Source organism: Streptomyces sp. NBC_00683, assembly GCF_036226745.1.
Taxonomy (GTDB): Bacteria; Actinomycetota; Actinomycetes; order Streptomycetales; family Streptomycetaceae; genus Streptomyces.
The window spans coordinates 2586108-2642670 of record NZ_CP109013.1 but is presented as its reverse complement, the minus strand read 5'-3'; the positions used below and the strand labels follow the sequence as shown (position 1 = coordinate 2642670).

Here is a 56563-nt window from a genome sequence, read left to right as displayed (position 1 = left end):
CGATTCCCCGAAGGTGACTGACTCTGCGGAACAGCGCAGCGGTCGACTTCGTTGCGGCACTAGGGTGATTAGCCCGTTTCGTGTTTGATTTGCGGTATATATCTGCCTAACGTGCGAAAAAGCCTGAACAGTTTCGTTCCGGCGATGTCTCCGAAGGGGAAGACGTGAACAAGGCGCAGCTCGTAGAAGCGATTGCCGACAAGGTCGGCGGCCGCCAGCAGGCCGCAGACGCAGTCGATGTGGTACTCGACGCGATCGTCCGTGCGGTTGTCGCGGGGGACCGTGTATCGGTCACCGGCTTCGGCTCGTTCGAGAAGGTCGACCGCCCCGCCCGGTACGCCCGCAACCCGCAGACGGGTGAGCGCGTCCGGGTCAAGAAGACGTCCGTCCCGCGTTTCCGTGCGGGACAGGGGTTCAAGGACCTGGTGAGCGGCTCCAAGAAGCTCCCCAAGAACGACGTGGCCGTGAAGAAGGCCCCCAAGGGCAGCCTCTCGGGCGGTTCTTCCACCCGTACGACGGCCAAGGCCGCGGCCAAGAAGGCCACCGCCAAGAAGGCCACCGCGCGCAAGACGACCGCCGCCGCGGCGAAGAAGACCACGGCCGCAGCGAAGAAGACCACGGCGAAGAAGACCACCGCCACGGCCAAGAAGACCACCGCGGCCGCGAAGAAGGCGGCCCCGGCGAAGAAGGCGACGGCCACGAAGAAGACCGTGGCCGCCAAGACCGCACCCGCCAAGAAGACCACGGCGAAGAAGGCGCCCGCGAAGAAGACCACGGCGCGCAAGACCACAGCCAAGAAGGTCACCGCACGCAAGAAGTGAGACCGGGCAACGCTCGCTTCTCAAACGCGCCGGGCCGGGCTCCCTCCGGGGAGCCCGGCCCGCGGGCTGTCAGGAGCCGTTCACAGCGTCTGCAGGGTCACCAGGGTGATCCGGAGGGAAGCCCCCTCGCCCTCGGTCTCGATCCGCACCCGCTGCCCCGGACGCAGCAGCCGCAGGCTGCCCGCGTCGAAGGCGGCGGCATCGAAGTCCACCGGGGTGCCGTCGTCGAGAAGCACGCTGCCGGTGCGGGTCTCGGAGTCGTACGTGAACGAGGTCGCCTGCATGAACGGCAGCCTATCGGTCCCCGGCCGGCGCCACCGAGGTCTGCAGTTGAGCGGTGTAGGGCCCCACGCCGAGGGCCAGGGCCACCCGCAGGTCCTCGCCCGTGTCCACGTCCCTGCGCACGGAGTCGAGGCCGGGCAGCGAGATCCGCGCGGCTCCCGACGCCAGGTGCCGTGCCGCGGACGGCCCGCCGAAGGCCGGCCGCAATTCCACCCCGGGTGCGGCCGACAGAAATGTGGTCCCGATTCCCTGTGTATCGGTGACAAATGCGCGCGGAAATGCCGCGGAGAATTCGAGCACCCGCGCCAATTCCTCCGGGCGCAGTGCGGGCAGATCGGCATTGAGGGCGGCCACCGCGGCGCCGGGGTGCCGCGCGAGCACGGACCGCGCGCCGTACTCCAGCGCGGCGTTCAGCCCGGCCGCCGGTGCGTCGGCCACGACGCGGGCCCCGAGCGCGGCCAGCGCCGCCCCCGCGGTCAGGTCGTCCGTGACGACCACCACATCCCGTACGGCCCGGCACGACAATGCGGCGGACACCGTGTCCTGGGCGAACGCCAGCGCGAACCGGGGGCGGAGTTCCTCACCGGCCGCCCGCCCCAACCGGCTCTTGGCCCGTGCGAGGGGTTTCAGCGGGACGACCAGGGACCAGGACTCGGTCGGGTCGGTGTTCGTGGCGATCTCCCCCTCCGTACGCATCAGGACTTATTCTCGCCTGCCGGTACGACAACCCGGAGGTCCGCCCCCGCAGGCGAGGCGTACGGTGTTCTCCACACAGAAGCGGCCTGGGGCGAGACGTCACCGCCATGAGCCAGGCAGCAGGTCAGTTCCTAGAGGAAGGCGTCCGAGTGTCCCGCCGTAGAATCGGCTTCTGGTACCGCCTGGCGGCGGTCATCGCAAAACCGCCCCTGGTGGTTCTGTTCAAGCGCGACTGGCGGGGAATGGAACACATTCCGGCCGATGGCGGATTCATCACAGCGGTCAATCACAACTCGTATCTGGACCCGCTTTCGTACGGGCACTTCCAGTACAACACCGGCCGGGTACCGCGGCTCCTCGCAAAAGCGGGACTGTTCAGGACCCCCTTTGTCGGAATGATGCTCCGCGGCACCGGACAGATCCCCGTATACCGTGAGACGACCGACGCGCTGGACGCATTCCGCGCCGCCGTCGACGCCATCGAGCGGGGCGAATGCGTCGCCTTCTACCCGGAGGGCACCCTCACCCGGGACCCCGACATGTGGCCGATGGCCGGCAAGACCGGAGCCGCCCGCGTCGCGTTGATGACCAAGGCCCCCGTCATCCCCGTCGCCCAGTGGGGCGCCAACCTCGCGATGCCGCCCTACGCCAAGGACGACAAGCTCCGGCTGTTCCCCCGCAAGACCCTCACGGTCCAGGCGGGACCGCCGGTGGACCTCTCCCGCTTCTACGGCCTCGAGCCGACGCCCGAGGTGCTGCGCAGTGCCACCGAGGCCATCATGGCCGCGGTCACCGCACAGCTGGAGGAAGTACGCGGCGAGAAGGCCCCCGCCGAGCTCTACGATCACCGTAAGGCCCGTGCTGAACAGCGGCGCACGGCAGAGGGAAAGGGACCCACGTGACGCACCCCGCAAAGGCAGCCGTCTTCGGAACCGGCTCATGGGGTACGGCCTTCGCCATGGTCCTGGCGGACGCGGGCTGCGAGGTCACCCTCTGGGGCCGCCGCGCCGAAGTCGCCGACGCCATCAACACCACCCGTACCAACCCGGGCTATCTGCCCGGAATTGAGCTCCCCGCCTCGGTCCGGGCCACCACCGACGCAGCCGAGGCGCTGCGCGGCGCCGACTTCGCGGTCCTGGCCGTGCCCTCGCAGACGCTGCGCGCCAACCTCGCCGACTGGGTCCCGTACCTGGAACCGGGCACGGTGCTCGTCTCGCTGATGAAGGGTGTCGAACTCGGCACCGCCAAGCGGATGAGCGAGGTCATCCAGGACGTCACCAAGGTCTCCGCGGACCGTATCGCCGTCGTCACCGGCCCCAACCTCGCCAAGGAGATCGCCGAACGCCGCCCCGCGGCCGCCGTCGTCGCCTGCTCGGACGAATCCGTGGCCCAGCGCCTCCAGACCGCCTGCCACACCCCGTACTTCCGGCCGTACACCAACACCGACGTCGTCGGCTGCGAACTCGGCGGCGCCGTCAAGAACGTCATCGGTCTCGCCGTGGGCATTGCCGACGGCATGGGCCTCGGCGACAACACCAAGGGCTCGCTCATCACCCGCGGCCTCGCCGAGACCACCCGCCTCGGCCTCGCCATGGGTGCAGACCCGCTGACGTTCTCCGGACTCGCGGGCCTCGGCGACCTGGTGGCCACGTGCTCGTCCCCGCTGTCGCGCAACCACACCTTCGGCACCAACCTGGGCCGGGGGATGACGCTCCAGGAGACCGTCGCCGCCACCAGCCAGACGGCCGAGGGCGTCAAGTCCTGTGAGTCGGTGCTCGATCTGGCACGCAGGCACGGTGTCGACATGCCCATCACCGAGACGGTCGTCGGCATCGTCCACGAGGGCAAGCCGCCCGTGGTCGCGGTCAAGGAACTGATGTCGCGCAGCGCCAAGCCCGAGCGGCGCTGACTCGAGCCCTACCAGCAGGTACGCTCATCGCGATATGAGCAGCCAGAACCTCCCCCAGAGCCCTGAGAGCCCCCTGAGCTCCGAGCAGAGCTCCGAGCAGGGCCGCAAGCCGCGCGTGGCCGTCGTGTTCGGCGGCCGGAGCTCCGAACACGGCATCTCGGTCGTCACGGCCGGTGCCATCATGAGCGCCATCGACCGTACGAAGTACGACGTCCTGCCGATCGGCATCACCAGGGACGGGCGTTGGGCCCTCACGGCCGACGACCCGGCCCGTATGGCCATCACGGACCGCAAGGTCCCCGAGGTGGACCAGCTGACCGAGTCCGCGCAGGGAGTCGTCGCGCTCTCCGTCGACCCGGGCAACCGTGAGGTCGTCCTCAGCGAACCCGGCGCGGTGCCCACGGCCCTCGGCGAGGTCGACGTCGTCTTCCCCATGCTCCACGGCCCGTACGGCGAGGACGGCACCCTCCAGGGGCTCCTCGAGCTGTCCGGTGTGCCGTACGTCGGCGCGGGTGTCCTCGCCTCGGCCGTCGGCCAGGACAAGGAGTACATGAAGCGGGTGTTCACCTCCTTCGGGCTGCCGGTCGGCCCGTACGAGGTCGTCCGCCCCCGGGAGTGGGAGTCGGACCGCCCCGCAGCCCGCAAGCGCATCATGGAGTTCGCCGCCGAACACGGCTGGCCGCTCTTCGTGAAGCCCGCCCGCGGTGGCTCCTCCATGGGCATCACCAAGGTCGACGACGCCGCCGGCCTCGACGAGGCCATCGAGGAAGCCCGCCGGCACGACCCCAAGTTCCTGGTGGAGTCCCTGCTGCGCGGCCGCGAGATCGAGTGCGGCGTGCTGGAGTTCGAGGACGGACCGCGTGCCAGCGTGCCCGCCGAGATCCCGCCGGTCACCTCGCACGACTTCTACGACTTCGAGGCCAAGTACATCGACTCGGCGGCCGGCCTGGTGCCCGCCCCGCTCACCGAGGAGCAGACGGCCGAGGTCCAGCGGCTCGCCGTCGAAGCCTTCGAGGCCGCGTCCTGCGAGGGCCTGGTGCGCGCCGACTTCTTCCTCACCGAGGACGGCACGTTCGTCATCAACGAGATCAACACCATGCCGGGCTTCACGCCGATCTCCATGTACCCGCGCATGTGGCAGGAGAGCGGTGTGGACTACCGGGAGCTGGTGGACCGGCTGATCCAGTCCGCGCTCAACCGCTCCACCGGACTGCGCTGACCCCGCGGTCTAGAGGCTGTCGGGCACCGTGGCCCTGACCGGTACGGCGAACGCCGACAGCGGAGTGGCGTCGTGGGCGTACTCCGCCCCGAGCGTCACCTCGACATACGCCTTGCGGTAGGTGGTCGTGAACCGCGGACCGGCGTCATCCCGCTGCTCCAGCAGCCAGTTGACGCCGTCCGCGTCGATCGCCTCGGACTGGACATCGTCCATCTTCGCGGGCCGGGGGACTCCGCAGCGCAGTACGATCGCCCCGTCCCCCCAGGCTGCGGTCAGCACGGAATCCGGACCGGGATCACTCCGCTCGAGACCGGTGACGGTCTTCGGCAGCTCCTTGTGCAGCTCCTCGCAGTACGCTGCGGCCTCCGGCGACGGCGTGGGAACCGTGACGGAGAGGCGGGCGTCGCCCGAGGAGCAGCCCACCGCGGCCAGGACGAGCAGGGCGGCGGCGGGCGCGGCGAGAAGTGCGGATCGGGGGGACCGGCGGCGGGTGTGCGTCACCGGACCAGCGTAGTAGGGGGTCAGAGGTGGACGACCGGGCAGGTCAGCGTTCGCGTGATGCCGTCTACCTGCTGCACCTTGGCGACCACCATGCGGCCGAGGGCGTCGACCGTGTCGGCCTGCGCGCGCACGATCACGTCGTAGGGGCCTGTGACGTCCTCTGCCTGGATCACTCCCGGGAGCTTTGCGATGGTCTCGGCGACGATCGACGCCTTGCCCACCTCGGTCTGGATAAGGATGTACGCCTGTACCACGGAACCTCCAGGGCGGCCACGAGGATCATGTGGGGGAAAGGGACGCCACGTTATCGCGTTGCCGCGGGCCGCGGGGAGACCTGCGGGCCGGTTGACGTCCACAGCGTGGCGTACACAGCACAGAAGTTGACGTATCTCTTGACGGTACCGACAGCAGCAAGGGCGCGCGACCGCAACCCCACCGGTGCAGAAGGGGGACAGTGATGCCCGTACGTCCCGGGGCCACCGGCTCCCGTCGACGGCCCGTTCACGGTCCGGACCTCCGGCCGCTGAAGCAGCCCGGACAGGTGTCCGGTGCGATAAATGAGAGGTGAGACTCGGTGAAGGGAACCGTGGGCGAGTTGGGGGAGTTCGGGCTCATCAGAGAGCTCACTTCCCGGCTCACCACCACTCCGGCGGTACGGCTGGGACCCGGCGACGACGCCGCGGTCGTGGCCGCTCCCGACCGCAGGGTCGTGGCCAGTACGGACATCCTGTTGGAAGGGCGGCACTTCCGCCGCGACTGGTCGACCGCGTACGACGTCGGCCGCAAGGCCGCCGCGCAGAACCTCGCCGACATCGCGGCCATGGGCGCCGTGCCCACGGCCCTGCTCCTCGGCCTCGTCGTACCCGCCGACCTCCCGGTCACCTGGGCCGCCGAACTGATGGACGGGCTGCGTGACGAATGCCAGGTCGCCGGTGCCGCCGTGGTCGGGGGCGATGTCGTCGGCGGCGACACCATCACCGTCGCGATCACCGCGCTCGGCGACCTGCGCAACCACGAACCCGTCACCCGGTCCGGTGCCAGGCCCGGCGACGTCGTGGCCGTCACCGGCTGGCTCGGCTGGTCCGCCGCCGGATTCGCCGTGCTCTCCCGCGGCTTCCGCTCACCGCGCGCCTTCGTCGAGGCCCACCGGCGGCCCGAGCCTCCGTACCACGCGGGCCCCGCGGCGGCCGGACTCGGCGCCACGGCCATGACCGACGTCAGCGACGGACTCGTCGCCGACCTCGGACACATCGCGGAGGCCAGCAAGGTCAGGATCGATCTGCGCTCCGGACTGATCGACATCCCCTCGCAGATGTCCGACATCGGGCAGGCCGTCGGCGTCGACCCGCTGCAGTGGGTGCTCACCGGGGGAGAGGACCACGCGATCGTGGCGACGTTCCCCCAGGACGTGAAGCTCCCCGCCCGCTGGAAGGTGATCGGCGAGGTCCTCAACCCCTCCGCGCTGCCCCAGGTCACCGTCGACGGGGCGCCCTGGACGAGCAAGGGCGGCTGGGACCACTTCGGCTCCATCGAGGACGCCCAGTAGATTCCGGGGCATGGCTATACCGACCGCTGTTCCGCCCAGAGTGCTCACCGTCGCCGGATCCGACTCCGGCGGCGGTGCGGGCATCCAGGCCGACCTCAAGACGATGCTGGCCCTCGGGACGCACGGAATGAGCGTCCTGACCGCCGTGACCGCCCAGAACTCGCTGGGCGTCCAGGGGGCCTGGGACCTTCCCGTGGAAGCCGTACGCGCCCAGTACCGCAGTGTCGTCGACGACATCGGCGTCCAGGCCGTGAAGACCGGCATGCTGTCCTCGGCCGCACTCGTCGACGCCGTCGCCGGCCTCCTGGCGGGAACGGACGCACCCGTCGTCGTCGACCCCGTCGGGGTCTCCAAGCACGGGGACGCGCTGCTGGCCGCCGAGGCCCTCGATTCCGTACGGACGAAACTCCTGCCGGCCGCGACGGTGGCCACCCCGAACCTCGACGAAGTGACCCAGCTCACCGGGATCACGGTCACCGACGAGCAGGGAATGCGGCGGGCCGCCGCCGAGATGCTCTCCTACGGGCCCCGCTGGGTGGTCATCAAGGGCGGACACCTGCCCGGCGAGGCCGTGGACCTGCTGACGGACGGCAGCGAGGAGCACTGGCTGCGCGCACCGCGACACGACAACCGGCACACCCACGGCACGGGCTGCACCCTGGCCTCGGCGATCGCGTGCGGACTCGCCAAGGGCCAGGACGTGCCGACGGCCGTACGGGGCGCGAAGGCGTACGTCACCGGCGCGATCGAAGCGGGCTTCGCGCTGGGCGGCGGGATAGGCCCCGTCGACCACGGCTGGCGGACCCGCGCCCGCTGAGGGCGGGAAAGAGCACAGCAAAAAGCCGGTCCACCGAGGTGGACCGGCTTTTTGGGCAACCGGAAGGCTGCGCTACGACGGGAACGTCAGCGCGCGACCTTGCCGGCCTTGATGCACGAGGTGCAGACGTTGAGCCGCTTCGGCGTCCGACCGACCACGGCACGCACGCGCTGGATGTTGGGATTCCAGCGACGGGACGTACGGCGGTGCGAGTGCGAAATGCTGTTGCCGAAGCTCGGCCCCTTGCCGCAAACGTCGCAGTTGGCAGCCACGGGTCACTCCAAAGACTTCAGATGCACTTACAGTGAATTCCGGCGCGCCGGATTCATTTGACTGAAGTGGCGGTACCGGAGGAATGGCCCGACTCTCGCCGGGCAACCGAAGCAGCATACAACGGCTGCGTCGGAGATACGAAACTACCACGGACCGCAGGTCCGTCCCGCCCGCCCCTGTCCCGGTCCGGTGCTCCGGGCGAGGGCTACTCTGCGGTGCAGTCCGCCCCCCTCGGCCGCCTCAAGGAGGACCACACGGTGCCGCAGTCCCCCGACGAACTGGACGCCGTCGCGGTGCGCACCTGGTGCTCACTGGCGCTGGAAGCCCTGGGCCGCGAGCGCGAGGCGATCGACGCCATCAACGTCTATCCCGTCGCCGACGGGGACACCGGCACCAACCTCTACCTGACCGTGGAGTCCGCGGCGGCAGCCGTCGAAGCGGTCTTCGCGGCCCACGAGACAGGCTCCACCGTGCCCGCCGCCGCCGACGCCGTACGGGCGATGGCGCACGGCGCGCTGATCGGCGCCCGCGGGAACTCCGGCACGATCCTGGCCCAGCTGCTGCGCGGCATGGCGGGCGTACTCGCCGAGGCGGGTGACGCGGATCACCTGCGCACCGCCCTGACCGAAGCCGCCACCGCTGCCCGCCGGGCCGTCGCCCACCCCGTCGAGGGCACCGTGCTGACCGTCGCAGGCGCCGCCGCCGAAGCCGCCGCGGCCACCGCGGGCACCGCCGGACTCACGGCCGTGCTGGACGCCGCCTACGACGGCGCGCGCACGGCACTGGCCGCGACCACCGGACAGCTCGCCGTCCTCAGCCGGGCGGGCGTCGTGGACGCGGGCGGGCAAGGCCTCGTGACCGTGCTCGGGGCACTGCGCGAAGCGGTCGGCGGGCAGGCACCGGCGCGCACGCCGAAGGTGGCCCCCGACGCACTGCCCCTGACCGGCGACTGCGCCCAGGAGGGCCCGGACAGCGGTCCCGCCTTCGAGGTGATCTACCTGCTGGAGGCCCGAGACGAAGCCGTCGACCGGCTGCGGAGCCGACTGGACGCGCTGGGCGACTCCCTCGTCGTGGTCGGCGGCGACGGCCTGTGGAACGTCCACGTCCACGTCGACGACGCCGGAGCGGCCGTGGAGGCGGGGGTCGAGGCCGGCCGGCCGTACCGGATCCGGATCACGCACTTCGCCGCCGACCGGGTCCGCGCCCACCTGGAACCCGCCCAGCGCGGCGTCGTCGTCGTGGTCCCCGGCGACGGGCTCTCCGGCCTGTGCGCGGAGGCCGGGGCGACCACGGTGCTTGCGCGCCCCGGCGAGCCGCCGGCCAGCGGCGAACTCGTCGACGCGATCCGCCGGGCCCACGCCCGCGAAGTGGTCCTGCTGCCCAACGACGCCCAACTGCGCCACACCGCGGCGGCAGCCGCCGAGCAGGCCAGGGCCGAGGGCGTCCGCGTCGCCCTGATCCCCACCCGCGCCGCCGTCCAGGGCATCGCCGCGCTCGCCGTCCACGAACCGGACCGCGGCTTCGACGAGGACGTCGTGGCGATGACCGCGGCGGCCGGCGCCACCCGGTACGCCGAACTGGCCGTCGCCGAACGGCAGTCATGGACCATGGCCGGCATCTGCCAGGCGGGCGACATCCTCGGATTGATCGACGGGGACGTCGCCGTGATCGGCGAGGACGTCCCCGGCACGGCCCGGACCGTCCTGGACCGGATGCTGTCGGCGGGCGGCGAACTCGTCACGCTGGTCCTGGGCGAGGACGTCCCCGACGCCCTGGCCGACGCCCTCCAGGAGCACGTCCGCGAGGGCTACCTCGCCGTGGACACGGTGATCTACCGGGGCGGCCACCAGGCGGCACCCCTGCTGATCGGCGTCGAGTAGCGGGTCCGGTGCGGCGCCCGGCGACATTTGTCGGTGCCGTGGTGTGCAATGGATCGCGTGTCCGCGTTCGATGAACCCCTCAAGAAGCTGCTCGGCGGAGCCACCGCGAAGGTGATGGCCGAACACCTCGACCTGCACACGGTCGGGGACCTGCTCCACCACTACCCCCGGCGCTACGAGGAGCGGGGCCGCCTCACGGCGCTCACCGAGCTCCCGCTGGACGAGCACGTGACGGTCGTCGCACAGGTCGCCGACGCGCGGGTCATGATGTTCAACAACGGCCGCGGCAAGCGCCTCGAAGTCACCCTCACCGACGGCAGCGGCAGACTCCAGCTGGTCTTCTTCGGACACGGCGTCCACAAACCGCACAAGGAGCTGCTCCCCGGCCGTCGCGCGATGTTCGCCGGCAAGGTCTCCGTCTTCAACCGGAAGATGCAGCTCGCCCACCCCACCTACCAACTCCTCGACGCCCAGGACGAGGACGAGGCGACGGACGCCGTGGACGCCTTCGCCGGGCAGCTGCTGCCCATCTACCCCGCCTGCAAGCAGCTCGACTCCTGGCGGATCGCCAAGGCCGTCGACACCGTCCTGCCGAGCGCCCAGGAGGCCGTCGACCCGCTGCCCGCAACGCTCCGGGAGGGGCGCGGGTTCGTCCAGCTGCCCGAGGCACTGCTCAAGATCCACCGCCCGCACACCAAGGCGGACATCGCTGCCGCACGGGAGCGGCTGAAGTGGGACGAGGCCTTCGTCCTCCAGGTCGCGCTCGCCCGCCGCCGCTACGCCGACACCCAACTCCCGGCAGTGGCCCGCAAGTCCGTCCCCGACGGACTGCTCGACGCCTTCGACGCCAAGCTGCCCTTCACCCTCACCGAAGGCCAGCAGAAGGTCACCGGAGAGATCTTCGGCGACCTGGCGACGGAACACCCGATGCACCGGCTGCTGCAGGGCGAGGTCGGCTCGGGGAAGACGATGGTCGCCCTGCGCGCCATGCTCACCGTCGTCGACGCGGGCGGCCAGGCCGCGATGCTGGCCCCCACCGAGGTGCTCGCCCAGCAGCACCACCGGTCCATCACCGAGATGATGGGCGAGCTCGCGGAGAATTGGGGGCTGTGGCGCGAAGCGCCTCCTCAGAAGGGTGGTGGCGGGCGACGGGCGGGAATGCTCGGCGGCTCCGACCGGGGCACCAAAGTGGTCCTGCTCACCGGCTCCATGGGCGTCCCGGCCCGCCGTCAGGCGCTGCTCGACCTGGTCACCGGCGAGGCCGGCATCGTGATCGGCACCCATGCGCTGATCGAGGACAAGGTGCAGTTCCACGACCTCGGCCTGGTCGTCGTCGACGAGCAGCACCGCTTCGGCGTGGAACAGCGCGACGCGCTGCGCTCCAAGGGCAAGCAGCCACCGCATCTGCTGGTCATGACCGCCACACCCATTCCCCGAACCGTCGCGATGACCGTCTTCGGGGACCTGGAGACCTCCGTCCTGGACCAGCTCCCGGCCGGCCGCTCACCCATCGCCAGCCATGTCGTCCCCGCCAAGGACAAGCCGCACTTCCTCAGCCGCGCCTGGGAACGCGTCCGCGAGGAAGTGGAGAACGGCCACCAGGCGTACGTGGTGTGCCCCCGCATCGGGGACGACGCCGACGAGGCCGCGGAGAAGAAGAAGGGGAAGAAGGCCGCCGCCCCCGAGGACGACGCCGAGAAGCGTCCGCCGCTCGCCGTGCTGGAGATCGCCGAACAGCTCCGCAAGGGCGCGCTCACCGGCCTGCGGACCGAGGTGCTGCACGGCAGGATGCACCCCGACGACAAGGACGACGTGATGCGCCGGTTCGCCGCCGGCCAGGTCGACGTGCTGGTCGCCACCACCGTCATCGAGGTCGGGGTGAACGTCCCGAACGCCACCGCGATGGTGATCATGGACGCCGACCGCTTCGGGGTCTCCCAGCTGCACCAGCTGAGAGGCCGCGTCGGGCGTGGCTCCGCCCCCGGCCTCTGCCTGCTGGTCAGCGAGGCCCATGAGGCGAGCCCCGCCCGGGCCAGGCTCTCCGCCGTCGCCGCCACCCTCGACGGCTTCGAGCTCTCCCGGATCGACCTCGAACAGCGCCGCGAGGGCGATGTCCTCGGCCAGGCCCAGTCCGGCGTCCGCTCCTCCCTGCGGGTGCTCAGCGTCATCGACGACGAGGAGGTCATCGCGGCGGCCCGCGAGGAGGCCGTCCGCGTCGTCGCGGACGACCCCGCGCTGGAGCGGCTCCCCGAGCTGCGCATCGCGCTGGACGCGCTCCTGGACAAGGACAGGGAGGAGTACCTCGACAAGGGGTGACCAGGGCCGGATCCGCACCGACGCCATATCGTGGGGAGCACGGCACGCGTCCCGTCCTGCGTGCTGCCCGCGACCCGAGGACCAGACACCCATGACCCGCGTGATCGCCGGCTCGGCCGGCGGACGCCGCCTGGCCGTACCGCCCGGCACCGGCACCCGCCCCACGTCCGACCGGGCGCGCGAGGGCCTGTTCTCCACCTGGGAAGCGCTCCTGGGCACCCTCGACGGCATCCGTATCGCCGATCTCTACGCGGGCTCCGGCGCCGTCGGACTCGAGGCGCTCTCCCGCGGTGCGGTCCACGCGCTGCTCGTGGAGGCCGACGCCAAGGCCGTACGCACCGTCCGTGACAACGTGCGCACCCTCGGTCTTCCCGGCGCCGAAGTCCGGCCGGGCAAAGCCGAGCAGATCGTGACAGGACCGGCTCCCGCGGACCCCTACGACGTGGTGTTCCTCGACCCGCCGTACGCCGTCACGGATGGCGATCTTGGCGAGATACTGCTCACACTCCGTGCTCAGGGGTGGCTCAGCGACGATGCTCTCGTCACGGTGGAACGGAGCACCAGAGGCGGAGAATTCAGCTGGCCGGCAGGATTCGAGCCACTGCGGGCCCGTCGCTACGGCGAGGGAACGCTTTGGTACGGTCGCGCCGCCTCTACGTGCGAAGACGCACGATGACCGCATCGGAGAGCGAGGGAACCACGTTGCGCCGCGCCGTCTGTCCGGGGTCGTTCGACCCCATCACCAACGGACATCTCGACATCATTGGCCGAGCCTCGAAGCTGTACGACGTCGTGCACGTCGCGGTGATGATCAACCAGTCCAAGAACGGCCTGTTCACCGTCGAGGAGCGGATCGAGATGATCCGCGAGGTCACCGCGGACTTCGGCAACGTCGAGGTCGAGTCCTTCCACGGCCTGCTGGTCGACTTCTGCAAGCAGCGCGACATCCCGGCGATCGTGAAGGGCCTGCGGGCCGTCAGCGACTTCGACTACGAGCTGCAGATGGCCCAGATGAACAACGGGCTCTCGGGGGTCGAGACACTCTTCGTGCCGACCAATCCCACCTACAGTTTCCTGTCGTCCTCCCTGGTCAAGGAGGTGGCGACCTGGGGCGGCGACGTCTCGCACCTGCTGCCGCCGTCCGTCCACGAGGCCCTCGTGGAGCGTCTCGGTCAGAAGTGATGTGCTGACCGTCCGTCACCAGGTGTCGGACGGCAGGCGACTGGCCTTACAGTCGTCCCGTCCGTCTCCAACAGCAGCAGAGAGTGGCGAGCACACGGTGGACGTGCAGAAGAAGCTCGACGAGATCGTCGAAACGGTCGGGAACGCCCGCGCCATGCCCATGTCGGCGTCCTGTGTGATCAACCGCGCCGAGCTGCTCGCGATGCTCGAAGAGGTGCGCGAGGCGCTGCCCGGCTCGCTGGCCCACGCCGAGGAGCTCATCGGCGGCCGTGAGCAGCTCGTGGAGCAGGCCAGGCAGGAGGCCGAGCGGATCATCGAGTCCGCCCACGCCCAGCGCGGCTCGCTGGTCTCCGACACCGAGATCGCCCGGCGGTCCCAGGCGGAGGCCGACCGGATCCTCTCCGAGGCCCGCAGGGAGGCCGACGAGGTCCGCGGCGAGGCCGACGAGTACGTCGACAGCAAGCTCGCCAACTTCGAGGTCGTCCTCACCAAGACCATCGGTTCCGTCGACCGCGGCCGGGAGAAGCTCCTGGGCCGCAGCGAAGGGCTCGACGAGCAGGGCTACGAGGACCCGGACTTCGCCGAGGCGCCCGAGCGCAGCGCGGACCCCGAGACGCTCAGGCGGCGCGCGGACGACTACGTCGACACCAAGCTCGGTGCCTTCGAGGCCGTGCTCGCCAAGACCCTGGAGGCCGTCGGCCGCGGCCGGCAGAAGCTGCACGGACGCGTCGCCACCGACGACCTCGGCGCGCACATGGCCGCCCAGGACGCCGCGGGCGGCCACCAGCGCACCAGCGACGAGGACCACTGGGCAGGCCTGGCCGAGCTCTCCACGCCGGAGCCGCAGCAGGCCCAGCAGCCCCTGTACGCGGAGCCCTCGCAGCCGGGCTACGCGCCGGTGGCGGACTACCGGGACGGCGCGGTGCCGGACTACCAGGACCCCTCGCAGACCGGGTTCCCCGCGCAGGCCCAGCCCGAGCAGCAGTACGCGCAGACGTACGCCTACCAGGACCAGCCGGTCCAGCAGGACGGCTACGGCTACCAGCAGCAGCCGGACCCGTACGCCGCCTACCAGCAGCAGGGCTACGACCAGGGCGGGCTCCAGGCGCAGCCCCAGCAGGAGTACGGCTGGCCGCAGCAGGCCCAGGCCCCCCTGCCGCAGGGCGAGAGCGCGCTCGACGAGACCAGTCTCTTCGACACCAGCATGATCGACCTGGAGCAGCTGCGCCGGTACGAACAGGGGCGCTGACCGGAGCGCGCCGGCGGCAGTCCGGACCGGATTGGGAGCTGGGCGGTACGTCCAGTATCCTGGCTCTTCGGTCGCGCGTATTCCGCGATCCCGGCTGCCCTCTTCCTCTCCGGACCTGGGCGGCCCCCTCCGGAAGCTGCACATTGCACATGATTTCGAAAGCAGGAAAAGCCCTGAACGGTCACCTCGACCACCGCAACCCCCTCGTGTTCGATACGCGCGAGCTGGGTCGGCGTCCCGGTGCCCTGAAGCGGCTGACCCGCTCGGTGGAAGCGCCGAAGGATCTCGGTATCGACGGGGTCATCGGTGTGCCGGAGAAGGCACCCGTGGTGCTGGACCTCCGCCTCGAATCGGTCATGGAAGGGGTGCTCGTCACAGGCACCGCCCGTGCAACGGCCGAGGGGGAGTGCGTAAGGTGTCTGGAGCCGGTGCGCCTTGAGGTCGCAGCGGACTTCCAGGAGATGTTCTCGTACCCTGACGCCGATGACCGGAACCGCAGCAGGACCGCGGACCCGGTCGACGACGCCGAGGACGACGAGGACAGGTTCTTCCTCGAGGACGGCTTGTTCGACCTCGAGTCTGTGCTGCGTGATGCGGTGGTGCTCGCACTGCCGATGCAGCCGGTGTGCAAGGAGACCTGTGCCGGTCTGTGTTCCGAATGCGGAATCAGGCTGGACGAGAATCCCGGCCACCACCACGATGCCGTCGACGCACGTTGGGCGGCACTGCAAGGACTCGCCGAGACCGTTCAGGACGGCGAGAAGGACAACATGGGCGGCGCCGAACCTGGCGTCGACGAGAAGCAGGAGAAGTAGCCGTGGCTGTTCCGAAGCGGAAGATGTCGCGCAGCAACACGCGCCACCGCCGGTCGCAGTGGAAGGCTGCGGTCCCCACCCTGGTTTCGTGCGAGCGTTGCCAGGAGCCGAAGCTCCAGCACATTGCGTGCCCGAGCTGCGGCACCTACAACAAGCGCCAGGTCCTCGAGGTCTGAGCGGCTGGTGAGAGGCCCGATGTCTGAGTTGTCCAGCGCCAAGAAGCAGGCAGACAACGTCAACACAGCCTCGTCCCACACGCTTCTGGAAGGGCGGCTCGGGTACCACCTCGAGTCCGCCCTTCTGGTGCGTGCGCTGACCCACCGTTCGTACGCATACGAGAACGGCGGTCTGCCCACCAACGAGCGGCTCGAATTCCTCGGGGATTCGGTGCTCGGCCTGGTGGTCACGGACACGCTGTACCGCACCCACCCCGACCTGCCCGAAGGCCAGCTGGCCAAGTTGCGGGCCGCGGTGGTCAACTCGCGTGCACTTGCGGAAGTGGGTCGCGGCCTCGAACTCGGCTCCTTCATCCGGCTCGGCCGCGGTGAAGAGGGCACGGGTGGCCGGGACAAGGCTTCCATCCTCGCCGACACCCTTGAAGCGGTGATCGGCGCCGTCTATCTCGACCAGGGCCTCGGCGTGGCCTCGGAGCTGGTTCACCGGCTCTTCGACCCGCTGATCGACAGGTCCTCCAACCTCGGAGCCGGCCTGGACTGGAAGACCAGTCTCCAGGAGCTCACCGCGAGCGAGAGCCTCGGAGTTCCCGAGTACCTCGTCACGGAGACCGGCCCCGACCACGAGAAGACCTTCACTGCTGCTGCTCGCGTCGGTGGTGTCTCGTACGGCACCGGCACCGGCCGTAGCAAGAAGGAAGCGGAGCAGCAGGCGGCAGAATCCGCCTGGCGTGAGATCAGCGCCGCCGCAGAAGCGCGGGAGGCGGCAGAGAAGGCCGCTGCCGACGCAGGGGTCGCCGACACCCCTGCCGACCCGTCGCCGAACACGGACGCCACTCCGGCCTGAACCATCAGAGAGCCCCTCGGTGCCTGGCGCACCGGGGGGTTTTCGCTGTCCTCCGGCGTCTTCGCCGTCCACCGCCATGTCTTTCGCTGTCACGTCTTCGAAGGAGCGCCGTGCCCGAACTGCCCGAGGTCGAAGTCGTACGGCGCGGTCTGGAGCGCTGGGTCACCGGGCGGACCGTCGACGAGGTCGAGGTCCTGCACCCGCGTGCGGTCCGCAGGCACCTCGCGGGCGGGCCGGACTTCGCCGCCCGGCTGACGGGCCGGCGCTTCGGCACGGCGATGCGCCGCGGCAAGTACCTCTGGGTGCCCCTGGAGGAGGTGTCCTCCTCGCTGCTCGGCCACCTCGGCATGAGCGGTCAGCTGCTGGTGCAGCCCGGGGAGGCCCCCGACGAGAAGCATCTGCGGATCAGGATCCGCTTCGACGACGATCTCGGCACCGAGCTGCGCTTCGTCGACCAGCGCACCTTCGGCGGCCTCTCGCTCCACGAGAACACCCCCGACGGACTGCCCGACGTCATCGCGCACATCGCGCGCGACCCCCTGGACCCGGCGTTCGACGACGCCGCGTTCCACACGGCGCTGCGTCTGCGCCGTACGACGGTCAAACGCGCCCTGCTCGACCAGTCCCTGATCAGCGGGGTCGGCAACATCTACGCGGACGAGGCGCTCTGGCGCAGCCGGCTGCACTACGAGCGGCCCACCGCGACCCTGACCCGGCCGAAGTCGGCGGAGCTGCTGGGCCATGTACGGGCGGTGATGCACGAGGCGCTCGACCAGGGCGGCACGAGCTTCGACAGCCTCTATGTCAACGTGAACGGCGAATCCGGCTACTTCGACCGGTCGCTCGACGCGTACGGACGCGAGGACGAGCCGTGCCACCGCTGCGGCACGCCGATGCGCCGTCGCCCCTGGATGAACCGCTCCAGCTATTTCTGCCCGCGCTGCCAGCGTCCGCCGCGCACGGGCTGAGGCGGCTCAGCTGTCCGGCGCGTCGGCTGGGGCGGCTCAGGCTCCGCGGGCCCCGTCGTAGCGCCCGCGTGCGTCGAGCACCTCCGGCATCCGGCCCTGCACGAGGTGGATGAGCCCCAGCAGCTGTCCGGTGACCTCACGGCCCAGAGCTGTCAGCTCGTAGTCGACCCTCGGCGGGTTGGTGGGCTGGGCCTCCCTGTGCACCAGACCGTCGCGCTCCAGGGCGTGCAGGGTCTGGGACAGCATCTTCTCGCTGACCCCGTCGATCCGACGGCGCAGCTCGTTGAAGCGGAGGCTGCCCCGGTACAGCGCGCCGAGCGTCAGACTGCCCCAGCGGCCCGTGACGTGCTCCAGCGTCCCGCGGGAGGGGCAGTTCCGGGAGAACACGTCGAACGGCACTCCGCTGCCGTCGCGCACGGAGTCCGCATCCGACCCACCCGTGTCCGTCCCGTCCATGGAGTCAGCTTACGCGTGTGCAGCGCTCACTTCTGGTGAGCGCTGCACAGACGTCATGCCGTCGCGGAGAGGCCGGAAGCCGGCCGGGAGCCGGTCAGAAGCCGAAGTCCTGCGTCCACCACGGGCCGCCGGAACCGAGCTCCACACCCACGCCGAGCGTCGTGTAGTCGCAGTTGAGAATGTTTGCGCGGTGGCCGTCGCTGTTCATCCAGGCGTCCATCACGGCCTGCGCGTCGGCCTGGCCGCGGGCGATGTTCTCGCCGCCGAGGCCTTCCACCCCCGCCTTGTCGGCGCGGTCCCAGGGGGTCGCTCCGTCGGGGTCGGTGTGGCCGAAGAAGCCGCGGGCGGCCATGTCCTCGCTGAAGCTCTGGGCGAGCGCGTTCAGCGAGGCGCTGGCGGTGACCGGGCGGCAGCCGACCTTCGCGCGCTCCTGATTGACCAGGGCGAGCACCTCGGCCTGCGCGGAGGTGTCGGCCGTCGGGGCCGTGGTCCTGCGGCTCGGAGTGGCGGACGGCTTCTTCGGAGCGGCCGGGGCCTTGGCGGCCGGGCTCGAAGGCTTCTTCGACTCCGCGGCCGGCGCCTTCGTGCGCTCCGGCGTCCTCGTCGGCTTGTCCGCCTTCCTGGCCGCCGGCTTCGAGGCGGTGGCGGACGGCTTCTTCGTCGGAGTGGCCGAGGCGGACTTCGACGGCGCCGAGGGGCGCACGCTGCCCCGTCCGGCCTGGGCGGACGCGGACTCCGATGTGCGCTCGGTCGGCTTGGCGGAGGAACCGCCCTGCGTCAGCAGGTCCGGGGCACCGCCCGCGCGGACCTGGTCGGAGGCGGGGCCTCCGCTCACGCTGTAGGTGTTGTCACCGCCGGGCAGAAGGCCCGATGCGACAGCGACCGCGCCGACGGCCACGGCCGCGGACACGCCGAGAAGTCCGGTGCGCAGAGGCGCCCCGGCCCGCTTCCTGCGGCGGGTGCCGCGGTGCCCGCTTGTCCCGCCCGCTGTGTGCTGGTCAGCGGCGGGGGCTGCGCCCGAGCGTCGATGGCGTCCCATGCGCTGTGCCTTCCTCGTGCTCCGGGCGTCACTGCGACGTCACCGTGTTCGCTGTCGATCTCACCCGTTCGGGTGAGGCTATTGCGAGGGGACTGTACGCCATGGCGTAAAGGGGTGACGTGCTCGTTGAGCAATTGGCCGGTTAGCGTTCGGGCATGAGCGAAGATGCACGACTCGTCGTCTGGGTACGCGGCCGAGTACAGCAAGTAGGGTTCCGCTGGTTCACCAGGGCAAATGCTTTGGAGATCGGAGGCCTCACCGGCTTTGCCCTCAATCTCGACGACGGCAGAGTGCAGGTTGTCGCCGAAGGGACACGTGAGAATTGCCACCGTCTGCTCGACTGGCTCGGCTCCGACGACACACCCGGCCGCGTGGACGGCGTCACTGAGATCTGGGACACGCCGCGTGGCGGATATGAGGGATTCGCAATCCGCTGACCGGGGTGACGAAAGGGTGCTCGGATCCGCTCCGTATCCGGGGTGCGGCGAGGGGTGACCGAGCCGGTCGTCGAGGACCGCGCACCCGAAATGACCTGCGAAAGAACCCGCCGACGGAGCATGGTTGCCAAGAACGTCATGTCATGCCAGGCTGCGGCATTGACGAAGATCTCCACGCCCCTCGGGACCCCGCAGGAGAGTCGCGCCGCATGATCGTCCGGCCGCGCGCCCCCGGGACACCCGCCTCAACGGGGTGTGATCGTGTTGACCGTCAAACTTTTTGGTGAGACGCTGAAAACCCCGCGCACCTTAGCTGTTTGGCAGAGCTGTTTGGCAGCAGAACCACAGTGAAGACAGAGCACTGCCGAGCACCGCGGGTGCGATTCCCTCACGACCCACACCGCATCGGTCGGTCACTCAGTGTGGAGGACCATCCATCATGGCAAAGGCGCTTCTCGGTTACGTCGGCGGTTCCGATCCGCGACTCCTCGCCGAGATGCGACGGCTCCAGCAGCGCGTCCAGGACCTGGAATCCGAGCTCGTACGGATCCAGGACGAGAACGACGCGCTCAACGCCGCCGCCCAGCACCAAGAGTCGCTGCTCGACAGCATCGACATTGACGTACCCCAGGCGGAGCCCGCGCTGACCTGACCGATGGCCCTGTCGGGGCCGGTCGGGCTGCACGTGGCAGCCGTACGGGATCACCACTGGAATGTCTTCGTCACGGATCGTCGTCCGGGAACTGTATGGATTGCTTGTGATCCGGCCCGTTCGCGATCCGTCACGCAGGACTGCATACGATTTACAAGGGACGCCTCGGCGTCCCTTCTTTCTTTGCCCCCCGGCCCGTCCCGGATCTACCGCTCTTCGCTTACCGTCTGATGTGCCCTGCACCTTCATCAGCGAAACCGAGAGTGAAAGGTAGAGTCCGGCGGCGTGCACCTCAAGGCCCTGACCCTGCGTGGTTTCAAATCATTCGCCTCCGCCACGACCCTGCGGTTCGAACCGGGGATCACCTGCGTCGTCGGTCCCAATGGGTCCGGCAAATCCAATGTGGTGGACGCGCTCTCCTGGGTCATGGGCGAGCAGGGAGCCAAAAGCCTGCGCGGCGGCAAGATGGAAGACGTGATCTTCGCCGGCACCACCGGCAGACCACCGCTCGGCCGCGCGGAAGTGTCGCTGACCATCGACAATTCCGACGGCGCGCTGCCCATTGAGTACGCCGAGGTGACGATCACCCGGATCATGTTCCGCAACGGCGGCAGCGAATACCAGATCAATGGCGACACCTGCCGGCTGCTCGACATCCAGGAACTCCTCTCGGACTCCGGTATCGGCCGCGAGATGCACGTCATCGTCGGCCAGGGGCGGCTGGACTCCGTCCTGCACGCCGATCCGATGGGGCGCCGCGCCTTCATCGAGGAGGCGGCCGGCGTGCTCAAGCACCGCAAGCGCAAGGAGAAGGCGCTGCGGAAGCTGGAGGCGATGGGGGCGAACCTGGCCCGGGTCCAGGACCTGACCGACGAACTGCGGCGCCAGCTCAAACCGCTGGGCCGCCAGGCCGCCGTCGCCCGCCGGGCCGCCGTCATCCAGGCCGATCTGCGTGACGCGCGGCTGCGCCTCCTCGCCGACGATCTGGTCGGCCTGCACGACGCGCTGCGCGGCGAGATCGCCGACGAGGCGGCGCTCAAACTGCGCAGGGAGAAGGCCGAGGCCGAGCTCAAGACGGCGCTCGTCCGCGAGGCCGACCTCGAGGACGAGGTACGGCGGCTCGCGCCGAGGCTGCAGCGGGCCCAGCAGACCTGGTACGAACTCTCGCAGCTGGCCGAACGCGTGCGGGGCACGATCTCGCTCGCCGACGCGCGCGTGAAGAGCGCCTCCGCCGCACCGGAGGAGGAGCGGCGCGGCCGGGACCCCGAGGACATGGAGCGCGAGGCCGCCCGGATCCGCGAGCAGGAGGCGGAGCTGGAGGCCGCGCTGGAGGCGGCGGAACACGCCCTGGAGGACACCACCGCGCACCGGGCCGAGCTGGAACGCGAGTTGGCCGCCGAGGAACGCAGGCTCCGGGACGCAGCCCGGGCCATCGCCGACCGGCGCGAAGGCCTCGCCCGGCTGAACGGCCAGGTCAACGCTGCCCGCAGCCGCGCCGGTTCGGCACAGGCCGAGATCGACAGGCTCACCGCATCGCGGGACGAGGCACGCGAGCGGGCGGTCGCCGCACAGGAGGAGTACGAACAGCTCAAGGCCGAAGTCGACGGCCTGGACGCGGGCGACGCGGAACTGGCGGAACAGCACGAGGCCGCCAAGCGGGAGCTGGCCGGGGCCGAGGCGGCACTCGGCGCTGCCCGGGAGGCTGCCACCTCCGCGGAACGCAAGCGTGCCGCGCTCGCCGCCCGCCACGAGGCGCTCTCGCTGGGCCTGCGCCGCAAGGACGGCACGGGCGTGCTGCTCGCCGCGGGGGACCGGCTGTCGGGACTGCTCGGCCCGGCCGCGGAACTCCTCACGGTGGCTCCGGGGTACGAGGTCGCGGTGGCCGCGGCCCTGGGAGCGGCGGCCGACGCGATCGCGGTGACGGACCCGGCGACGGCGGCGGACGCGATCCGTCTGCTGCGCAAGCAGGACGCGGGCCGCGCGGCGCTGCTGCTCGGAGGTACCGGGGCCGCCGCGGGACACCTGCCCGGCCAGGCGTCCGGCGCGACCGCGACCGGTGCCGGCGCGGAGCACGGTGCGGGACTCGTACCCGGACAGGGTGGGGAGCCCGGTGCGCCCGGGCACCCGGCCACCGGGCAGGCCGCGCAGCCGGGGCGGACCGTTCCGGCGCCCGCCGATCCTGCCTCGGCCCTTGTCTCCACGGCCGGCCAGGACGCGGCCGTCGCGTCCGCGGACCGGGCGGGGGCCGCGCCTTCCGTCGCCCAGCTCGTGCAGGGCCCCGCCGAACTGATGGTGGCCGTACGGCGGCTGGTACGCGACATGGTCGTCGTCGGCACGCTGGAGGACGCCGAGGACCTGGTCGCCGCCCATCCCGGGCTGACCGCGGTGACCGCCGAGGGCGATGTGCTGGGGGCGCACTTCGCGCACGGAGGGTCCGCGGGGGCGCCCAGCCTTCTGGAGGTGCAGGCCTCGGTCGACGAGGCCGCGGCGGAGCTGGCCGAGCTGGCCGTGCGGTGCGAGGAGCTCGCCGCGGCGCAGCAGCGTGCGGGCGCCCTGCGCGGTGAGGGCGCGGCCCGTGTCGAGGAGCTGGGGGAGCGGCGCCGTGCCGCGGAGCGGGAGAAGTCCGGGGTGGCCCAGCAGCTAGGCCGCCTGGCCGGGCAGGCCCGGGGCGCGGCCGGGGAGGCCGAGCGCACGACCGCGTCCGCAGCCCGGGCGCAGGAGGCGCTGGAGCGGGCCACCGAGGAGGCCGAGGAACTCAGTGAGCGGCTGCTCGTCGCCGAGGAGACCCCGGTGGAGGAGGAGCCCGACACCTCCGTACGGGACCGGCTCGCCGCCGACGGCGCCAACGCACGCCAGACCGAGATGGAGGCGCGGCTCCAGGTCCGTACCCATGAGGAGCGGGTGAAGGGACTCGCCGGGCGCGCCGAGGCCCTCGACCGCGGAGCGCGCGCCGAGCGCGAGGCCCGGACCCGCGCGGAGCAGCGCCGCGCCCGGCTGCGCCACGAGGCCGCGGTGGCTTCCGCGGTGGCCTCCGGAGCCCGTCAGCTGCTCGCGCACGTCGAGGTGTCCGTCGTACGGGCCGAGGAGGAGAGGGTCACGGCCGAGGCCGCGAAGGCCGGGCGCGAGCGTGAGCTGGCGGCCGAACGCAACCGGGGCCGCGACCTCAAGGGCGAGCTCGACCGGCTGACCGACTCGGTGCACCGCGGCGAGGTGCTCGGGGCGGAGAAGCGGCTGCGGATAGAACAGCTGGAGACGAAGGCGCTGGAGGAGTTCGGCGTGGAGCCGGCCGGTCTGGCCGCCGAGTACGGCCCCGGCCAGCTCGTGCCGCCGTCCCCCGCGGCGGAGGGCGAGGAGCTGCCGGAGGATCCGGAGCACCCGCGCAACCAGCCGAAGCCGTTCGTGAGGGCGGAGCAGGAGAAGAGGCTGAAGGCGGCCGAACGGGCGTATCAGCAACTCGGGAAGGTGAATCCGCTCGCCCTTGAGGAGTTCTCCGCACTGGAGGAACGGCACAAGTTCCTCTCCGAGCAGCTCGAGGACCTGAAGAAGACCCGCGCCGACCTGATGCAGGTGATCAAGGAGGTCGACGAGCGGGTCGAGCAGGTGTTCACCGAGGCATTCCGGGACACCGCACGTGAGTTCGAGGGTGTCTTCTCCCGGCTCTTCCCCGGAGGCGAGGGCCGGCTCATCCTCACCGACCCGGACAACATGCTGACGACCGGACTCGATGTCGAGGCCAGGCCGCCGGGCAAGAAGGTCAAGCGGCTGTCGCTGCTGTCTGGTGGCGAGAGATCCCTTACGGCCGTTGCCCTGCTGGTCTCCATCTTCAAGGCCAGGCCGAGCCCGTTCTATGTGATGGACGAGGTCGAGGCGGCGCTCGACGACACCAATCTGCAGCGTCTGATCCGGATCATGGAGGAGCTCCAGGAGAGCTCACAGCTCATCGTGATCACGCATCAGAAGCGGACGATGGAGGTCGCCGACGCGCTGTACGGCGTCTCGATGCAGGGCGACGGAGTCTCCAAGGTGATCAGCCAGCGGCTCCGCTGAGGACCCGCGGGGACGGGTGGACCGTGGGCACACACGGGCACGCCGTCTTTACCTAATCTTCAACACTTCAACGCACCTTTTGGGTGCTGGTGGGTGGTTGTCAGTACTTCCGCGCCTTCACCTCGGTCTTGACTTCGAAACTTGAACGCATAATCTCTGCAATGTTGTTTTTACCTTCAAGTGGTGTCTTGCGAGAAGTTGTGCGCCACTGGGAGAGCTCACCCCCCACGCCTGACGTTGCGGCCAGGTATCAGGAGTTCATGTGACCAGCACAGAGCACGGGCCGGAGTCCGGAGCCCGGGAGGCCCACCCGGAGCATCTCGGCCATGTCATCTTCATCACCGCAGCCGCGGCGATGGGCGGCTTCCTCTTCGGCTACGACAGTTCCGTGATCAACGGAGCGGTGGAAGCCATCCGTGACCGCTACGACATCGGCTCGGGGACGCTGGCGCAGGTCATCGCCATCGCGCTGATCGGCTGCGCGATCGGCGCGGCGACCGCGGGACGCATCGCCGACCGGATCGGCCGCATCCGCTGCATGCAGATCGCCGCCGTGCTGTTCACCATCAGCGCCATCGGCTCCGCGCTCCCGTTCGCCCTGTGGGACCTCGCCATGTGGCGGATCATCGGCGGCTTCGCGATCGGTATGGCCTCGGTCATCGGCCCGGCCTACATCGCCGAGGTCTCGCCGCCCGCCTACCGCGGCCGGCTCGGCTCCTTCCAGCAGGCCGCCATCGTCATCGGCATCGCCATCTCGCAGCTGGTCAACTACGGCATCCTGCAGCTCGCCGACGGCGACCAGCGCGGCGAGATCGGCGGCTTCGAGGCCTGGCAGTGGATGCTCGGCGTCATGGTCGTGCCCGCCGTCCTCTACGGGCTGCTGTCCTTCGCGATCCCCGAGTCGCCGCGCTTCCTGATCTCCGTCGGCAAGAAGGACCGGGCCCGCAAGATCCTCGGAGAGGTCGAGGGGAAGAACGTCGATCTCGACGCCCGCGTGCTCGAGATCGAGACGGCCATGCACCGCGAGCACAAGTCCAAGTTCAGCGACCTGCTCGGGAGCCGCTTCGGCTTCCTGCCGATCGTCTGGGTCGGTATCGGACTGTCGGTCTTCCAGCAGCTCGTCGGCATCAACGTGGCGTTCTACTACTCGTCGACGCTGTGGCAGTCGGTCGGCATCGACCCGACCAGCTCGTTCTTCTACTCGTTCACCACGTCGATCATCAACATCATCGGCACCGTGATCGCGATGGTCCTCGTGGACCGGGTCGGCCGCAGGCCGCTCGCCCTCGTCGGCTCGGCCGGTATGGCCATCGCGCTGGGCGTCGAGGCCTGGGCCTTCTCCGCCGACCTGGTCGACGGCAAGCTCCCCGACACCCAGGGCACCGTCGCACTCATCGCGGCCCACGTCTTCGTGCTCTTCTTCGCACTGTCGTGGGGTGTCGTGGTCTGGGTCTTCCTCGGTGAGATGTTCCCGAACCGCATCCGCGCCGCCGCGCTCGGAGTCGCCGCGTCCGCGCAGTGGATCGCCAACTGGGCGATCACCGCGAGCTTCCCGAGCCTGGCCGACTGGAACCTGTCGGGCACCTACATGATCTACACCTTCTTCGCCGTGCTCTCGATCCCCTTCGTGCTCAAGTTCGTGAAGGAGACCAAGGGCAAGGCGCTGGAGGAGATGGGCTAATCCCCGCTGCCCCTCTCCTCGGTACAGAACGCTGCCCCGGTCCGGCCACTCGCCCGACCGGGGCAGCGTGCTGTCGCGGACCGGTACCGCGACGGACCGGGGCCGGTACCGCGACGGACCGCCCGTCAGAAGCCGGCGGGGCCGCCGCCGTCCCTGCGGGCGGCCGGACGCGGCAGCAGCGCGTACACCCCCGCCGCGGCCAGGATCGTCGCCGCCCAGCCAAGGCCGTTGCGGCCGATCCAGGTGGTGGCGAGAGGGCCGCTGAACCACTCCACCGTCGTGAACAGGAGCCCCACGGCGAGAGCGGCGGCCCACGCGGTCATGGCCTGCCAGCAGAAGCCGGCCGAGTACCAGTAGGCGCTGCGGGACGTCGTGTCCATCAGGGCAGCCGCGTCGTACGTGCGCCCCCGGAGCAGATCCGCGCCGAACACCCCCACCCAGGCGGAGAACGTCACGGCGAGCAGGGCCAGGAAGGAGATGAACGTGTTGATGAAGCCCGTCGCCACCATCATCAGCAGCCCGCCGAGCAGCAGACTGATGGCGGCGTTCACGCCCACCGCCCAGGCGCGGGGCATCGCGAACCCGAGCGTCTGCGCGGTGAAGCCGGCGGAGTACATCGACATGGCGTTGATCATCACCATGCCGAAGACGGCGATCAGGAGATACGGCACCGAGATCCAGCCCGGCAGGAGCGGCCCGATGAAGGCCACCGGATCATCCGTGGCGGCCAGCCCCGGGGTGCCCACCGCCATCACCGCGCCCATCATCACCATCGGCAGGACGATGATCAGTGCCCCTCCCACGGTTACCCCGACCATCGCCCGGCCGGAGGCCGAACGCGGCAGGTAGCGGGCGAAGTCCGGGGCGGACGGGGCCCAGCTGATGCCTCCGGCGACCAGGGTCCCGATCCCCGCGATCATCATCGCCGCCGGGCCCGCGGGACGGTCCAGGACCGCCCGCCACGGTGTCGAGCCGATCACATGGACCAGTACGAGGAGACTGGCGCCGCCGAACAGGTACGACGACGCGGCACAGCACCCTCGCAGCGCCCGGATGCCGAGCCCCGACACCAGGAAGCTGCTCGCCACGAAGGCCGTCAGAGTCACCATGACCAGGCTGTTGGTGCTCCGGACATCGAACAGCAGGTCGAGCACCGCCAGCAGGGCGTACGAGCCCGTGACCGCGTTGACCGTCTCCCAGCCCCAGCGGGCCACCCACAGCAGGGCGCCGGGGAAGAGGTTGCCGCGCTGGCCGAAGACCGCCCGCGACAGCGCCATGCCGGGCGAGCCGCCGCGCTTCCCGGCGATCGACACCAGGCCGACGAGCCCGAAGGAGAGCAGCGGGGCGGTGACCGCGACGGCGAGCACCTGCCAGAAGTTCAACCCGTTGAAGACGGTGAGCCCGGCGCCGACCGTCAGCAGCAGGACCGTCATGTTCGCCGTCACCCAGGTGGGGAAGAGGGCGCCGACCCGGCCGGTGCGCTCGGCGTCGGGGACGGGATCGAGACCGCGGTTCTCCACGGGCAGCAGCGTACCTTTACCACCAAAAGGTGCATAACGCCCTCAGGGTCCGTCCGGGCGGTCCTTCGGAACCGCCCGGACGACGGCGGTGGCCGATACTGGACTGGTTATGGAAATCGTCATCCTTGCTGTAGTCATCGCCCTGGTCGCGGTCGGCCTGATCAGCGGGCTCGTGGTCAGCAGCCGCAAGAAGAAGCAGCTGCCGCCCTCGGCGCCGTCGAGCACGCCGACCATCACTGCTCCCGCCGAACCCCACATCGGCGACGAAGCCGAGGCGCCGCGCGACGAAGCGCGGCGCACCATCGAGGAGGTCGGTCCCCCCGGAACCGAGGCTCCCGCCGGGGAAGCCCCGGTGGTCATCGAGCCGGAGATCCCCCCGCTCGAAGTCCCCGAGCCCACCGAGGGCCGCCTGGTGCGCCTCCGTGCCAGGCTCGCCCGCTCGCAGAACTCCCTGGGCAAGGGGCTGCTCACGCTCCTGTCCCGCGACAACCTCGACGAGGACACCTGGGAGGAGATCGAGGACACGCTCCTGACCGCCGACGTCGGTGTCGCCCCCACCCAGGAACTGGTGGAGCGGCTCCGTGAGCGGGTCCGCATCCTCGGTACCCGCACGCCGGAAGGGCTGCGCACCCTGCTGCGCGAGGAACTCATCACCCTTCTCGGCACCGACTTCGACCGTGCCGTGAAGACGGAGGGCGGCGCCGAGACGCCCGGCGTCGTGATGGTCGTCGGAGTCAACGGCACCGGCAAGACGACCACCACGGGCAAGCTCGCCCGGGTGCTCGTCGCCGACGGCCGCAGCGTCGTGCTCGGTGCGGCCGACACCTTCCGCGCCGCCGCCGCGGATCAGCTCCAGACCTGGGGCGAGCGCGTCGGCGCCCGTACGGTCCGCGGGCCCGAGGGCGGCGACCCCGCGTCGATCGCCTTCGACGCGGTGAAGGAAGGTATCGCCGAGGGCGCCGACGTCGTGCTCATCGACACCGCCGGCCGGCTGCACACCAAGACCGGCCTCATGGACGAGCTCGGCAAGGTCAAGCGCGTCGTCGAGAAGCACGGGCCGCTCGACGAGATCCTTCTCGTCCTCGATGCCACGACGGGCCAGAACGGCCTGGTGCAGGCGCGGGTGTTCGCAGAGGTCGTCGACATCACCGGCATCGTCCTCACCAAGCTGGACGGCACCGCCAAGGGCGGCATCGTCATCGCGGTCCAGCGTGAACTGGGCGTACCGGTGAAGCTCATCGGCCTCGGTGAGGGACCGGACGATCTGGCTCCGTTCGAGCCGGACGCCTTCGTCGACGCACTGATCGGCGACTGACTCCCGTACCCCCGCGCACGCCGGAAGGGCGGTGGACCCTCCTCGGGTCCACCGCCCTTCCGTCTGTCCCGCCTGTCACCAGCGGTGGCATATGTAGGCCAGCGTCCCCAGCAGCAGTCGTGCCTGCGGGGGAGCGACGGCCGTGTCCGGCACCGGGGGACGCAGCCACCGGACCGGCCCCAAACCTCCGAGGTCGGACGGCGGAGCCGTGATGTACGAACCCGGGCCCAGCGCCCGCAGGTCGAGATCCGCGTCGTCCCAGCCCATCCGGTACAGGAGCCCCGGCAGTCCGGCCGCGGCTCCGGGGGCGACGAAGAACTGCGTCCGGCCGGCGGGGGTCACCGTGACCGGTCCCAGCGGCAGCCCCATCCGCTCCATGCGTACGAGGGCCCGCCGGCCGGCGGCCTCGGCGACGTCGAGCACGTCGAAGCTGCGCCCCACGGGGAGCAGCATCGAGGCGCCGGGCACCTCGGCCCAGGCGTTCGCCGCGATCGAGAAGGTGGCGCCCGCCGGTACCTCCTGGGCGAAGTCCAGGGGGTGTGCCCCGGGGGCCGCGCACACGCTGTCGCCGCACGAGCAGGCGCCGTCGCTCGCCCGTGCCCCCGGAGCCACCGCCCAGCCCCAGAGTCCTGTGTACTCGGCCACCGCGGTGCCCTCGGCCGCACGGCCGCGGCGCCGCGAGCCGGATCGCATCTCACGGATGCCGCCGATCGTGAAGCCCATGCCCCCTCCAACGGGTCCGAGTCACCGGTGGTTACGACCCGGAGCACGCGAGCGTCCTCCGGCGCTGCCGACGGTCATATGACGCGTGGGGGTGACATCGATGGGTTGCGCGATACGGTTCACGCGCCCCTGAATGCTTCACTCCGCTCGTCCCTGATCGCGGCCTGTCAAGTGAATCGCGGTCAGCGCCGGGCGCGTTCATCCGAAGGGGTGGCGAATGGTGGCGTTTCTGTGGTCACCCTCGCGTGAGCAGTGATCGTAGGATTACCGTCGGTACTCGAACCATGCAATTGCATGTGCGCTCACGGGTATGCCCCGGGCAACCCGACTCTCTGTTCGATGGTGCGCAACGCCCGTACGGGCAGCACCGATGCACGGCATTCTGATAGAGGTTCGCGCGACAGGTTTCAGCGGGATGGGGGCGTTCCAGTGAGTGGCAGCGGCGCAGGCGAGGCGAATGCCGGAAAGCGCCCCAACGGGCAATTGGGATCATGGTTCGTGCGCAGCGGCTGGTCGAAGGGCGAGCTCGCGCGCCAGGTGAACCGGCGTGCACGCCAGTTGGGCGCCCACCACATCAGCACCGACACCTCCCGGGTCCGGCGCTGGCTCGACGGTGAACAACCCCGTGAACCCATTCCGCGCATCCTCTCCGAGCTCTTCTCCGAACGCTTCGGCGCCGTCGTCGCGGTCGAGGACCTCGGCCTGCGCGCCGCCCACCAGTCCCCCTCGGTGGCCGGGGTCGACCTGCCCTGGGCGGGCCCGCAGACCGTCGCGCTGCTCAGTGAGTTCTCCCGCAGCGACCTGATGCTGGCGCGGCGCGGCTTCCTCGGCTCCTCCCTCGCCCTGGCGGCGGGCCCCACCCTCATCGAGCCGATGCAGCGCTGGCTGGTCCCCGTGGCCCCCTCCGGACCCCCGGTCCCGGAACAGGCCGCCCCCGGCGGACGCCCCTCACGGCTCTCCGGGCCCGAGCTGGACCTGCTGGAGTCCACCACCGCGATGTTCCGCCAGTGGGACGCGCAGTGCGGCGGCGGACTGCGCCGCAAGGCCGTCGTGGGCCAGCTCCACGAGGTCACCGACCTGTTACAGGAATCCCAGCCCGAGGCGACCGCCAAGCGCCTCTTCCGGTGCGCCGCCGAACTGGCCGAACTGGCCGGCTGGATGAGCTACGACGTAGGCCTCCAGCCCACCGCGCAGAAGTACTTCGTCCTCGCCCTGCACGCCTCCAAGGAGGCGGGGGACAAGCCGCTGGGTTCGTACATCCTGTCCAGCATGAGCCGTCAGATGATTCACCTCGGGCGGCCCGACGACGCACTCGAACTCATCCACCTCGCCCAGTACGGCAGCCGGGACTGCGCCACCGGACGCACCCAGGCCATGCTGTATGCGATGGAGGCCCGTGCGTACGCCAACATGGGCCAGCCCAGCAAGTGCAAGCGGGCGGTCCGGATGGCGGAGGACACCTTCGCCGACGCCGGACTCGACGGCGAGCCCGAGCCCGACTGGATCCGCTTCTTCTCCGACGCCGAACTGCACGGCGAGAACGCCCATTCCTACCGTGACCTCGCCTACGTCGCAGGCCGCAGCCCCACGTACGCCTCGCTCGCGGAGCCCGTCATGGCGCGCGCCGTCGAACTCTTCGGCGAGGACGACGAGCACCAGAGGTCCTTCGCACTCAATCTGATCGGCATGGCCACCGTGCACCTCCTCAAGCGCGAGCCCGAGGAGTCGACCGTGCTGGCCACCCGGGCCCTGAAGATCGCCAAGAAGGTCAGGTCCGAGCGCGTGAACACGCGGCTCCGCAAGACCGTCGACACCGCTGCCAGGGACTTCGGTGACATTCCCGAGGTCGCCCGGCTCACCGACCTGCTCACCGAGCAGCTTCCGGAGACAGCGGAAGCGGTCTGACCGCCACCCCGACCACCGGCCACGACAGCCATCCCGTACATCCCGACTCGGCTCCCCCATTGCCAGGTCAGCGGGTGGCTGCCGTGGCCGGTTCACGTCCTGAGCCGTCCGAACCGCACCGTATGCGGCGCAGGCAGCATGGTAGGCAGCACAACGGCTTCGCCACTCCCGGTTCATTCGGACGTAACACGCGAAGCCCCTTCGTCACTGGGGCGAAACATCGTGCGGCATTCGTGGAAACCGCGCTGCGCGAATCTCATGGCGCATAACCGGCCCGCACCTTTTCCACAGTGGTCCCGCACCCCCGCACGTGGCCGCACCGACGACGAGGAGACGCCGATGCCCCCAGGCATCACGACGCTTGCCGCAGACGCCCCGACGCTGTCTGCCGCCAACACCGGGTTCATGCTCATCTGCTCCGCGATGGTGATGCTGATGACCCCGGGCCTGGCCTTCTTCTACGGAGGCATGGTCCGCGTCAAGAGCACCCTGAACATGCTGATGATGAGCTTCATCAGCCTCGGGATCGTCACGATCCTGTGGGTGCTCTACGGATTCAGCCTCGCCTTCGGCGCCGACGTCGGCTCCTTCATCGGCTGGAGCTCGGACTTCGTCGGCCTCAGCGGGATCGGCGTCAACGAGCTCTGGGACGGCTACACCATCCCGATCTACGTCTTCGCCGTCTTCCAGCTGATGTTCGCCGTGCTCACCCCGGCCCTCATCAGCGGTGCCCTCGCCGACAGGGTCAAGTTCACCTCCTGGGCCCTGTTCGTCGCGCTGTGGGTCACCGTCGTCTACTTCCCGGTCGCGCACTGGGTCTGGGGCGCCGGCGGCTGGCTCTTCGAGCTGGGTGTCATCGACTTCGCCGGTGGTACCGCGGTCCACATCAACGCGGGTGCCGCGGCCCTCGGCGTGATCCTGGTCATCGGCAAGCGGGTCGGCTTCAAGAAGGACCCGATGCGGCCGCACAGCCTGCCGCTCGTCATGCTCGGTGCCGCGCTCCTGTGGTTCGGCTGGTTCGGCTTCAACGCCGGCTCGTGGCTCGGCAACGACGACGGTGTCGGCGCGGTCATGTTCGTCAACACCCAGGTCGCCACCGGTGCGGCAGTCCTGGGCTGGCTCGCCTACGAGAAGATCCGCCACGGCTCCTTCACCACCCTGGGTGCGGCGTCCGGCGCCGTGGCAGGCCTCGTCGCCATCACCCCGGCGGGCGGCGCCGTCAGCCCGCTCGGCGCCATCGCGATCGGCGTCATCGCCGGTGTCCTGTGCGCCATGGCGGTCGGCCTCAAGTACAAGTTCGGCTACGACGACTCCCTGGACGTCGTCGGCGTCCACCTCGTCGGCGGTGTCATCGGCTCCCTCCTCGTCGGCCTCTTCGCCACCGGCGGTGTGCAGTCCGACGTCAAGGGCCTCTTCTACGGCGGCGGCCTCGACCAGCTCGGCAAGCAGGCCGTCGGAGTGTTCGCGGTCCTCGCGTACTCTCTGGTCGTCTCCGCGATCCTCGCCTTCCTGCTGGACAAGACGATCGGTATGCGGGTCTCCGAGGACGACGAGATCTCGGGCATCGACCAGGTCGAACACGCCGAGACCGCGTACGACTTCAGCGGCGCCGGCGGCGGCGCGGCCACGCGCAGCACACCTCCGGCGCCCGGCGCCACGGCAGCTCCGACGAACAAGAAGGTGGACGCATGAAGCTCATCACCGCAGTCGTGAAGCCACACAGGCTGGACGAGATCAAGGAGGCCCTCCAGGCCTTCGGCGTCCAGGGCCTCACGGTCACGGAGGCCAGCGGCTACGGGCGGCAGCGCGGACACACCGAGGTCTACCGGGGCGCCGAGTACACCGTCGACCTCGTACCTAAGATCCGCATCGAGGTCCTCGTCGAGGACGAGGACGCCGAACAGCTCATCGACGTGGTCGTCAAGGCCGCCCGGACGGGCAAGATCGGTGACGGCAAGGTCTGGAGCGTCCCCGTCGAGACCGCGATCCGCGTACGGACCGGCGAACGCGGCCCGGACGCACTCTGACCGACGGTTCCCCCGAACGGAAAGGCAGCTGGGTGACGAGCACCGAAGTGACCACCGAATCCGAGGACTCGGGACCCAGCGGCTACGCGGCGGCCCGGCTGCGTCTTCTCCAGGAGAAGACGCAGTCCGGGCCGCCGCGCCGTGCTGCCCTGGCCCGGATCACCGACGAGTGGCTGACCGCGCTGTTCACTGCGGCCGCCGAGGCGGCGGGCGTCCGCGGCGCGGCCCTCGTCGCGGTCGGCGGCTACGGCCGCGGCGAACTCTCCCCGCGCAGCGACCTCGACCTCCTGCTCCTGCACGACGGCAGCGCCGACGCCGGAGCCATCGCCGCCCTCGCCGACCGCATCTGGTACCCCGTGTGGGACCTCGGCCTGGCCCTCGACCACTCCGTACGCACCCCCGGCGAAGCGCTCAAGACCGCCGGTGAGGACCTCAAGGTCCAGCTCGGGCTGCTCGACGCGCGCCCCGTCGCCGGAGACCTCGGCCTCGTCGCCGGACTGCGCACCGCGATCCTCGCCGACTGGCGGAACCAGGCACCCAAGCGTCTCCCCGCCCTCGACGAACTCTGCCGGGAGCGCGCCGAACGCATGGGCGAGCTCCAGTTCCTGCTGGAACCCGACCTCAAGGAAGCCCGCGGCGGCCTCCGCGACGCCACCGCCCTGCGCGCCGTCGCCGCCTCCTGGGTCGCCGACGCACCCCGCGAAGGCCTCGCCGAAGCCCGTCGCACCCTCCTCGACGCCCGCGACGCCCTCCACCTCACCACCGGCCGCGCCACCGACCGCCTCGCCCTCCAGGAGCAGGACCAGGTCGCCGGCGCCCTCGGCCTCCTCGACTCCGACGCCCTGCTGCGCCAGGTGTACGAGGCCGCCCGCACCGTCTCGTACGCCACCGACGTCACCTGGCGCGAGGTCAACCGCGTCCTGCGCGCCCGCTCCGTCCGGCCCCGGCTGCGGGCGATCCTCGGCGGCGGTACCAAGGCCGCCCCGGAACGCACCCCGCTGGCCGAGGGCGTCGTCGAGGCGGACGGCGAAGTCGTCCTCGCACGCACCGCACGCCCCGAGAAGGACCCCGTCCTCACCCTCCGGGCCGCCGCGGCGGCGGCCGAGTCCGGGCTGCCGCTCTCCCGCCACCTCGTACGCCATCTGAGGACCGCGGCCCAGCCGATGCCCGTGCCGTGGCCGCCGCAGGCCCGCGAGGAGCTCGTCACCCTGCTGGGCGCGGGCGAGGCAACCGTCGGCGTCTGGGAGGCCCTGGAGGCGGAAGGCATCATCACCCGGCTGCTGCCCGACTGGGAACGGGTCCACTGCCGTCCGCAGCGCAACCCCGTCCACACCTGGACCGTCGACCGCCACCTCGTCGAGACGGCCGTCCGCGCCTCCACCCTCACCCGCCGCGTCGGCCGCCCCGATCTCCTCCTGGTCGCGGCCCTCCTCCACGACATCGGCAAGGGCTGGCCCGGGGACCACTCCGTCGCGGGCGAGGTCATCGCGCGCGACATGGCCGCCCGCATCGGCTTCGACAAGCAGGACGTGGGTGTCCTCGCCACCCTCGTACGCCACCACCTCCTGCTCATCGAGACCGCCACCCGGCGCGACCTCGACGATCCGGCGACCGTCCGCTCCGTCGCGACCGCCGTGGGCAGCGCCTCCACCCTGGAACTCCTGCACGCCCTGACCGAGGCCGACGCGCTGGCCACCGGGCCCGCCGCGTGGAGCTCCTGGCGTGCCTCCCTCGTCACGGACCTCGTCAAGCGCGTCGCGGCGCTCCTGGCCGGGGAGGAGCCGCCCGAGCCGGAACCCCTCGCGCCCAGCGCCGAACAGGAACGTCTCGCGATCGAGGCCCTGCGCACCGGCGAACCCGTCCTGTCCCTGCACACCCAGCCCGAGCCCGTCTCGGAGGACGGCGAACCGGGGCCCGTCGGCGTCGAACTCCTCATCGCCCTGCCCGACCGCCCCGGCGTGCTGCCGGCCGCGGCCGGTGTGCTCGCCCTGCACCGCCTCACCGTCCGCGCCGCCGATCTGCGCGCCGTCGAGCTCCCCACCGAGCTCGGCGAAACAGCCGGTCTGCTGGTGCTCAGCTGGCGGGTCGCGGCCGAGTACGGATCCCTCCCGCAGGCCGTCCGGCTCCGTGCCGACCTCGTACGCGCCCTGGACGGGTCGCTGGACATCCGGACCCGTCTCGCCGAGCGCGAGGCCGCCTACCCGAGGCGGCGCGGGGTGAAGGCGCCGCCGCCCAGGGTGACCGTGGCGGCGGCCGGCTCGCGGCTCGCCACGGTGATCGAGGTGCGCGCCCAGGACGCCCCGGGACTGCTGCACCGGATCGGCTGGGCACTGGAGCAGAGCGCGGTACGGGTGCGCAGCGCCCATGTCTCGACGCTCGGCGCGAACGCGGTGGACGCCTTCTACGTCACGGACACCGACGGTGAGCCGCTGCCCCGGGAGCGGGCGGCGGCAGTCGCCCGGGAGGTGGAGAAGGCACTGCGCTGAACCCCGCTGCCGGAGCCGTTCGTCACGAGAAACGGCCGGGGGCTTTGCGTTCCACGGGGTCCGGATACCCTGGAGGGCGATTGACCTGCCACCACCCCCGACCCTGAGGACCGACGAGCGCCGTGTTCGATACTCTCTCCGACCGCCTTAGCGCGACCTTCAAAAACCTCAGGGGCAAGGGCCGCTTGTCCGAGGCGGACATCGACGCCACGGCTCGCGAGATCCGTATCGCACTGCTCGAGGCCGATGTCGCCCTGCCCGTCGTCCGTGCGTTCATCGCCAACGTCAAGGAGCGGGCGCGCGGCGTCGAGGTCTCCCAGGCGCTGAACCCGGCCCAGCAGGTCGTCAAGATCGTCAACGAGGAGCTCGTAGGGATCCTCGGCGGCGAGACCCGGCGCCTCCGGTTCGCCAAGAACCCTCCCACCGTGATCATGCTCGCGGGTCTGCAGGGTGCGGGTAAGACGACCCTCGCCGGAAAGCTCGGTCTCTGGCTCAAGAGCCAGGGCCACTCGCCGCTGCTGGTCGCCTGTGACCTCCAGCGCCCGAACGCCGTGAACCAGCTCAGCGTCGTCGCCGACCGCGCCGGTGTCGCGGTGTACGCGCCGGAGCCGGGCAACGGTGTGGGTGACCCGGTCCAGGTCGCCAAGGACTCGATCGAGCACGCCCGGGCCAAGCAGTACGACGTGGTCGTGGTCGACACCGCGGGCCGCCTCGGTATCGACCAGGAGCTGATGCGGCAGGCCGCGGACATCCGCGACGCCGTCAGCCCCGACGAGATCCTCTTCGTCGTCGACGCGATGATCGGCCAGGACGCGGTCAACACCGCCGAGGCCTTCCGCGACGGCGTCGGCTTCGACGGCGTGGTCCTCTCCAAGCTCGACGGTGACGCCCGTGGTGGTGCCGCCCTGTCGATCGCCCATGTCACGGGCAAGCAGATCATGTTCGCGTCGAACGGTGAGAAGCTCGAGGACTTCGACGCCTTCCACCCCGACCGCATGGCGTCCCGCATTCTCGACATGGGTGACCTGCTCACCCTGATCGAGCAGGCGGAGAAGACCTTCAGCCAGGAAGAGGCCGCTCAAATGGCCTCCAAGCTGGCGTCGAGCAAGGGCAAGGACTTCACGCTCGACGACTTCCTGGCGCAGATGGAGCAGGTCAGGAAGATGGGCTCCATCTCCAAGCTGCTCGGGATGCTGCCCGGCATGGGGCAGATCAAGGACCAGATCGCCAACATCGACGAGCGGGACGTGGACCGCACGGCCGCGATCATCAAGTCGATGACGCCGCACGAGCGCCAGGAACCGACCGTCATCAACGGTTCGCGCCGGGCCCGTATCGCCAAGGGCTCCGGCGTCGAGGTCTCCGCCGTGAAGAGCCTGGTGGAGCGGTTCTTCGAGGCCCGCAAGATGATGTCGAAGATGGCCCAGGGCGGCGGAATGCCGGGCATGCCCGGGATGCCCGGCTCGGGTGGCGGCGCGGGCCGTCAGAAGAAGCAGGTCAAGCAGGCCAAGGGCAAGCGCAAGAGCGGCAACCCGATGAAGCGCAAGGCCGAGGAGCAGGCCGAGGCGGCCCGCCGTGAGGCCGCGACGCAGGGCGGCGCGTTCGGTCTTCCCGCCCAGGAGGACAAGAACTTCGAACTGCCGGACGAGTTCAAGAAGTTCATGGGCTGACCGGCCGGAGACATGAGGAAGGGGCGCCCCGCTCGGCGGGGCGCCCCTTCCTCATGTCTCCGGCCGCTAGACCACGCACACCAGATAACGGAAGACGTTCGGCATCCACACCGTCCCGTCGGGCCGCCGGTGCGGATGCAGCGCCTCCGCGACCTCCTTCTCCACCTGGGAACGGTCCGTGGCCCGTATCGCCGTGTCGAAGAGGCCGGTCGACAGCAGTCCGCGCACCGCGCTGTCCAGGTCCGCGTACCCGAACGGGCAGGAGACCCGGCCCGATCCGTCGGGCTTCAGCCCCGCCCGCGCCGCGACGTCCTCCAGGTCGTCCCGCAGCGCGGGCCGCCAGCCGCCGGGGCGCGGTGTGCGCGCCGACTCGGCGAGCCGGGCCGCCACCCGGAGCACCGGAGCCGTGGCACACCGCTCGGGCGGTCCCCAGCCGGTCAGGACCACGGTGGCCCCCCGCGCGGCCAGCGGCACGGCGGAGGCGAGCGCGGGCGAGAGCCCGTCGGAGTCGCCGGCCGCGCAGCCGATCGGATCGAACGCGGTGAGCAGGTTGTACGGCGGTTCACCGGCCGGTGCGGCCGCCGACGGGGGACCGGCGACCAGCCGCGCCCGCGCCGGTGCGTCCGGCCGTCCGGGCCCGGCTTCCTGGCCGGACACGAGGCGCTCGCGGGCCAGTGCGAGCCGTTCACGGTCGGTGTCGACTCCGGTGACGTGCGCCCCGCGCGATGCCGCGATGAGCAGGGCGAGCCCGGAGCCGCAGCCGAGGGAGAGCATCCGGGTACCGGCCCCGACCTCGAGCCGCTCGTACACCGCTTCGTAGAGCGGCGCCAGCATGCGCTCCTGGATCTCGGCCCAGTCACGGGCACGGGTGCCGCCATCCACGGTGGCGGACGAATCCGCATACCGGTGGTGCCGGACGAGCGTTGGTGTCATGGAATGCGCCCCAATCCGCCGAGAGGTGTCGTGCCCGAGTGGGCGGCCCCCGATGTCGTAGGTGCGCCCGCAGCCCCCGTATGCCAGAGAACTCCGCATCCGCGGTCCCGTCCAGAGGTCGGACGGGGTGGGATGGCATTGCTTGCGTGCTCCGGTCGTGCGCCCCCGGCCTCCGCATCGTGGCCGGGGGTGCCGGGGACCAGCACGCCCGCTGCTCGCTCTCGTCCCAGTCTTACCCGACACGCGGGACGGAGCACGTCGAAGGCTCTCGGCCCGGACGGGCGGGGGGTTCGGGGCCGTCCGGCGGTGCCGGGTAATGTCGCCCGTGGGGCTACCCCGCATAGGCGCCGGGGCGTACAGCACGCTACGTACCGCCTTGGTGCGAGCTGTGAGCCTTCTCCGCAGATCTGCGCACCCGCCCTCGTCCGGACGCATCGACGGCAACTGACTGGTACGTGCAAATTATTTGGGATGCCCCGGAATAGGAACACCGGGGCACTCAGGCTCGTTATCACGACGTGAGCACGACACCACCTGTACTTGCCGCAGAGCTGGCACAGGCGTGGGCCGACATTCAGCGGTACCACCCCGAGCTGCCCGATCTTGCCGCGCCAGAGTCCCTGATCGGAGAGTCCTCGTCCGCCTGTGGCGCCGAGCTCTCCTTCGAACGACTGCTCCACGAGGCAGTCCATGGCATCGCCGCCGCGAGAGGTGTCCGGGACACCTCCCGTGCCGGCCGGTACCACAACCGACGGTTCCTCGCGATCGCCGAGGAACTGGGTCTGGATCATTCCGAGGAACCCCATGCCAGCAGCGGATTCTCGCTGGTGACACTGAATCCCGAGGCCAAACGCAGATACCGTCCGACGACGGAACGGCTCCAGCGCGCCCTCAAGGCGCACACCGTGGCCACCGCCGCCGACACCAAGCGCTCGTTCCGCGGCCCCGCGGCCCGGCACGGCTCCTCCGGAGGGGGCGTGCGGGTCAAGGCCGTCTGCGACTGCGGTCGCAATGTGCGCGTGGTCCCCTCGGTCCTCGCACAGGCCCCGATCGTGTGCGGCGGCTGCGGAAAGCCGTTCCGTATCCCGGAAGCAGTGGTCGCGGTGGGGTGAGGCGATGTGGTGTGGCACAATGGCTAGCTGTACTCGACAGTCGCATAGGACCCCTCTCTTCCTCCGGCTGGCGCGTCCATCGGGCACCCGAGTACCGCAACCCCACGTGGCATCTTGTTGTGCCCAACCACGTCAGAGACCAGGAGACACCACTTCCGTGGCAGTCAAGATCAAGCTGAAGCGCATGGGCAAGATCCGTTCGCCTCACTACCGCATCATCGTCGCCGACTCCCGTACCCGCCGTGACGGCCGGGCCATCGAGGAGATCGGCCTGTACCACCCGGTGCAGAACCCCTCGCGCATCGAGGTCAACGCGGAGCGCGCGCAGTACTGGCTGTCCGTCGGCGCCCAGCCGACCGAGCCGGTCCTCGCGATCCTGAAGCTCACCGGTGACTGGCAGGCCCACAAGGGCCTTCCTGCCCCCGCGCCGCTGCTGCAGCCGGAGCCCAAGGCTGACAAGCGCGCCCTGTTCGAGGCCCTTACCTCGGACGGCGACGAGGCCAAGGGTGAGGCCATCACCCAGAAGGCCAAGAAGTCGGACAAGAAGGCGGACGAGGCGGCCGACGCTGCCGCGTCCACCGAGTCGACCGAGGCCTGAGCATGCTCGAGGAGGCTCTTGAGCACCTCGTGAAGGGCATCGTCGACAACCCCGACGATGTGCAGGTCGCCTCGCGCGATCTGCGCCGTGGACGTGTGCTCGAGGTCCGGGTCCATCCCGATGACCTCGGCAAGGTGATCGGCCGCAACGGCCGCACCGCACGCGCCCTGCGTACCGTCGTGGGTGCTATCGGCGGCCGTGGTATCCGCGTCGACCTCGTCGATGTGGATCAGGTTCGCTGAAAGAGTTGAACACCGGCCGGGGCCGGGGAGGGCTTTCGAGCCGTCCCCGGCCTTTGTCGTCCCTACACCATCACCGGGAGAAGTAGCGTGCAGTTGGTAGTTGCGCGGATCGGTCGCGCCCATGGCATCAAGGGCGAGGTCACCGTCGAGGTGCGCACGGACGAGCCCGAACTGCGGCTCGGCCCCGGGGCCGTCCTTGCCACGGAACCGGCGGCTACGGGCCCCCTGACGATCGAGACCGGCCGGGTGCACAGCGGCAGGCTGCTGCTGCGCTTCGAGGGCGTACGCGACCGTACGGGCGCCGAGGCGCTCCGCAACACGCTGCTGATCGCCGATGTGGACCCGGAAGAGCTTCCCGAGGACCCCGAGGAGTTCTACGACCACCAGCTGATGGACCTCGACGTGGTCCTCGCCGACGGAACCGTGATCGGCCGGATCACCGAGATCACCCACCTGCCCTCCCAGGACCTGTTCATCGTGGAGCGTCCCGACGGCAGCGAGGTGATGATCCCGTTCGTCGAGGAGATCGTCAGCGAGATCGACCTGGAGGAGCAGCGGGCCGTCATCACGCCGCCGCCCGGCCTGATCGACGAGAGCGAGGCCGTGGTCGCCTCCTCGCGCGACGAGGCCGAGGAGGAGGCCGATGAGGCCCCCGCACGCGACGAGGTGGCCGGTGAGGCCTCCGGCGGGTCCGGGAAGGGCGACGCGTGATGCGGCTCGACGTCGTCACGATCTTCCCCGAGTACCTGGAACCGCTGAACGTCTCACTCGTCGGCAAGGCGCGCTCCCGCGGGCGCCTCGACGTACACGTCCACGACCTGCGCGACTGGACGTACGACCGGCACAACACGGTGGACGACACCCCGTACGGCGGCGGCCCCGGCATGGTCATGAAGACCGGGCCCTGGGGTGAGGCCCTGGACGACGCACTGGCCGGCGGCTACGAGGCGGGAGCGCACTCCCCGGTGCTCGTGGTGCCCACACCCAGCGGGCGGCCCTTCACCCAGGAGCTGGCCGTCGAGCTCTCGGAGCGGCCGTGGCTGATCTTCACGCCCGCCAGGTACGAGGGCATCGACCGCCGGGTGATGGACGAGTACGCCACCCGCATGCCTGTCGTGGAGGTGTCCATCGGGGACTACGTCCTGGCCGGCGGGGAAGCGGCCGTCCTGGTGATCACGGAGGCCGTGGCCCGGCTCCTGCCGGGAGTCCTCGGCAACGCCGAATCACACCGTGACGACTCCTTCGCGCCCGGAGCCATGGCCGATCTGCTCGAGGGGCCCGTCTACACGAAGCCGCCCGAGTGGCGCGGTCGCGGCATCCCGGACGTGCTGCTCAGCGGCCACCACGGCAGGATCGCGCGGTGGCGCCGGGACGAGGCCTTCCGTCGTACCGCCCTCAACAGGCCCGACCTGATCGAGCGTTGCGAGGCGGCCGGCTTCGACAAGAAGGACCGCGAGATCCTCTCCATCCTGGGCTGGTCCCCGGAGCCGGGCGGCCGATTTTGGCGCAGGCCCGAGGCCGTGGAAGAATAGGCCCGCTGTACGTCCGGCGTGCGCCCCTGCCACAGGGGGAAAGACGCCCGCCCGATGTGATCAGCATCCGAACTTTCCCACTCTCCCGTCGATGACCTGTGGCATCGGCGAAGAAAGCAGACAACATGACTTCCCTGCTCGATGGCGTCAATGCCGCCTCGCTGCGTACCGACCTCCCGGCCTTCCGCCCGGGTGACACCGTCAACGTCCACGTGCGAGTGATCGAGGGCAACCGCTCCCGTATCCAGCAGTTCAAGGGCATCGTCATCCGCCGTCAGGGCTCGGGCGTCAGCGAGACCTTCACGGTCCGCAAGGTCTCCTTCAGCGTCGGCGTCGAGCGCACCTTCCCGGTGCACAGCCCGATCTTCGAGAAGATCGAGCTCGTCACCCGTGGTGACGTCCGCCGCGCCAAGCTGTACTTCCTCCGTGAGCTGCGCGGCAAGGCCGCGAAGATCAAGGAGAAGCGCGACCGCTGATTCAGCGCCGGCGTCCACAGCGCGGCCGGATAGGATTCGGCCCCGATGGACACGGAAGCTCAGCACACGGAGCGCGATCGCTCCTCCGCCCCTGAAGAAGGGCCGGAGGAGGGGTCGCGCTTCACGCATGTCCCGGACCGGCCGGACACCCCGATGTCCTGGGGGAGAGCCGCCTTCCTGGGGTTGCTCTGCACGGTCGCTCTCCTGCTGTTCAGCGCGTTCGTGCTGCAGCCCTTCCTCATCCCCAGCGGCTCGATGGAGCCCACGCTGCGGGTGGGGGACCGGGTGCTCGTCAACAAACTGGCGTACCGTTTCGGCTCCGAGCCACGGCGCGGCGACGTGGTGGTCTTCGACGGCACCGGCTCCTTCGTGCAGGAGACGCCCGCGGAGAACCCCGTCACCGCGCTCCTGCGTGGGGCGGCCTCGTCCCTGGGGCTGGCCGAACCCGCCGAGACCGACTTCGTGAAGCGGGTGGTGGGCGTGGGGGGCGATCGCGTGGTCTGCTGCGACAAGCGGGGGAGGCTCGAGGTGAACGGCCGGTCGGTGCACGAGGAGTATCTGTACCCGGGTGACAACCCGTCCGAAGTGGCCTTCGACATCGTGGTGCCCGACGGCACGCTCTGGGTCATGGGGGACCACCGCAGCAACTCGCGGGACTCCCGCGACCACCTGGGGCAGCCCGGTGGCGGCATGGTGCCCGTGGACCGGGTCGTCGGACGGGTCGACTGGCTCGGCTGGCCGCTCGGCAGGCTCGGCTCCCTGGGCGGGACCGATGCCTTCACCGGCATACGGCCGCCGGACGCGACCCATGGGTAACCGGGGGCGCAGGCGCGGACAGGCGGAAGCACACGTTCCGTTGCCCACCGGAACCCGGCCGACCACGGCCCGCTCACTGCCGACGAGGGCGGAGCGCCGCAAGCTGGCCCGCCGGGTCAAGCGGCGCAGGCGCAGGTCCGCCATCAAGGAGATACCCCTCCTCGTCCTGGTGGCGCTGCTGATCGCACTGGTGCTCAAGACCTTTCTGGTGCAGGCCTTCGTGATCCCTTCCGGGTCGATGGAACAGACCATCAAGATCGGCGACCGGGTGCTGGTCGACAAGCTGACACCGTGGTTCGGCTCCGAACCCCAGCGCGGCGATGTCGTCGTCTTCCGGGACCCGGGCGGCTGGCTGCAGCAGGAGAACGTCGCCAAGGAGGACCCGCCGGTCGGCGTCAAGCAGGTCAAGGAACTGCTGACCTTCATCGGACTGCTGCCCTCGGACGACGAGCAGGATCTGATCAAGCGTGTGGTGGCCGTCGGGGGCGACACCGTGAAGTGCTGCGGCACGGACGGCAAGGTCACCGTCAACGGCGTGCCACTCAACGAGCCGTACCTGCATCCGGACAACGCGCCCTCCACTCTCAAATTCGAGGTAAAGGTTCCGCAGGGCCGCATCTTCGTGATGGGTGACCACCGGTCGAACTCCGCGGACTCCCGCTTCCACCTCGACGAACCGGACAAGGGCACGGTTTCGGAGGATGAGGTCGTGGGACGGGCGGTCGTGATCGCCTGGCCGTTCGCCCACTGGCGCAAGCTCGAGGAACCCGGGACGTTCGCGTCGGTGCCCGATGCGCGTGCCGGGGCGACGGAGGCAACCGGCCCGTCGAATAGTGTGTCCTCCCAGGATCGCAACGGAATGATCCTGCTCCCGACCCCTGCGGAACTCCCGCTCGTTATGGGAGTGGTGGGCCTGCGCCGAATCGGGCGCGGGCGGTGGCACGGAGTGAGGAGTGGATGTGGGGGATTTGGCGGTCGGCGCACGATCCGGACACGGCGAACCCGAGGACCGGCCTTCGAGCGGCGGGATCCCGGCGGAATCGGCGGGCCGGGCGGAGGGTGACGGCGTCCCTCCGGGCGACGGCTTCCCGGGTGGCGATTCCCCGGGTGACGACTCACCGGGCGGCGGCAGTACGGCGCAGAAGAAGCCGCGGTCGTTCTGGAAGGAGCTGCCGCTCCTCATCGGTATCGCGCTCATTCTCGCGCTGCTGATCAAGACGTTCCTGGTGCAGGCGTTCTCGATCCCCTCGGACTCCATGCAGAACACACTGCAGCGGGGCGACCGGGTGCTCGTCGACAAGCTGACGCCGTGGTTCGGCTCGGAGCCGGAGCGCGGCGAGGTCGTGGTCTTCCACGACCCGGGCGGCTGGCTCGAGGACACCGCGACTCCCGAACCGAACGCGGTGCAGAAGTTCCTGAGCTTCATCGGGCTCATGCCGTCCGCCGAGGAGAAGGACCTGATCAAGCGGGTCATCGCCGTCGGCGGCGACACGGTGGAGTGCAAGAAGAACGGCCCCGTGATCGTCAACGGCAAGGCGCTGGACGACAAGTCGTTCATCTTCGGGGGCAACAGCGCGTGCGATGACGAGCCCTTCGGGCCGATCCATGTCCCCGAGGGCCGGATCTGGGTGATGGGCGACCACCGGCAGAACTCGCTGGACTCCCGCTACCACCAGGAACTGCCCGGACAGGGCACCGTGTCCACGGACGAGGTGGTCGGACGGGCCATCGTCGTCGCCTGGCCGGTCAACCGCTGGGCGACCCTGCCGGTCCCGAGCACGTTCGACCAGCCCGGGCTGAACAAGGCGGCTGCCGCCGCTCCGGCAGCACTCGGTGTAGCCGGAGCGCTGCCCCTCGTGTTCTGGCGCCGCCGGAGGCTGACCAGCGGGCGTACCGCCGGGTAGGGTGCCGACTCGGATCAGCGATTGTCGATCTCCGATGGGGGAGCGCTGGGATGAGCGGAACAGGACGTACGGATGACGGCCGCGGCCGGCTCGGCAACATGTTGTCGAACCTGGCCGTGGCCGTCGGCTGTGTGCTCTTCCTCGGCGGATTCGCCTGGGGAGCGGTGGTGTACCAGCCGTACACGGTGCCGACCGAGTCGATGTCCCCGACGGTGAACGCCGGGGACCGGGTGCTCGCGGAGCGGATGGACGGCGCCGACGTACGGCGCGGTGACGTGGTCGTCTTCACGGATGCGGCGTGGGGCGATGTACCGATGGTGAAGCGGGTCGTGGGTGTCGGTGGTGACAAGATCGCCTGCTGCGACGGGAACGGCCGGCTGACCATCAACGGCAAGCCCATCGAGGAACCGTATCTGCGGGCGAACGGCGGCCCGTTGCTGGTCGAGGCCGACGGCGGGGCCCCTGCTTCCGTGCAGGAGTTCTCGGCAGAGGTTCCCGAGGGGCAGCTCTTCCTCCTCGGTGACGAGCGCACCGGTTCGCTGGACTCCAGGGTCCACCTCAAGGACCCGGGACAGGGTTCGGTGCCGCGCAGCGCCGTGCAGGCGCGGGTGGATGCCGTCGCGTGGCCCATGAACGGCATGATCGAGCGCCCCGAGGCCTTCGCTGCCCTGCCGGGCGGCGTGTCGTCCAGCGGACCGCTGCGACTGCAGGTCGGGGCCGTTGTCGCGGGCGTGGCACTCATCGTGGGCGGGGCCGCCTTCGGTGCGATCGCGGGGCGCTCCGCACGCGGGAACAAGCGGGCAAGGGCCGCCGCCGGTGCCCGCTGAGAAGCGCAAGGTCGCCCGGGTCGTGCTCCTGGACCCGGACGACCGGATCCTCCTGCTGCACGGGTTCGAGCCCGACGACCCGGGGACGAGCTGGTGGTTCACCCCCGGCGGGGGGCTGGAGGGCGACGAGAGCAGGGCGGAGGCCGCGCTGCGCGAGCTCGCCGAGGAGACCGGGATCACGGACGTCGTGCTGGGCCCGGTGCTCTGGAAGCGGATCTGCTCCTTCCCGTTCGACGGGCGGCGCTGGGACCAGGACGAGTGGTACTTCCTGGCTCGAACGGCGCAGACCGCCACGGACCAGAAGGGGCTCACCGAGCTGGAGCTCCGCAGCGTTGCCGGGCTCAGGTGGTGGACTTCCGCCGAACTTCTCGCGGCGCGTGAGACGGTGTATCCGACCAGGCTCGGCGAGCTGCTGCGCACGCTGCTCGACGAGGGTCCTCCGCGCGATCCGCTGGTTCTCGCCCCCGAAATCGTCTAATCGTCCAGGGGTGCGTGAGGCTGACGCACAATAGGGGGACGCACGGCTGAAGGGGAACATGCCATGAGCGCCGAGGACCTCGAGAAGTACGAGACCGAGATGGAGCTGAAGCTCTACCGGGAGTACCGCGATGTCGTCGGTCTGTTCAAATATGTGATCGAGACCGAACGGCGCTTCTACCTCACCAACGATTACGAGATGCAGGTGCACTCGGTCCAGGGTGAGGTCTTTTTCGAGGTTTCCATGGCGGACGCGTGGGTCTGGGACATGTACCGGCCCGCCAGGTTCGTCAAGCAGGTCCGCGTGCTGACTTTCAAGGACGTGAACATCGAGGAGCTCAACAAGAGCGATCTCGAACTTCCGGGCGGATGATCGGCATACCGCTTCGAGTGTCGGCCGGGTGTCGGCCGGGTGCCGGTTCACTCGTCCGGGTGGCCGGAATATTCACAATGAGTGAGTTGTCCACCAAGATCCAATAGATCGGACGGGGCGCGTCAGAGTCGGTGCCGGAGGTGGTGCCGACATGAACGCACGGGGGGCACTCGGGCGGTACGGCGAGGACCTGGCGGCGCGGCTGCTGGCCGACGCCGGTATGGCTGTACTGGAGCGCAACTGGCGCTGTCGCGCAGGAGAGATCGACATCGTCGCCAGGGACGGCGACGCGGTGGTCTTCTGCGAAGTGAAGACCCGCAGGGCAGGATGCTTCGAGCATCCGATGGAGGCCGTCACCCCGGCCAAGGCGGACCGGCTGCGCCGGCTCGCCGAGATCTGGCTCGAGCGGCACGGCGGAGCGCCCCGGGGCGGGGTCCGGATCGATCTGGTCGGTGTGATCCTGCCCCGGCGCGGGGCGCCGGTCGCCGAGCATGTCCGGGGCGTGGCCTGATGGGGTTCGCGCGGGCGTGTTCGGTGGCGCTGGTGGGCGTCGAGGGCGTGGTGGTGGAGGTCCAGGCCGATCTGGAGCCGGGCGTGGCCGCGTTCACCCTGGTCGGACTGCCGGACAAGAGCCTGGTGGAGAGCCGGGACCGGGTCAGGGCCGCCGTCGTCAACTCCGGGGCCGAGTGGCCGCAGAAGAAGCTCACGGTGGGGCTGTCCCCCGCGTCCGTGCCCAAGGGAGGGTCCGGCTTCGACCTCGCCGTTGCCTGTGCGGTGCTCGGCGCCGCCGAGAGGATCGACCCCGCGGCCATCGCCGATGTGGTGATGATCGGGGAGCTCGGCCTCGACGGCCGGGTGCGACCGGTGCGCGGGGTGCTCCCCGCGGTCCTCGCGGCGGCCGAGGCGGGTTACCGGCAGGTCGTGGTTCCGGAGCAGACCGCGGGGGAGGCCGCGCTGGTGCCGGGGGTCTCGGTCCTCGGAGTGCGGAGCCTGCGTCAGCTGATCGCCGTGCTCGGCGACGAGCCCGTGCCCGACGAGCCGGCAGCCGACCGGGACCGCCCCGACGCGATGCTGGCCGGACTGATGATGCCGGGCGCCGGCATCGGCACGGGTCTCGCGCCGCTCGGCACGCAGGGCGCGGGGCACCGTCCCGACCTGGCGGACGTCGCCGGGCAGCCCAGAGCGCGCAAGGCCCTGGAGGTCGCCGCGGCCGGCGGGCACCATCTGCTGCTCTCCGGACCGCCCGGTGCCGGCAAGACGATGCTGGCCGAACGCCTCACGGCGATCCTGCCGCCGCTGACCCGGCAGGAATCCCTCGAAGTGACGGCTGTGCATTCGGTGGCGGGCATCCTCCCACCGGGTGAACCGCTGGTCACCAGGGCGCCGTACTGCGCACCGCACCACTCGGCGACGATGCAGTCGCTCGTCGGCGGGGGCAACGGGCTGCCGAGGCCCGGAGCGGTCTCCCTGGCGCACAGAGGTGTTCTCTTTCTGGACGAGGCTCCCGAATTCTCCGTACGGGCGCTGGACGCGCTGCGTCAGCCCCTGGAATCCGGACACGTGGTCGTCGCACGTGCGGCCGGGGTGGTGCGGCTGCCCGCCCGATTCCTGATGGTCCTGGCCGCGAACCCCTGCCCGTGCGGCCGCCACACACTGACGGGCGCGGGCTGCGAATGCCCGCCCTCGGTGGTCCGCCGCTACCAGGCGCGGCTCTCCGGGCCGCTGCTGGACCGGGTGGACCTGCGGGTGGAAGTCGAGCCGGTGGGCCGGGCGGATCTGATGGGGCGCGGCGGCCGGGGCGAGACCTCGGCCGATGTCGCCGCCCGGGTGCGGGAGGCCAGGGTGCGGGCCGCGGACCGGCTCGCGGGCACGCCCTGGACCACCAACAGCGAAGTCCCCGGTCATGAGCTGAGGACCAGGCTGCTCGCGGCCCCCGGTGCGCTGATGGCCGCGGAGCGCGACATGGAACGCGGCTTCCTCACCGCCCGGGGCCTGGACCGGGTGCTCCGGGTCGCGTGGACGGTGGCGGACCTGAGGGCCGCCGACCGCCCGGACGCCACCGACATCGCGACAGCCCTGGAACTGCGGACCGGCATTCAGCGGGGCGTACCCGTGCGGGCCGGTGCCTCGTGAACAGCCCGCCGGCCTGCGCCGGCCGGGAGCGGCCCGCGCGTGCCGCGCTGACCCGCATCTTCGAGCCGGGGGACGAGCGCGCCGGCCGATGGCTCCGCGAGGTGGGTCCCGTCGAGCTGATGAGGCGCCTCACCGTCGCGGACGGCTCGGCGGAGAAGCTGAAGGGGATGACCGCGACACGGCTGAGCGGGTACCGCTTACGGGCCTCGACCGCCGATCCCGAGCGGGACCTGGCGGACATGGCCGCGGTCGGGGGACGGTTCGTCTGCCCCGGCGACCCGGAGTGGCCGAGTCAGCTCGACGACCTGGCGGACGCGCGGCCCATCGGCCTCTGGGTCCGGGGGCGGCCCGACCTGCGCCTCTGGGCCCTGCGCTCGGTCGCCGTGGTCGGAGCCCGGGCCTGTACACCGTACGGGGCGCACATGGCGGCGAGTATCGGCGCGGGGCTGGCCGAACGGGGCTGGGTGGTGGTCTCGGGTGCGGCCTTCGGGGTGGACGGTGCGGCTCATCGCGGAGCCCTGGCCGCCGGCGGGGCGACCATGGCGGTGCTGGCCTGCGGAGTGGATGTCGCCTATCCGCGGGGGCACGCCGAGTTGATCGGACGCATGGTCGAACAAGGACTGGTCATCGGCGAGTTGCCGCCCTCCGACCACCCCACGCGCAGCCGGTTCATCCTCCGGAACCGGGTGATCGCCGCCCTCACGAGGGGAACCGTCGTGGTGGAGGCCCAGTACCGCAGCGGCTCGCTGGTCACCGCCAGGAGCGCACAGCGGCTGGGCCGCTACACGATGGGGGTACCGGGCCCCGCCACCAGCGGCCTGTCGGCAGGGGTCCACGAACTCCTGCGAGGTGAGGGCGTCCTGGTCACCGACGCCTCCGAAATCGCCGAACTGGTGGGGGAGATCGGCGACCTGGCCCCGGCCAGGCGAGGCCCGGTCCTGCCGCGGGACCTCCTGGACGCCGTCAGCGCCCGGGTGCTGGACGCGCTGCCCCGCAGGGGGGCCATGGAGGGGCGCGACGTCGCCCGTACCGCCGGAACCAGCACCGATGAGGCACTCGGGCGGTTGTACGAACTGCACTCACTGGGGTTCGTCGAACGCGAGGGCGACGGATGGCAGTTGACCGTGGGACCGACACGCAATGGGGACGCGCGGCGAGGCGGTACTTGACCGGAAGCATTCGGGTGAAAAGGTGATGCAGATGACCTCGGCAGTACCCGTTCGGGCGGCCGGGGCCGGTGCGCGCGGTGACGTTCCCGGCCTTCGGTCATGTCCGACGGCGCGGGATATGCAACGGAATTGCACAGCACGGATCCGTTGTCCTGCGCGCACCGCAACACTTCAGTCACGCTACGCTCACGAGGAATCCGCCCCAGAGACACGTCCCCAGCACTTCACAGCAGAACGGCTCAAGGCACCACATGCCCCAGCACACCTCCGGGTCTGACCGCGCGGCAGTACCACCGGCTGCGCGTGGCACTGTGCGCCCTCCCGCCCCTTCCTCGCTCGAGGAGTTGTGGCGTTCATACAAGACCACTGGCGACGGGCGCCTCCGGGAGCAGCTGATCCTGCACTACTCGCCCCTGGTGAAGTACGTCGCCGGCCGGGTGAGCGTGGGGCTGCCGTCCAACGTGGAACAGGCGGACTTCGTCTCCTCAGGGGTCTTCGGGCTGATCGACGCCATCGAGAAGTTCGACATCGAACGGGCCATCAAGTTCGAGACCTACGCGATCACCCGGATCCGCGGCGCGATGATCGACGAGCTCCGGGCGCTGGACTGGATCCCGAGGTCGGTGCGCCAGAAGGCGCGCAACGTGGAGCGCGCCTACGCCACGTTGGAGGCCCAGCTGCGGCGCACCCCCTCGGAGGCCGAGGTCGCCGCGGAGATGGGCATCGCGCTGGAGGAACTTCACGCTGTTTTCAGCCAGTTGTCGCTCGCCAACGTGGTGGCTCTGGAGGAACTGCTGCACGTCGGCGGTGAGGGGGGTGACCGGCTGAGCCTGATGGACACCCTGGAGGACACCGCAGCCGACAACCCGGTCGAGGTCGCCGAGGACCGTGAGCTCAGACGGCTGCTCGCCCGCGCGATCAACACCCTCCCCGAACGCGAGAAGACCGTGGTCACCCTCTACTACTACGAGGGCCTCACCCTCGCCGAGATCGGGAACGTCCTCGGAGTCACCGAGAGCCGGGTCAGCCAGATCCACACCAAGTCCGTGCTGCAGCTCCGGGCCAAACTGGCGGACGCCGGCCGCTGAGCCCGGGCGGGTCCGGCCATCCGATCGCAGCCGAGCACCCCCTCTCGAACAGATGCCGCCGTAGAGTGGAGGCGTGCCCAGGATTCGAGCGGCCTCCGTGGCCGAGCACCGGACCATGCAGCGCGGCGCCCTCCTGGACGCCGCACGCTCCTTGCTGTCCGAGGGCGGTACGGAAGCGCTGACCTTCCCCGCCCTCGCCGAGCGCACCGGCCTTGCCAGGTCCTCCGTCTATGAGTACTTCCGCTCCCGTGCGGCGGTCGTCGAGGAGCTCTGCGCCGTCGACTTCCCCGTCTGGGCCGCCGAGGTCGAGAACGCGATGGACCGGGCCGGGACGCCCGAGGAGAAGATCGAGGCCTATGTGCGCCGGCAGCTCGATCTGGTGGGCGACCGGCGGCACCGCGCGGTCGTCGCGATCTCCGCGAGCGAGCTGGACGCGGGTGCGCGCGAGAAGATCAGGGCCGCGCACGGCGGACTGATCGCCATGATCGTCGAGGCGCTCGGCGACCTGGGCCATGCCGAGCCGCGACTGGCCGCGATGCTCCTGCAGGGCTCCGTGGACGCGGCGGTGCGCCGGATCGAACTGGGCGCGGCAGAGGAGCCCGGAGTGGTCGCGGACACCGCGGTGGCGATGGTCCTGCGCGGCGTACGCGGCTGAACCGCCTGCGAGGCCCCCTGCGGCCGCGGTGAACGGTGACAGCTCCGGTCATGAGCAGCAGCGCCACGACCTGCGCGTACCCGCCCGGCCCGTACCTGCCCGTGCTGTGACCGGCCGGCTGTGCCGTGACCGCGACGGGGTGCCCGGACCGCGGCGCAGGCCCGGCGACCGGGGCCGCGTGCCCGGACCGCGGCGCAGGTTCCGCCCCCGGCAGTGGGACGCCGAAGACCGGCAACAGGCGGGAGGGCCCCCGGCGCAGCAGTGACGACGGAAGCAGCGACAGCGGATCCAGATAGGCGTCACCCCGTCGCAGCCCCCAGTGCAGGCAGCCGGACGCACAGTGCGACGGCCCCGGCCCGGTCACCCCCACCACCTGGCCCGCCGTGACCTCGTCGCCCTTCGCGACCTGCGCCCGCACGGGTTCGTACGTGATGCGCAGCGGCGGCTCACCGCTTCCGGCCACCTCGACCGAGACCACCCCGCGCCCCGCCACGGGCCCCGCGAACGAGACCCGGCCGGGGGCAGCGGCCATCACCGGGGTGCCCGGCCGCGCGGCGAGGTCGACGCCCCGGTGGCCCCGCGCGTACGGACCGGCAGGCGGCTCCCATCCGCGTACCACCAGTGGCCTGCCCGCGAGCGGCCAGGCGCGGTCACCCTCCGGTGCGGGCCCCGGTGCCGCCCAGGCGCCGGACCGTCCCAGCAGCACGGTGAGCAGCGCGCCCAGCACGGGCAGCAGGACCACCGGCAGCGCGGTGCGGAACCGCCGTACGCTTGTTTCGGAAGTGCGGTACATGACGGAACGTTCTCCCGGCGGGCACGGTCCGCGGGGATCATGGACCGGATCTGTGGACAGCCGTCGGGTTGTGGACATCGCCGTCACCCGGCACTCGACGGGTCCCGTACACTTCTTTTGGCGATCCGGGTCACCGGGTCGACTTCGCACGCCCCGCCACCTCCCTCTCTTCGGAGGTGTCCGCGCTCCTCGGTCCCTCGTGGCACGGCGCGTCGGGGCGTCAGGCGCGACAGCAAACCTGCGGTCGCGATAACCGAGCACCTCAAGGAGTACGGCCATGGCCGTCGTCACGATGCGGGAGCTGCTGGAAAGCGGCGTCCACTTCGGTCACCAGACCCGTCGCTGGAACCCGAAGATGAAGCGCTTCATCTTCACCGAGCGCAACGGCATCTACATCATCGACCTGCTCCAGTCGCTGTCGTACATCGACCGCGCCTACGAGTTCGTCAAGGAGACCGTCGCCCACGGCGGCTCCATCATGTTCGTGGGTACGAAGAAGCAGGCGCAGGAGGCCATCGCCGAGCAGGCGACGCGCGTCGGCATGCCGTACGTCAACCAGCGTTGGCTCGGTGGCATGCTCACCAACTTCTCCACCGTCTACAAGCGCCTTCAGCGTCTGAAGGAGCTCGAGCTCATCGACTTCGAGGACGTGGCCGCCTCCGGCCTCACCAAGAAGGAGCTCCTGGTCCTCTCCCGCGAGAAGGCCAAGCTGGAGAAGACCCTCGGTGGTATCCGCGAGATGCAGAAGGTGCCGAGCGCCGTCTGGATCGTCGACACCAAGAAGGAGCACATCGCCGTCGGTGAGGCGCGCAAGCTCCACATCCCGGTCGTCGCGATCCTCGACACCAACTGCGACCCCGACGAGGTCGACTACAAGATTCCGGGCAACGACGACGCGATCCGCTCCGTCACCCTGCTCACCCGCGTGATCGCCGACGCCGTCGCCGAGGGCCTCATCGCCCGTTCCGGTGCCGCGACCGGTGACTCGAAGCCGGGCGAGAAGGCCGCCGGCGAGCCCCTCGCCGAGTGGGAGCGAGACCTGCTCGAGGGCGAGAAGAAGGACGACGCCGAGGTTCAGTCCTCCGCCGAGACCGAGAAGGCCGCCGACGCCGAGCCGGCCGTCGCCGCCGCCGAGGAGGCCGAGACCCCGGCTGCCGAGGCTCCGGCCGCGGACGCCCCCGCCGCCGAGGCTCCGGCCACGGACGAGCAGGCCTGACACCCGTCAGTCACGGCTGAATGACGGCGGGGGCCGGTGCCACTGGCACCGCCCCCGCCGTTCACCCGTAGATCTTTCAGACTTCGAGAGAGAAACAGACTCATGGCGAACTACACCGCCGCTGACGTCAAGAAGCTCCGCGAGCTCACCGGCGCCGGCATGATGGACTGCAAGAAGGCGCTCGACGAGGCCGACGGCAACGTCGACGGCGCCGTCGAGGCGCTCCGTATCAAGGGCCAGAAGGGCGTCGCCAAGCGCGAGGGCCGTTCTGCCGAGAACGGTGCCGTCGTCTCCCTCATCTCCGAGGACAAGACCTCCGGCGTCCTGCTCGAGCTGAAGTGCGAGACGGACTTCGTCGCCAAGGGCGAGAAGTTCCAGGCCGTCGCCAACACGCTCGCCGCGCACGTCGCCGCGACCTCCCCGGCCGACATCGAGGCGCTCCTCGCCTCGGAGATCGAGTCCGGCAAGACCGTTCAGGCTTTCGTGGACGAGGCGAACGCCAACCTCGGCGAGAAGATCGTCCTGGACCGTTTCGCGCAGTTCGACGGCGCGTACGTCTCCGTGTACATGCACCGCACCATGCCGGACCTGCCGCCGCAGATCGGTGTCATGGTCGAGCTGGACAAGGCCGACGCCGATCTGGCCAAGGGCCTTGCGCAGCACATCGCCGCCTTCGCCCCGAAGTACCTGTCCCGTGAGGACGTCCCCGCGGAGATCGTCGAGGCCGAGCGCCGCGTCGCCGAGGAGACCACGCGCGCCGAGGGCAAGCCCGAAGCCGCGCTCCCGAAGATCGTCGAGGGTCGCGTCAACGGCTTCTTCAAGGAGGCCACCCTCCTCGGCCAGCCCTACGCGCTGGACAGCAAGAAGTCCGTCCAGAAGGTCCTGGACGAGGCCGGTGTCGCCCTGAAGCGCTTCACGCGCATCAAGGTCGGCATCTGAGTCCGTCCGCGAACAACGGCGGACCCCGATAGGGTCTGGTGCAGTCGCTGGCCGCACTCATGCCGGACGACCGCAGAACTGACGAGGAGGCCATTGCCGCTGAGGGACACCAGACCCACCGGCAATGGCCTTCTTCGTATGTGCACGAGGAGAATCTCCATGAACAAGGGCGCAGACGCCTCCCAGGGTGACCACAAGGGCGACGACGGCAAGATTTCCGGCCGCTTCATGCTGAAGCTGTCCGGCGAGGCGTTCGCCGGTGGTGGGGGTCTCGGCGTCGACCCCGATGTCGTGCACGCCATCGCCCGCGAGATCGCCGCGGTCGTACGGGACGGCGCGGAGATCGCGGTCGTCATCGGCGGTGGCAACTTCTTCCGTGGCGCCGAGCTGCAGCAGCGCGGCATGGACCGGGCACGGTCCGACTACATGGGCATGCTCGGCACGGTCATGAACTGCCTGGCACTGCAGGACTTCCTGGAGAAGGAAGGCATCGACTCACGCGTCCAGACCGCCATCACCATGGGTCAGGTCGCGGAGCCGTACATCCCTCTCCGTGCCGTACGGCACCTGGAGAAGGGGCGCGTCGTCATCTTCGGCGCGGGCATGGGCATGCCGTACTTCTCCACCGACACCACCGCCGCCCAGCGCGCCCTCGAGATCGAGGCGGAGGCGCTGCTGATGGGCAAGAACGGGGTGGACGGCGTCTACGACTCCGACCCGAAGAACAACCCCGCTGCGGTGAAGTTCGACGCGCTGGAGTACAGCGAGGTGCTCGCCCGCGACCTCAAGGTCGCCGACGCCACCGCCATCACGCTCTGCCGTGACAATCAGCTCCCGATCCTCGTCTTCGAGCTGACCACGGAGGGCAATATCGCCCGCGCGGTCAAGGGTGAGAAGATCGGCACGCTCGTGAGTGACGAGAGCACCAGGGCCTGACAGCCCAAAGGATGGACAACGGCCTGCCGGTCGGACACCGTGCAGGTGAGGACGCGACGCAGGATCCGCAGGGCCCGTCGATGCCGGGCCCACTCAAGACACGCAGGAGCACGTGGTGATCGAAGAAATCCTCCTCGAGGCCGAGGAGAAGATGGAGAAGGCCGTCGTGGTCGCCAAAGAGGACTTTGCCGCGATCCGTACCGGCCGTGCGCACCCGGCGATGTTCAACAAGATCGTCGCCGACTACTACGGCGCGCTGACCCCGATCAACCAGCTGGCCTCGTTCTCGGTCCCCGAGCCGCGCATGGCAGTGGTGACTCCGTTCGACAAGACCGCGCTGCGCAACATCGAGCAGGCGATCCGCGACTCCGACCTCGGCGTCAACCCGAGCAACGACGGCAACATCATCCGTGTGACGTTCCCGGAGCTCACGCAGGACCGCCGCAAGGAGTACATCAAGGTCGCCAAGACCAAGGCCGAGGACTCCAAGATCTCGATCCGCTCCATCCGCCGCAAGGCCAAGGAGTCGCTCGACAAGCTCGTCAAGGACAAGGAGTCCGGCGAGGACGAGGTCCGCCGTGCGGAGAAGGAGCTCGACGACACCACCGCGAAGTACGTCGCGCAGGTGGACGAGCTGCTCAAGCACAAGGAAGCCGAGCTGCTCGAAGTCTGATGAACGACTCTTCCTGGGGCGCCCCGCAGGGCGCCGGCTACTGGGGTGCGCCCGAGATGGGGGCCGCTCCGGCGGGTCCTGCCCACGATGTGCACGTCGCCCAGCAGACTCGGCCCATGCCCATCGTGCCGGACGTTCCCGACGCAGGTAGAGACGCAGACGACCGCGACAACCGGGACGGGGACGCCGCGCACGTCAGCGGTCCCCTGTTCCGTGACG

58 protein-coding genes and 1 pseudogene (2 of these 59 only partly in view) are annotated in these 56563 nt (G+C 70.3%); 48 read left to right on the top strand and 11 right to left on the bottom strand.

The genetic code is table 11. The features are described from left to right. Positions 1-21, top strand: partial view of a hypothetical protein gene (locus OG257_RS11505; protein WP_329207005.1) — the 3' portion only. The gene continues 207 nt to the left of window position 1, outside the view; only the last 21 of its 228 coding nucleotides appear in the window; the start codon falls outside the window, past its left edge; it ends in the stop codon at positions 19-21. Between the two features lie 143 nt (positions 22-164). Beyond that, positions 165-821: an HU family DNA-binding protein gene (locus OG257_RS11500; RefSeq protein ID WP_329207003.1), complete on the top strand. Its 657-nt coding sequence runs from the start codon at positions 165-167 to the stop codon at positions 819-821. Positions 822-901: 80 nt separating this feature from the next. On the opposite strand, the gene OG257_RS11495 is transcribed toward OG257_RS11500, so the two are convergent. Next, on the bottom strand, positions 902-1105 hold the full coding sequence (locus tag OG257_RS11495) for a hypothetical protein (RefSeq protein ID WP_329207002.1): 204 nt from the start codon (positions 1103-1105) through the stop codon (positions 902-904). 10 nt (positions 1106-1115) lie between these two features. Further along, positions 1116-1799: a 2-phospho-L-lactate guanylyltransferase gene (gene cofC, locus OG257_RS11490; protein ID WP_329207000.1), complete on the bottom strand. Its 684-nt coding sequence runs from the start codon at positions 1797-1799 to the stop codon at positions 1116-1118. 149 nt (positions 1800-1948) lie between these two features. On the opposite strand from cofC, the gene OG257_RS11485 reads away from it, so the two are divergent. From OG257_RS11485 to OG257_RS11475, 3 genes are read left to right on the top strand one after another with little or no spacing between them, the layout of a single operon-like run. Further along, the gene (locus OG257_RS11485; RefSeq protein ID WP_329206998.1) at positions 1949-2701 is read left to right on the top strand and encodes a lysophospholipid acyltransferase family protein; all 753 of its coding nucleotides are present in this window, start codon (positions 1949-1951) and stop codon (positions 2699-2701) included. After that, complete coding sequence (locus OG257_RS11480; protein ID WP_329206996.1) at positions 2698-3708, top strand: NAD(P)H-dependent glycerol-3-phosphate dehydrogenase; 1011 nt, start codon at positions 2698-2700, stop codon at positions 3706-3708. Before OG257_RS11485 ends, OG257_RS11480 begins: the two co-directional genes overlap by 4 nt. 34 nt (positions 3709-3742) lie before the next feature. Continuing rightward, positions 3743-4927, top strand: a complete 1185-nt coding sequence (locus OG257_RS11475) for a D-alanine--D-alanine ligase family protein (RefSeq protein ID WP_329206994.1) — start codon at positions 3743-3745, stop codon at positions 4925-4927. Between the two features lie 9 nt (positions 4928-4936). Here the strand turns inward: OG257_RS11475 and OG257_RS11470 are convergent, their stop codons facing one another. Both OG257_RS11470 and OG257_RS11465 read right to left on the bottom strand, forming a co-directional pair. After that, entirely contained in the window at positions 4937-5428 is a 492-nt protein-coding gene (locus OG257_RS11470; protein WP_329206993.1) for a DUF3515 domain-containing protein, read from the bottom strand. Positions 5429-5448: 20 nt separating this feature from the next. Continuing rightward, the gene (locus OG257_RS11465) at positions 5449-5682 is read right to left on the bottom strand and encodes an Lrp/AsnC family transcriptional regulator (RefSeq protein WP_056791028.1); all 234 of its coding nucleotides are present in this window, start codon (positions 5680-5682) and stop codon (positions 5449-5451) included. 320 nt (positions 5683-6002) lie between these two features. Here OG257_RS11465 and OG257_RS11460 point away from each other — a divergent pair, with 320 nt between their 5' ends. Continuing rightward, a complete protein-coding gene (locus OG257_RS11460) occupies positions 6003-6974 on the top strand; it encodes a thiamine-phosphate kinase (RefSeq protein ID WP_329206991.1) in 972 nt (323 codons plus the stop codon). A gap of 10 nt (positions 6975-6984) precedes the next feature. After that, positions 6985-7791: a bifunctional hydroxymethylpyrimidine kinase/phosphomethylpyrimidine kinase gene (gene thiD / locus OG257_RS11455; RefSeq protein WP_329206989.1), complete on the top strand. Its 807-nt coding sequence runs from the start codon at positions 6985-6987 to the stop codon at positions 7789-7791. Between the two features lie 86 nt (positions 7792-7877). Here the strand turns inward: thiD and rpmB are convergent, their stop codons facing one another. Beyond that, positions 7878-8063, bottom strand: coding sequence for a 50S ribosomal protein L28 (gene rpmB / locus OG257_RS11450; RefSeq protein WP_003965989.1), 186 nt, complete (start codon positions 8061-8063; stop codon positions 7878-7880). Positions 8064-8321: 258 nt separating this feature from the next. On the opposite strand from rpmB, the gene OG257_RS11445 reads away from it, so the two are divergent. From OG257_RS11445 to mutM, 9 genes are all read left to right on the top strand, one after another. Next, positions 8322-9944 (top strand): DAK2 domain-containing protein, encoded by a 1623-nt coding sequence (locus OG257_RS11445; protein ID WP_329215037.1) that lies wholly within the window; start codon positions 8322-8324, stop codon positions 9942-9944. A 48-nt stretch (positions 9945-9992) separates the two neighbouring features. Further along, positions 9993-12260 (top strand): ATP-dependent DNA helicase RecG, encoded by a 2268-nt coding sequence (gene recG / locus OG257_RS11440; protein ID WP_329206987.1) that lies wholly within the window; start codon positions 9993-9995, stop codon positions 12258-12260. Positions 12261-12351: 91 nt separating this feature from the next. Next, positions 12352-12936, top strand: coding sequence for a 16S rRNA (guanine(966)-N(2))-methyltransferase RsmD (gene rsmD / locus OG257_RS11435; RefSeq protein WP_329206985.1), 585 nt, complete (start codon positions 12352-12354; stop codon positions 12934-12936). Positions 12937-12962: 26 nt separating this feature from the next. Then, positions 12963-13442: a pantetheine-phosphate adenylyltransferase gene (gene coaD / locus OG257_RS11430; RefSeq protein WP_329215035.1), complete on the top strand. Its 480-nt coding sequence runs from the start codon at positions 12963-12965 to the stop codon at positions 13440-13442. 97 nt (positions 13443-13539) lie between these two features. After that, positions 13540-14691: a cell division initiation protein gene (locus OG257_RS11425; protein ID WP_329206983.1), complete on the top strand. Its 1152-nt coding sequence runs from the start codon at positions 13540-13542 to the stop codon at positions 14689-14691. A 149-nt stretch (positions 14692-14840) separates the two neighbouring features. Then, positions 14841-15506 (top strand): YceD family protein, encoded by a 666-nt coding sequence (locus OG257_RS11420; RefSeq protein WP_329206982.1) that lies wholly within the window; start codon positions 14841-14843, stop codon positions 15504-15506. Positions 15507-15508: 2 nt separating this feature from the next. Next, the gene (gene rpmF, locus OG257_RS11415) at positions 15509-15682 is read left to right on the top strand and encodes a 50S ribosomal protein L32 (RefSeq protein ID WP_003965982.1); all 174 of its coding nucleotides are present in this window, start codon (positions 15509-15511) and stop codon (positions 15680-15682) included. Positions 15683-15701: 19 nt separating this feature from the next. Beyond that, positions 15702-16526 carry a ribonuclease III gene (rnc, locus tag OG257_RS11410; RefSeq protein WP_329206980.1) on the top strand — a complete coding sequence of 275 codons (825 nt, stop codon included), beginning with the start codon at positions 15702-15704 and terminating at the stop codon, positions 16524-16526. Positions 16527-16636: 110 nt separating this feature from the next. After that, on the top strand, positions 16637-17494 hold the full coding sequence (gene mutM, locus OG257_RS11405; RefSeq protein ID WP_329206979.1) for a bifunctional DNA-formamidopyrimidine glycosylase/DNA-(apurinic or apyrimidinic site) lyase: 858 nt from the start codon (positions 16637-16639) through the stop codon (positions 17492-17494). A gap of 36 nt (positions 17495-17530) precedes the next feature. On the opposite strand, the gene OG257_RS11400 is transcribed toward mutM, so the two are convergent. Both OG257_RS11400 and OG257_RS11395 read right to left on the bottom strand, forming a co-directional pair. After that, the gene (locus tag OG257_RS11400; RefSeq protein ID WP_329206978.1) at positions 17531-17950 is read right to left on the bottom strand and encodes a winged helix-turn-helix transcriptional regulator; all 420 of its coding nucleotides are present in this window, start codon (positions 17948-17950) and stop codon (positions 17531-17533) included. 94 nt (positions 17951-18044) lie between these two features. Further along, entirely contained in the window at positions 18045-18989 is a 945-nt protein-coding gene (locus tag OG257_RS11395; RefSeq protein WP_329206976.1) for a CAP domain-containing protein, read from the bottom strand. A 155-nt stretch (positions 18990-19144) separates the two neighbouring features. On the opposite strand from OG257_RS11395, the gene OG257_RS11390 reads away from it, so the two are divergent. The 4 genes from OG257_RS11390 (at position 19145) to OG257_RS11375 (ending at position 25806) form a co-directional block, all read left to right on the top strand. Next, complete coding sequence (locus tag OG257_RS11390) at positions 19145-19426, top strand: acylphosphatase (protein WP_329206975.1); 282 nt, start codon at positions 19145-19147, stop codon at positions 19424-19426. A 439-nt stretch (positions 19427-19865) separates the two neighbouring features. Next, positions 19866-20078, top strand: a complete 213-nt coding sequence (locus OG257_RS11385; RefSeq protein ID WP_018551753.1) for a hypothetical protein — start codon at positions 19866-19868, stop codon at positions 20076-20078. 285 nt (positions 20079-20363) lie between these two features. Continuing rightward, a complete protein-coding gene (locus OG257_RS11380) occupies positions 20364-24125 on the top strand; it encodes an AAA family ATPase (protein ID WP_329206973.1) in 3762 nt (1253 codons plus the stop codon). Between the two features lie 262 nt (positions 24126-24387). After that, complete coding sequence (locus OG257_RS11375) at positions 24388-25806, top strand: sugar porter family MFS transporter (RefSeq protein WP_329206971.1); 1419 nt, start codon at positions 24388-24390, stop codon at positions 25804-25806. A gap of 125 nt (positions 25807-25931) precedes the next feature. Here the strand turns inward: OG257_RS11375 and OG257_RS11370 are convergent, their stop codons facing one another. Further along, positions 25932-27326, bottom strand: a complete 1395-nt coding sequence (locus OG257_RS11370; RefSeq protein ID WP_329206969.1) for a purine-cytosine permease family protein — start codon at positions 27324-27326, stop codon at positions 25932-25934. A gap of 109 nt (positions 27327-27435) precedes the next feature. On the opposite strand from OG257_RS11370, the gene ftsY reads away from it, so the two are divergent. After that, positions 27436-28641: a signal recognition particle-docking protein FtsY gene (ftsY, locus tag OG257_RS11365; RefSeq protein WP_329206967.1), complete on the top strand. Its 1206-nt coding sequence runs from the start codon at positions 27436-27438 to the stop codon at positions 28639-28641. Between the two features lie 75 nt (positions 28642-28716). Here ftsY and OG257_RS11360 read toward each other — a convergent pair whose 3' ends face one another. Further along, complete coding sequence (locus OG257_RS11360) at positions 28717-29364, bottom strand: bifunctional DNA primase/polymerase (RefSeq protein ID WP_329206965.1); 648 nt, start codon at positions 29362-29364, stop codon at positions 28717-28719. Between the two features lie 429 nt (positions 29365-29793). On the opposite strand from OG257_RS11360, the gene nsdA reads away from it, so the two are divergent. The 5 genes from nsdA to ffh all read left to right on the top strand — a co-directional run bounded on the left by nsdA (position 29794) and on the right by ffh (position 37452). After that, on the top strand, positions 29794-31269 hold the full coding sequence (gene nsdA, locus OG257_RS11355; RefSeq protein WP_329206963.1) for a transcriptional repressor NsdA: 1476 nt from the start codon (positions 29794-29796) through the stop codon (positions 31267-31269). 339 nt (positions 31270-31608) lie between these two features. Beyond that, positions 31609-32961: an ammonium transporter gene (locus tag OG257_RS11350; protein ID WP_329206962.1), complete on the top strand. Its 1353-nt coding sequence runs from the start codon at positions 31609-31611 to the stop codon at positions 32959-32961. Then, on the top strand, positions 32958-33296 hold the full coding sequence (locus tag OG257_RS11345; protein WP_014048583.1) for a P-II family nitrogen regulator: 339 nt from the start codon (positions 32958-32960) through the stop codon (positions 33294-33296). Before OG257_RS11350 ends, OG257_RS11345 begins: the two co-directional genes overlap by 4 nt. A gap of 32 nt (positions 33297-33328) precedes the next feature. After that, positions 33329-35782 carry a [protein-PII] uridylyltransferase gene (locus OG257_RS11340; RefSeq protein ID WP_329206959.1) on the top strand — a complete coding sequence of 818 codons (2454 nt, stop codon included), beginning with the start codon at positions 33329-33331 and terminating at the stop codon, positions 35780-35782. Between the two features lie 122 nt (positions 35783-35904). Continuing rightward, entirely contained in the window at positions 35905-37452 is a 1548-nt protein-coding gene (gene ffh / locus OG257_RS11335; RefSeq protein ID WP_329206958.1) for a signal recognition particle protein, read from the top strand. 66 nt (positions 37453-37518) lie between these two features. Here ffh and OG257_RS11330 read toward each other — a convergent pair whose 3' ends face one another. Then, the gene (locus OG257_RS11330; protein ID WP_329206957.1) at positions 37519-38385 is read right to left on the bottom strand and encodes a methyltransferase domain-containing protein; all 867 of its coding nucleotides are present in this window, start codon (positions 38383-38385) and stop codon (positions 37519-37521) included. Positions 38386-38903: 518 nt separating this feature from the next. On the opposite strand from OG257_RS11330, the gene OG257_RS11325 reads away from it, so the two are divergent. The 17 genes from OG257_RS11325 to OG257_RS11245 all read left to right on the top strand — a co-directional run bounded on the left by OG257_RS11325 (position 38904) and on the right by OG257_RS11245 (position 51787). Then, positions 38904-39497 carry a hypothetical protein gene (locus OG257_RS11325; RefSeq protein ID WP_329206956.1) on the top strand — a complete coding sequence of 198 codons (594 nt, stop codon included), beginning with the start codon at positions 38904-38906 and terminating at the stop codon, positions 39495-39497. 157 nt (positions 39498-39654) lie between these two features. Continuing rightward, a complete protein-coding gene (rpsP, locus tag OG257_RS11320; RefSeq protein ID WP_329206954.1) occupies positions 39655-40095 on the top strand; it encodes a 30S ribosomal protein S16 in 441 nt (146 codons plus the stop codon). 2 nt (positions 40096-40097) lie between these two features. Beyond that, positions 40098-40337, top strand: a complete 240-nt coding sequence (locus tag OG257_RS11315) for an RNA-binding protein (protein ID WP_014153811.1) — start codon at positions 40098-40100, stop codon at positions 40335-40337. An 87-nt stretch (positions 40338-40424) separates the two neighbouring features. Next, a complete protein-coding gene (gene rimM, locus OG257_RS11310) occupies positions 40425-41048 on the top strand; it encodes a ribosome maturation factor RimM (protein WP_329206952.1) in 624 nt (207 codons plus the stop codon). Continuing rightward, positions 41048-41869, top strand: coding sequence for a tRNA (guanosine(37)-N1)-methyltransferase TrmD (gene trmD / locus OG257_RS11305; protein WP_329215033.1), 822 nt, complete (start codon positions 41048-41050; stop codon positions 41867-41869). Before rimM ends, trmD begins: the two co-directional genes overlap by 1 nt. A 125-nt stretch (positions 41870-41994) precedes the next feature. After that, positions 41995-42345, top strand: coding sequence for a 50S ribosomal protein L19 (gene rplS / locus OG257_RS11300; RefSeq protein WP_069170461.1), 351 nt, complete (start codon positions 41995-41997; stop codon positions 42343-42345). Between the two features lie 45 nt (positions 42346-42390). Then, on the top strand, positions 42391-43161 hold the full coding sequence (gene lepB, locus OG257_RS11295) for a signal peptidase I (protein ID WP_329206950.1): 771 nt from the start codon (positions 42391-42393) through the stop codon (positions 43159-43161). After that, complete coding sequence (lepB, locus tag OG257_RS11290; RefSeq protein ID WP_329206948.1) at positions 43154-44224, top strand: signal peptidase I; 1071 nt, start codon at positions 43154-43156, stop codon at positions 44222-44224. The genes lepB (OG257_RS11295) and lepB (OG257_RS11290) overlap by 8 nt, the downstream gene beginning before the upstream one ends. Then, positions 44130-45065, top strand: a complete 936-nt coding sequence (gene lepB / locus OG257_RS11285) for a signal peptidase I (RefSeq protein ID WP_329215031.1) — start codon at positions 44130-44132, stop codon at positions 45063-45065. Before lepB (OG257_RS11290) ends, lepB (OG257_RS11285) begins: the two co-directional genes overlap by 95 nt. A gap of 50 nt (positions 45066-45115) precedes the next feature. After that, positions 45116-45892, top strand: coding sequence for a signal peptidase I (gene lepB, locus OG257_RS11280; protein ID WP_329206946.1), 777 nt, complete (start codon positions 45116-45118; stop codon positions 45890-45892). Then, entirely contained in the window at positions 45882-46370 is a 489-nt protein-coding gene (locus OG257_RS11275) for an NUDIX hydrolase (RefSeq protein WP_329206945.1), read from the top strand. The genes lepB (OG257_RS11280) and OG257_RS11275 overlap by 11 nt, the downstream gene beginning before the upstream one ends. A 63-nt stretch (positions 46371-46433) precedes the next feature. Continuing rightward, on the top strand, positions 46434-46742 hold the full coding sequence (locus OG257_RS11270; protein WP_003965949.1) for a DUF2469 domain-containing protein: 309 nt from the start codon (positions 46434-46436) through the stop codon (positions 46740-46742). Positions 46743-46893: 151 nt separating this feature from the next. Continuing rightward, positions 46894-47253 carry a YraN family protein gene (locus OG257_RS11265; protein WP_329206943.1) on the top strand — a complete coding sequence of 120 codons (360 nt, stop codon included), beginning with the start codon at positions 46894-46896 and terminating at the stop codon, positions 47251-47253. After that, on the top strand, positions 47253-48875 hold the full coding sequence (locus OG257_RS11260; RefSeq protein ID WP_329206941.1) for a YifB family Mg chelatase-like AAA ATPase: 1623 nt from the start codon (positions 47253-47255) through the stop codon (positions 48873-48875). The genes OG257_RS11265 and OG257_RS11260 overlap by 1 nt, the downstream gene beginning before the upstream one ends. Before the next feature lie 56 nt (positions 48876-48931). Next, the gene (dprA, locus tag OG257_RS11255; protein WP_443054558.1) at positions 48932-50044 is read left to right on the top strand and encodes a DNA-processing protein DprA; all 1113 of its coding nucleotides are present in this window, start codon (positions 48932-48934) and stop codon (positions 50042-50044) included. Between the two features lie 251 nt (positions 50045-50295). Next, positions 50296-51132, top strand: coding sequence for an RNA polymerase sigma factor WhiG (whiG, locus tag OG257_RS11250; RefSeq protein ID WP_329206937.1), 837 nt, complete (start codon positions 50296-50298; stop codon positions 51130-51132). Positions 51133-51229: 97 nt separating this feature from the next. Next, complete coding sequence (locus OG257_RS11245; protein WP_329215029.1) at positions 51230-51787, top strand: TetR/AcrR family transcriptional regulator; 558 nt, start codon at positions 51230-51232, stop codon at positions 51785-51787. 343 nt (positions 51788-52130) lie between these two features. Here OG257_RS11245 and OG257_RS37235 read toward each other — a convergent pair. After that, positions 52131-52319 (bottom strand): annotated as a pseudogene (locus tag OG257_RS37235) (M23 family peptidase); the annotation flags it as partial. A 538-nt stretch (positions 52320-52857) separates the two neighbouring features. Between OG257_RS37235 and rpsB the strand changes: the two are divergent. The 5 genes from rpsB to OG257_RS11215 form a co-directional block, all read left to right on the top strand. Next, on the top strand, positions 52858-53796 hold the full coding sequence (rpsB, locus tag OG257_RS11235) for a 30S ribosomal protein S2 (RefSeq protein WP_329206935.1): 939 nt from the start codon (positions 52858-52860) through the stop codon (positions 53794-53796). 102 nt (positions 53797-53898) lie between these two features. Beyond that, positions 53899-54735: a translation elongation factor Ts gene (gene tsf / locus OG257_RS11230; protein WP_329206934.1), complete on the top strand. Its 837-nt coding sequence runs from the start codon at positions 53899-53901 to the stop codon at positions 54733-54735. 159 nt (positions 54736-54894) lie between these two features. Beyond that, positions 54895-55671 (top strand): UMP kinase, encoded by a 777-nt coding sequence (gene pyrH, locus OG257_RS11225; RefSeq protein WP_329206932.1) that lies wholly within the window; start codon positions 54895-54897, stop codon positions 55669-55671. A 115-nt stretch (positions 55672-55786) separates the two neighbouring features. After that, on the top strand, positions 55787-56344 hold the full coding sequence (frr, locus tag OG257_RS11220; protein WP_031100531.1) for a ribosome recycling factor: 558 nt from the start codon (positions 55787-55789) through the stop codon (positions 56342-56344). Continuing rightward, positions 56344-56563 carry the beginning of a phosphatidate cytidylyltransferase gene (locus tag OG257_RS11215; RefSeq protein ID WP_329206931.1) on the top strand. It continues 869 nt past the right edge of the window, so only the first 220 of its 1089 coding nucleotides appear in the window; it begins with the start codon at positions 56344-56346; the stop codon falls past the right edge of the window. Before frr ends, OG257_RS11215 begins: the two co-directional genes overlap by 1 nt.

Excerpts from the sequence above, each read along its gene's own strand:
- OG257_RS11495 (WP_329207002.1), bottom strand. The coding sequence starts at position 1,105 with ATGCAGGCGACCTCGTTCACGTACGACTCCGAGACCCGCACCGGCAGC.
- cofC (WP_329207000.1), bottom strand. The coding sequence starts at position 1,799 with ATGCGTACGGAGGGGGAGATCGCCACGAACACCGACCCGACCGAGTCC.
- OG257_RS11475 (WP_329206994.1), top strand. The coding sequence starts at position 3,743 with ATGAGCAGCCAGAACCTCCCCCAGAGCCCTGAGAGCCCCCTGAGCTCC.
- thiD (WP_329206989.1), top strand. The coding sequence starts at position 6,985 with ATGGCTATACCGACCGCTGTTCCGCCCAGAGTGCTCACCGTCGCCGGA.
- recG (WP_329206987.1), top strand. The coding sequence starts at position 9,993 with ATGGATCGCGTGTCCGCGTTCGATGAACCCCTCAAGAAGCTGCTCGGC.
- rsmD (WP_329206985.1), top strand. The coding sequence starts at position 12,352 with ATGACCCGCGTGATCGCCGGCTCGGCCGGCGGACGCCGCCTGGCCGTA.
- OG257_RS11420 (WP_329206982.1), top strand. The coding sequence starts at position 14,841 with ATGATTTCGAAAGCAGGAAAAGCCCTGAACGGTCACCTCGACCACCGC.
- rnc (WP_329206980.1), top strand. The coding sequence starts at position 15,702 with ATGTCTGAGTTGTCCAGCGCCAAGAAGCAGGCAGACAACGTCAACACA.
- OG257_RS11400 (WP_329206978.1), bottom strand. The coding sequence starts at position 17,950 with ATGGACGGGACGGACACGGGTGGGTCGGATGCGGACTCCGTGCGCGAC.
- OG257_RS11395 (WP_329206976.1), bottom strand. The coding sequence starts at position 18,989 with ATGGGACGCCATCGACGCTCGGGCGCAGCCCCCGCCGCTGACCAGCAC.
- OG257_RS11390 (WP_329206975.1), top strand. The coding sequence starts at position 19,145 with ATGAGCGAAGATGCACGACTCGTCGTCTGGGTACGCGGCCGAGTACAG.
- OG257_RS11385 (WP_018551753.1), top strand. The coding sequence starts at position 19,866 with ATGGCAAAGGCGCTTCTCGGTTACGTCGGCGGTTCCGATCCGCGACTC.
- ftsY (WP_329206967.1), top strand. The coding sequence starts at position 27,436 with ATGGAAATCGTCATCCTTGCTGTAGTCATCGCCCTGGTCGCGGTCGGC.
- OG257_RS11360 (WP_329206965.1), bottom strand. The coding sequence starts at position 29,364 with ATGGGCTTCACGATCGGCGGCATCCGTGAGATGCGATCCGGCTCGCGG.
- OG257_RS11350 (WP_329206962.1), top strand. The coding sequence starts at position 31,609 with ATGCCCCCAGGCATCACGACGCTTGCCGCAGACGCCCCGACGCTGTCT.
- OG257_RS11345 (WP_014048583.1), top strand. The coding sequence starts at position 32,958 with ATGAAGCTCATCACCGCAGTCGTGAAGCCACACAGGCTGGACGAGATC.
- OG257_RS11330 (WP_329206957.1), bottom strand. The coding sequence starts at position 38,385 with ATGACACCAACGCTCGTCCGGCACCACCGGTATGCGGATTCGTCCGCC.
- OG257_RS11315 (WP_014153811.1), top strand. The coding sequence starts at position 40,098 with ATGCTCGAGGAGGCTCTTGAGCACCTCGTGAAGGGCATCGTCGACAAC.
- trmD (WP_329215033.1), top strand. The coding sequence starts at position 41,048 with ATGCGGCTCGACGTCGTCACGATCTTCCCCGAGTACCTGGAACCGCTG.
- rplS (WP_069170461.1), top strand. The coding sequence starts at position 41,995 with ATGACTTCCCTGCTCGATGGCGTCAATGCCGCCTCGCTGCGTACCGAC.
- lepB (WP_329206950.1), top strand. The coding sequence starts at position 42,391 with ATGGACACGGAAGCTCAGCACACGGAGCGCGATCGCTCCTCCGCCCCT.
- lepB (WP_329206948.1), top strand. The coding sequence starts at position 43,154 with ATGGGTAACCGGGGGCGCAGGCGCGGACAGGCGGAAGCACACGTTCCG.
- lepB (WP_329206946.1), top strand. The coding sequence starts at position 45,116 with ATGAGCGGAACAGGACGTACGGATGACGGCCGCGGCCGGCTCGGCAAC.
- OG257_RS11270 (WP_003965949.1), top strand. The coding sequence starts at position 46,434 with ATGAGCGCCGAGGACCTCGAGAAGTACGAGACCGAGATGGAGCTGAAG.
- OG257_RS11265 (WP_329206943.1), top strand. The coding sequence starts at position 46,894 with ATGAACGCACGGGGGGCACTCGGGCGGTACGGCGAGGACCTGGCGGCG.
- OG257_RS11260 (WP_329206941.1), top strand. The coding sequence starts at position 47,253 with ATGGGGTTCGCGCGGGCGTGTTCGGTGGCGCTGGTGGGCGTCGAGGGC.
- whiG (WP_329206937.1), top strand. The coding sequence starts at position 50,296 with ATGCCCCAGCACACCTCCGGGTCTGACCGCGCGGCAGTACCACCGGCT.
- rpsB (WP_329206935.1), top strand. The coding sequence starts at position 52,858 with ATGGCCGTCGTCACGATGCGGGAGCTGCTGGAAAGCGGCGTCCACTTC.
- tsf (WP_329206934.1), top strand. The coding sequence starts at position 53,899 with ATGGCGAACTACACCGCCGCTGACGTCAAGAAGCTCCGCGAGCTCACC.
- pyrH (WP_329206932.1), top strand. The coding sequence starts at position 54,895 with ATGAACAAGGGCGCAGACGCCTCCCAGGGTGACCACAAGGGCGACGAC.